Consider the following 57671-nt stretch of genomic DNA (forward strand, 5'->3'; position numbering starts at 1 on the left):
AGGTAGCACCGTCTTTGTAAGCGTCTAAAAATAACCCGCGATACGAAATATTGGCCTCATTATCGTAATGCGTAAACTTAGCACTCACCCATTGATCGTTGCCAATCGCCATACCGCCTTTTACCATGAGGTCGTTCATGATAAAGCCTTTGTCTTGAAAACCATCGCTTTCGGCTTTGGTGTAAACAATGCCGGCCACCGCATCACCCGAAGGTGCGCTGCCACCGGCTTCGACCGTGGCTTCTTTGTAGCCGTGCGAACCTACTCGACCGGCCACCGACGCGCCGTCCTCGGGTTGTTTGGTTTTATAGTTAATAACCCCCCCAATCGTGCTTGGACCATAACGCAATGAAGACGCGCCTTTTAACACTTCGACGCTTTCCATGCGCTGAATTCTTGGATTGTAATAACGCGCATTGCCCAAAAATAGACTGGGGGCAACGGGTACACCGTCTTCTAAAATAAGGGTTTTGTAATCGGCCGCGCTTAAACCACGCACACCAATATTGGCCACCACCGCGCTCTCTTCTTCCGGCTTTATGACCACGCCCGGAACATTTCTAAGCGCGTCTTGCGTAGACATAGGTTGACGAAGCTCCAGCTCTTCTTTGGTCACAATCGCCACCGAGCCCGGTTGTTTGGCCACGGCATTGTCGGCGGTGCCTACCACGTCGATGCGCGGCAGTTCGGTTTTCTTAAGTTCTTGCGCGCTGGCCTGTACGCTCATGGCGGCCGCCATACTAATGAGTAATGTTTTAAGCGCAAATTTTTGGTGTGACATAAAGAGTCCTTTTAAAGGTTGTTGTCAAAATCAATTATTTTTGGCTGGCTTAAAAACATCTGGCTGGCTGTAAAAGTACGTTAGGAGAGTACAAGGGCTTTAATGCTTTTAATGTTTTAAGAGCATTTGTGGGGTCGTTCGTTACTTGGTTAAAATCACTTGGTTAAAATTAATTTGTTGTCGCGGGTAATTCGCAAGGTATACATAAATTCATTGTGCTGTATGGTGAGTCTTTTGTGCCCAGCAAACAAATCGGCACTGTGCAAAACTCTAACGGCCTCAGCATTGAGATTAGCCTCTTTACTTTGTTGGTTAATCTCTTTAGGTGTTGTGGAGTAATTCATGTGCCTCTACCCAATATTAATAAACAGACATTAAATAAACAGACATTAAATAAACAGACATTAAGTAAACAGACCGAAAAACCACTTTAAAAGCGTTGGTAACGCAAATAAAAATGATTCGTAAAACGATTTAAGAAGGCATGATAAAGGTTTTTTATGCAAATGCAAATAGTAATAAATGCTATTTGCATTAAAAATAACTTTTTAGCAAAACAGTATTGAAAACAATTCGTATTTGGATTAATATGTTTTTAAGTGCTTTTAACAGGGGGTTTTAAATGCTGTCATTACAACAAGTAAGTGTGTTACATGAGCGTTTTCCAGTACTCAACACCTGCAACCTGCAATTGGCGCAAGGCGAAATTGTGGGCTTGATGGGCGAAAGCGGCAGTGGCAAAACTACCCTGTTACGCGCCATTGCCGGTTTTCAGCGTTTGTCGCAAGGTGAAGTGATTGTGGCCGGGCGTTGTTTAAGCTGTTCAAAACACTGCACCGCGCCCGAACAACGCGGCATTAGCATGGTGTTTCAAGACTACGCCTTGTTTCCACATTTAACCGTGGCCGACAACATTGGCTTTGGTTTGCACCGCGTGTCTAAAGCCGAAAAACGTCTGCGTGTAAACCACTTAGCCGGCATGATGGACATTACCGAACTGCTTGCGCGTTTTCCGCACGAGTTGTCGGGCGGCCAGCAACAGCGCGTGGCCATTGCACGCGCCATGGCACCCAAACCCGATCTACTCTTATTAGACGAACCGTTTTCAAATTTAGACCGCCCGCTGGCAATGCGCTTGGCTAAAACTCTGCGTGAATGGATTAAAGCCGAAAACCTCTCGGCGCTGGTGGTAACGCATTCACGTGAAGAAGCCAACAGCATGTGCGATCGTTTGGCCATATTGCATCACGGTGCTTTGCAGTCGCTTGAAAGCCAAACTTCTGCGGCGTAAACAGCGCAAACTCTACTTCTCTCATTCCTTGTTGATTCAATCCAACGCCTCACGTGCTCCTAACACGCGAGCTAGGCTTGAGCGCCCATACATTTTAAAAAGGCTAAATGACTATGAAACACCTTGTTAACCTATTTAACACCACCCGTAAATGGTCTTTAGCACTGGGTTTAAGTGCGGTGTCGGGCTTATCGCTTTCACCAGGCCTGGTAGGTTTTATGGCATTGGGATCAATCGGTCTATCAAGCCAAGTCATGGCGCAAGACGAGGCGTTGGTGATTTACAGCTCACGCAAAGAGCCGCTAATTAAGCCGTTTTTAGACGCGTTCTCGAAAGAAACCGGTATTAAAATCACCCTGTACACGGGTAAAGACGGCGCGTTAATTGAGCGCATTAAATCCGAAGGTGCCAGCACGCCGGCTGACATTTTAATGATGGCCGATGCCGGTAACTTAGGCTACGCCGCCAGCCAAGGGCTGTTTAGCCCAATGCAATCCCCCATTCTTGAAAAGAACATTCCGGCACACTTACGCGACCCGCAAAACTTATGGACAGGCTTATCCATTCGTGCGCGCACCTTGGTGTACAGCACCGAGCGCGTTAAGCCCAGTGAGCTGTCCACCTACGAAGAGTTAGCCGACCCTAAATGGCAAGGCCGTTTGTGCTTACGCTCGGCCAACACGGTGTACAACAAATCGTTGATTGCCTCACAAATCGCTCACAATGGTGAGGCCAAAACCGAACAAATGGTAAACGGTTGGGTTAAAAACTTAGCCGCCAAACCCTTTGCTAAAGACGCCGAAGTGATGAGCGCCATTTTAGCCAACCGTTGCGATGTAGGCATTGTAAACACCTACTATTTTGGCCAAGAAATGGCCAAACAACCCGAGGCTAAAATCGCGTTATTTTGGGCGAATCAAGACAGCACCGGCACGCACATTAACGTCAGTGGTGCTGGCGTTATCAAACACAGCGACCAAAAAGCCAACGCACAAAAACTCATTGAATGGTTAAGCCGCGACCCGGCACAAACCTTGTATTCGGAAGCCAATTTTGAATACCCCGCCAACCCTAACTTTGCCGTATCGCCACAGATTGCAGCGTGGGGTGAGTTTAAAGCCGACACCCTTAACCTTGGAAAAGTGGCGCAATTGCAAGAAAACGCGGTGCGCTTAATGCAAAAAGCTGGGCTTCAATAACGTTGCTTTCCAACACCCTTAAACATCGCTTAACCCAATGGCCAGTTAATCTGGTCATGGGTTTTTTGCTGATTATTTTATTGCTCCCCACCTTGCAATTGTTAAGCGGCTGGTTTGACTCCGACCCACAGCTTTGGCAACATTTTGCCGACACTTTGCTCTTAGACTTAATAAGCAATACCTTACTGCTGTTATTGGGTGTAACCTTTGGCACTTTGGTGCTGGGCGTGGGTTTAGCGTGGTTAGTGGTGATGTTTGAGTTTCCGGGACGACGCTGGCTTAGCTGGCTTTTGTTACTGCCTTTTGCCATGCCAGCCTACGTGCTGGCGTTTGTGTTTTTGGGTGTCTTTGATTACAGCGGCACAGTGCAAAACACATTAAGCCAACTGGGCTGGACGCCCATCGACATTCGCGAAGGTGTTTGGGGGCCGGCCTTGGTGCTGTCGCTGGTGTTTTATCCTTACGTCTACATTTTAAGCAAAACCGCCTTTGCCAACCAATCGATTACACTCATCGAAACCGCGCAAAGCCTGGGCTGTGGTGCTAACTGCATTTTTTGGCGAGTAAGTTTGCCGCTGGCGCGCCCCGCCATCGCCGCCGGTTTAAGCTTAGCGCTCATGGAAACCTTGGCCGATTTTGGCACCGTTGAACTGTTTAATTACGCCACTTTTACCACCGCCATTTACAGCGCCTGGGAAGACTTTCGCTCCTTGGCCGTGGCCGCGCAACTGTCGTCACTGTTGTTGCTGTTTGCCCTGCTGCTCTTGGGCACCGAACGCTTAACGCGTGGCAAGCGACGCTACAATCAACAAGCGCGGTTAAGCTCGCCACCGTTTACCCTAAGCCGCAAAGCCCAATGGGGCATGAGCCTCTTATTATGGGGGTTTTTAGCCCTTACCTTAGGCATTCCATTGCTGCAACTTAGTCTGTGGGCGGCTCAAACCCTAAGCCAAGAATGGGACGCACGCTACATTGACTGGTTTAATAGCACCTTAATATTGTCGGTGTTGGCGGCGTTAATCACCGTGGCATTGGCACTGTTTATGAACGCCTTGCAAAGCCAACGCCACGCCTCACGTTGGCTACGCTTTAGCATTGAAGTGGGCAAAATAGGTTACGCCCTGCCTGGCATTGTGTTGGCGATTGGCATAATGGGACTGTTGGCCACACTGAATAACTGGCTCAATACCCAGTGGTTTTTGGGTGGATTATTTGCGCTCATGCTGGCGTATTTGGTGCGGTTTATTGCCGTCGCGTACGGTCCGGTGCAAAGCCGATTTTTAAGCATAAAACCCAATATTATCGAAGCCGCACGCAATATGGGCGCCAGCAAATGGCGCATGGCGTGGCAAATTTATCTGCCGCTGCTTAAACCCGGTATTTTAAGTGCGTTACTGCTGGTATTTATGGACGTGTCTAAAGAACTGCCCGCCACCTATTTACTGCGCCCCTTTGGTTGGGACACCTTGGCCATTCGTATTTTTGAACTCAGCGCCGAAGGCCTATACGAACGTGCCGCCATTCCATCGCTGTTACTGCTCTTAATAGGCATTTTGGGGTTGTGGCTCATGAAACGCTTAGGCGTTATTAAATAAAAACCTTTGCACACATTGGAGTCCAATCATGGCCATTGCCAGTACCCGCCACATTTTAGTCAAAACCCAAGAACAAGCCTTAGCGCTCAAACAACAACTCGCCAAAGGCGGCGATTTTGCCCAATTGGCCAAAAAACACTCCCTGTGCAACTCAGCCAAAAAAGGCGGCCATTTGGGCGAGTTTGCGCCCGGAAAAATGCTCAAAGCGTTTGACGACGTAGTGTTTAAATTACCGGTTCTTACCGTACATGGCCCGATTAAAACCAAATTTGGCTTTCATTTAATTGAAACTATTTATCGCAGTTAATCTTTTTTAGAGACCTTTGCTAATCGACGTTATAAGCCCTTTCTCGCTAAAATGCATTTGACCAGGCCTGGTGGGTTGATATTTTAATGTGACCTACTCATGCCTTAACGCATCAATGGGGTTTAGGCGGGCGGCGTTGCGGGCTGGAAAGTAGCCAAAAATAACGCCTATCACCGCTGAAAACACAAACGCTAAGACCATAATGCTTACATCAAACATCAGCGGCAGTCCCATTAAGGCGGTTAATCCGGCCGAGGCTCCGATGGCCAATGCAATGCCAATTAATCCACCCAGCGACGACAGCACCACGGCCTCGACCAAAAACTGCAACAACACTTCGCGCTCTAACGCGCCAATGGCCATGCGGATGCCAATTTCGCGGGTGCGTTCGGTCACCGCCACCAACATAATGTTCATAATGCCAATGCCGCCCACCAATAAACTCACCGCCGCCACCGCCCCCAAAAGCATGGTCATTACCTTGGTGGTGCCGGTTAAGGCGTTGGTTATTTCGCGGGTGTCCATCACCGAAAAATCGTTTTTTTGCATTTGACTTAAATGCCGACGGTCGCGCATCAACTGGGTAATGGCGCGGTTGACAATGTCGGTATTAATATTGGGTTTTACCGCAATGCGAATCATCGTAATGTCTTGATTACCGGTAAGGCGTCGTTGCACGGTTTTAAGCGGCATAATGAGCGTATCGTCTTGATCCGAGCCCATCATCGACTGACCTTTGGGCGCCAACACGCCAATAATTTCGCACGAAAAATTTTGTAATCGGACGCGCTGTCCCAACGGTTCGGCTCCAGAAAACAGCTCTTTTACCAAGGTAGCGCCAATCAGACAACTCGTTTTGCCCGCCCCCAGCTCGGCCTTGTTAAAGGTGCGACCTTGGGCGAGCGTCCAGTTGCCGGTGATAAAATAATCGTTGGTGGTGCCCACCACATTGGTGCTCCAATTAAGATTACCAAACACCGCCGTTACCGAACGACTGACCGTGGGTGCGACCGCCACCAACGAGCTGATTTCGGCTTGAATGGCCTGCGCGTCTTCGACTTTAAACAGACGTGAGCTGCTGCTGTCACTGCCCGGCCCCATGCGTTGACCGGGCATCACCATTAACAAATTACTGCCCAAACTGGACACTTGCTGGGTGACTTTTTGGGTGGCGCCGTTGCCAACGGTAACCATGGTAATGACCGCCGACACACCGATAATAATCCCCAGCATGGTTAAGGCCGAGCGCATTAAATTGCGGCTAATCTCTCTAAACGCCAATAACAGTACATTCCAAATCATTCGGGTGACCTACTTTTGTTTGTCGCTGAATCGTGCTCAACCTGGCCGTCCACAAAGTGAATTAACCGCTGTGCAAACTGCGCCATCTCAGACTCATGGGTGACCATTAAAATGGTAATGCCCAACTCGCTGTTAAGCTGACTTAACAGTTGCATAATCTCTTTACTGCGCGCGGTGTCTAGATTGCCCGTGGGCTCGTCGGCCAATAACACCCGTGGATTGGTTACCAAAGCACGCGCAATGGCCACGCGTTGTTGTTGGCCGCCCGACAGTTCGCTCGAGCGATGGTTTTCCCAGCCGTCTAAGCCCACCAACGCCAAGGCTTTACGCGCGGCGGCGTGGCGTTGTGCGCGTGCCATGCCGCGATACAACAACGGCAGCTCGACGTTTTCGAGCGCGGTGGTGCGCGCCAATAAGTTAAACCCCTGAAACACAAACCCCAAATAATGCCGACGCAACAAGGCCAATTGGTCGCGCGTCAGTTGTTCAACGTGCACACCGTCAAACAGGTATTCGCCTGCGCTGGCGCTGTCCAAACAGCCCAATAAGTTCATCACCGTCGATTTGCCCGAACCACTGGGACCCATAATGGCCACAAACTCACCTTCGTTAATATCAAAACTCACGTCGTTTAACGCGGTAAATTCTGAAGCACCTTGGCCGTAGCGTTTTACAATGCGGTTAAATTGAATTAACGGCGACATTACAGCGGCACCTCAACACCCACAATCAGCGCGTCACCGGCTTGCAAGGCGTTGTCTTGACTTTCGAGCACCTCAATTTGATTGCCCGTGGTGTCACCGGTTTTAATTTTTACCCCTTGCGGCTGCCCATTGACCAAACGCCACACGGTGCGATAGCCCTGTGGGTCATCTGGCGTTGCCGCCCCTTGCGGAAGGCTGGGCATGCGCCGTGGCATGGGAATAAACGAATCGACTAAACTTTTTGGGCGCGCGGTGCCACATTAAGCACATCGGGGGTAAAACGTAAGGCGGCTTGCGGAATGAGCAACACATCGGCCTTTTCTTTTACCAAAACATCGGCACTGGCGGTCATGCCCGGACGCAAGGTTAAATCGGGGTTATTGACCTCTAACAAGGTGGTGTAGGTCACCACGCCGTTGGTGGTTTGCGAACCAAAACGCACCTGTTTAATCTGCGCCGGAAACACCACATTGGGGTATGCGTCTACGGTAAAACTCGCCGTTTGCCCTGCCTTAACCAAGCCCACATCGGCCTCGTCCACGTCCACTTGCAGTTCCATGCGGCTTAAATCTTCAGCCAAAGTAAACAGGATGGGCGCCGACATGGTCGCCGCCACCGTTTGCCCACGTTCAATCGAGCGAATGAGCACCACTCCGTTAATAGGGGAAACTATGTCAGTTTTAGCCATATCGGTTTGATACAGCTCTAAAGTGGCTTTGGCTTTTTCAACCTCGGCCAACGCCATGGCTTTGCTGGATTGTGCGCGCTTAAGCTGGGCTTGCGCTGCCAAAAAATCGGCTTGCGAAGGTAATTTGCCGTCCGACAGTTTTTTGATGGTGTGCATGCGCACCATATGGGCTTGCGCCTCTTCGAGCGTGGCGTTGGCTTGCAGCACCGTCGCATTGGCCACTTGCAACGCCGCTTGGGCTTGTAAGGTTTGCGCATGCAACTTGTCGGTATTAAGCCTGGCTAATAATTGGCCTTTGGTGACGGTGTCGTTAAAGTCTACAAACACCTCGTCAATTTTGCCCGACAACTCACTGCCCACTTCCACTTTATTGGTGGGTTGCAAGGTGCCGGTGGCCGCTACGGTGGCGCGAATGTCGCCACGCTGAATGGTTTGGGTTTGGTAGCTTGGGGCTTTATCGGCGTTAGGCAAACTTAACCACCACGCTACGGCGGCTAACAGAACCACACCCAACGCGCTTAACAACAACCACTTACGCACAGTGTGCGGCTTGGCATTGAGCTTGAGCGTTTGCTCAATAGTCGGCTTGCTGGTCTTAATGGGCTTAATTGCACTGCTTGAATCGCTGTCTGATGTTTGGTCTAATTTTGTCTCTAAACGCATAACTTACTCCAAAACGGGGGATGAATAAGGCGCAAAGGGCACCAAGGTATCGGGGGTAGAAACGGGCGCTTGCGACAGCGCCCAGTGTCCAGCAATGGCTTTAGACAAACTCACCAATTGCGTTAACTCATCCACGTGCACATCAATAAATTGTTGGCGCAAACTTAAGCGCGTGCGCTGTGCCACCAACACGTCGCTAAAGCCTTGCTCGCCCACTTGGTATTGAATCAACGCCAATTGCTCTTCTTGCTCGGCGGCTTGCAATGCCAGGGTTAACGACCGATACGTTTGCCGACTGGCGTGCAAACCGCTTAAGGCATCTTGGGTCTCTTTTAACGCATTTAAGAGAATTTTTTGATAATTTAACCAGGCCTGGTGCTCTTGTTCAGCTTGGCTTTGGCGTTGTGCGTCACGCGCACCGCCGTCAAACAAAACCTGGGTTGCCCCCAACGTGAGCGTGCGGACTAACCCATCCACACTCAACAACTCGCTTAAATTAGCGCCACTGCTGGTCAAACTGCCACGCAAACTCAACTTAGGCCATAAATTGGCACGCGCCTCGTCGGTTAAGGCCATCGCCGCCACCAAACGGTGCTCGGCCGCTTGCACATCAGGACGTTGGCGCAGCAACTCAGCTGGCAAAGGCAACAACACGCTGGCGGGTACATTCGGTAAAAGAGCTTTATCAGGTAAAAGGACTTCATCGCGCTCATCGCGCACACCGTTTAAACCAGCCGGCAACGCTTGCGGCGCTTGTCCCAATAACACCGCTAACTGGGTTTGAGTTTGCTTAATGCGCTGTTGCAAGCCCGGTACACTGCTGGCGGTTTGTTGATAACTGCGGGTGGCTTGTTGAACCGGCAACTGGGTGACCAGGCCTGCTTGATATTGCATTTTGGTTAAATTAAGGGTTTCTAACCAACTTTGCAAAGACGATTGTGTGAGCGTTAACTGCTGTTGCAACGCCCGTAATTGCAGATAATTTAACACCACCTCGCCACTCAAACTGACCAGCACATTGGCGTAATCGGCTTGGCTTGCCAACACCTGAGCATCGCGCGCGCTCAACGCCATGCGCCCACCGCCAAATACATCCAACTCCCAACTGGCGTCCAGTCCGGCGTTATAAACGCTTGAACTGGCCTGCTCGGTAGACTGAGCCGTTGCACCGGCTGACGTACCCAGTTGTGGCCCTAAACCCCCTTGCGTTTGGCTTCGCAACGCCCGCGCCTGACGAATCACCGACGCCGCCGACAACACATCGGGGTTAGCGCGCATGGCCTGCGCCATCAATTGATTTAACACTGCATCGTTTAACGTTAACCACCAGGCCTGGTCAGGTGCGTAAACAGCACGGTCACTGACCATTAATGGCTCGTTCCACGCATTGGGTGCGTCCAGCGCGGGTGGGGTTCTTGGGCTGATGGAACTGCAACCCGATAATGACCAAGAGAACCCCAACGGTAACGACAAGGCGAACGACAATGCCAACACACTGGGCGGTATAAATATAAAACGTAATCGCTGCACGGTAAATCTCCGTAAGTCTCTGTCAATATTTGTGAATCGCTGTAAATGGCTGTAAAACGAAACAAAACACGGAACTTGTAATACACACTTTACCACTTAAAACCCTTTAAAACCGTTTCTAAACTTACCTTAAATTATGACAACAGCATGAACCTATTAGCACTCTATTGCAATGAGTGCTAAAAATCAGTATAGTTTTTTTACATTAATTTAAAGAGGTCTATGAGCATGCAAAAATCACTTACAAGCCCACACGCCATCTTATCTGCGCCGGCGTTAAAGGCGAATCCTCCTGTAAAAAACCCCAATTTAGCGTTGTCGGTTCAGCTGGTGCCTGGGCAAAATTTAGAAACTTATTTGCAAACTGTTAAAAAAATTCAGGCGTTAAGTCCCCAAGAAGAGCGTGCGCTGGCCGAACAACTTTACTATCACCAAGACGTTAACGCCGCACGCCAGCTTATCTTGTCGTCGTTGCGCTTTGTGGTGCCCGTGGCGCGCAGCTACAACGGCTACGGTTTGCCATTGGGCGACATTATTCAAGAAGGTAACATTGGGTTAATGAAAGCCGTTAAACGCTTTAACCCCGAAGAAAATGTGCGCTTAATGACCTTTGCAGTACACTGGATTCGCGCTGAAATTAACGAATACGTGATTAAAAACTGGCGTATTGTTAAAACCGCCACCACCAAAGCGCAACGCAAACTGTTTTTTAAACTGCGCAGTACCAAAAAAACGTTGGAATGGTTTGGCGATAAAGACGCCGACCTGGTGGCCAAAGAGCTGGGTGTAACGCGTGCCGATGTATTAGAGATGGAAACCCGCTTGTACGGCAAAGATTTATCGGTGGACATGCCCACCGACGACGACAACGAAAACACCACGTTTCCTATTTTAGTCAGCCAAGAACTCAACCCAGAAATGGCGTTAATTCAACAAAGCACGGCCGACTACGAAATGAAACGCATGCGTAACGCACTAGCCACCCTTGACCCTCGCAGTCGTGACATTTTGCAACGCCGCTGGTTAAACGACCAAAAGGCGGGTTTAAAAGAGTTGTCGCAAGAGTACGGCGTCTCAATGGAGCGCATTCGTCAAGTTGAAAAGCAAGCCATGGATAAGTTAAAAAACCAATTATTGGCGTAATATCTTGCGTAATATCTGGCGTAACACTTGCAACCTTTAACACTGTTTTAACCAGGCCTGCTTAACGCAGGCTTTTTTGTATATTATTTTTGTGTGTTATTTTTGTATATTAAACATGTATGAACACACCCTTATTTTTACCCGCCAAGCCTGCTAAAGGCTCTATAATAAATTCTCAATTCTATTAAAAAGAATCCCACTATGCCGCAATCCGTGCTACCGAGCCCTTTAATAACCAATCTAAACAAAACCCCTGTGTTTATTTTAGCGGGCTTAATGTCGTTTGTGGCCGGTTACATTAACAGTGCCATGCTCATGGAATTTGCCTTACCCGTCAGTCAAATGACCGGCATTGCCTCACTCATAAGCGATACCATCGTAACCTCGCAATGGGGAGTATTGTGGGATGCGTGCCGTATTTTATTGGGGTTTTTGTTGGGTGCTATATTGTCAGGCTGGATGATTGGTCATCGCCAATATCGGCAAGACAAAAGCTACGGTTATGCGCTGCTTAGCATCAGTGGTTTACTGGGATTGGCGGCGGTGTTTGCCTTTATTCACTCCGAAGTGTCGGTGTTTTTGGCCGCCGTAGCCTGCGGATTGCAAAACGCCATGGTGGCCAGTTTTAAAGGCCTGCAAATTCGCACCACCCACATGACCGGCATTGTGACCGACATTGGCGTGCATTTGTCGCTGTGGCTTAAACACAAAACCCCGTGGGGCTGGCAATCGAGCTTGCTGATGGTATTATTAATCAGTTTTGTGGCGGGTGGCGCCACTGGTATTTTGGCGTACAGCTCTATGCCTAAAATCGCTATGGTGTTTCCCAGCATCATTATGGCGCTGCTGGGCGCACTGTATTTAATACAAATGTGGCGTGCACGCGCCCATTAAACCCATTATTAATGCTACAACACCTATACAAATACTATACAATAGTGGTCAATTTAAAATCACTTCCGGAGTTTTCATGTTAAGTCGAGCAGAACTGGTGGCCCAACCCCTTTTACTTAACCAAGGAAATGTTCAGGCCAAGCGCGCCGAAATTAAAGCCTACTTTAACCAAACGCAAGACACCTACGAGGCGCTGTTTACCACACTCGCCTGCGACCAAGCGTTTTACGAGCGCCCCTGCAGCTTGCGCCATCCGTTAATTTTTTACTTTGGTCACACCGCGACGTTTTTTACCAATAAATTGGTGCTGGCCAAGTTACTGCCGCAACGCATCAATCCGCACATCGAATCACTGTGCGCCATTGGTGTAGATGAAATGTCGTGGGACGACCTAAACGACGCCCATTACGACTGGCCAACGGTTGCGCAAGTTCGGACCTACCGCGCGCAAGTGCGAGAGGCCATCAACACCCTAATCGACCAGGTTGAGTTTAGCCTACCCATTGACTGGCAAAGCCCCATGTGGCCGATTATGATGGGCATTGAGCACGAGCGCATTCACCTAGAAACCTCGTCGGTACTCATTCGCCAACTGCCTATTCACTTAGTTGTGCCCAGCGCGCTGTTTCCGGTGTGTCCGCACCACGGTCACGCGCCCGAAAACATTTTATTTGACGTTCCACCAGGCCTGGTCAACATTGATCATACCGATCCGGTCGAAACTTATGGCTGGGACAACGAATACGGCCAACATCAAGCCCACATAGACGCCTTTAAAGCGGCGGCGTTTTTGGTGTCTAACCAAGAATATTTAGACTTTGTGGACGCAGACGGTTACCACAACCCACAATATTGGGACGATGAAGGCAACCGTTGGCGCGAATTTAGCCCAGTAAAACACCCCACTTTTTGGCTTAAAAAAGCCGACCAATGGCATTTGCGCTGCATGACCGACGAAATTGCCATGCCCTGGAACTGGCCAGTGGAAGTCAACGCGCTGGAAGCCGCCGCGTTTTGCCGTTGGAAAAGCCAACAAACCGGCCGGCCGTTGCGCCTGCCCAGCGAAGACGAATATTTACGTCTGCGCGACCACACCCAAGCTCAAACACACGTGCATCTTGCCAATGTTAATTTGCAGCACTTCGCCTCGTCGGTTGCGGTTAACACTGTTAAAACCGGCGACTTTTTTGACGTGATTGGCAACGTCTGGCAATGGACACAAACGCCTATTTATCCGTTTACCGGCTTTAAAGTTCACCCACTGTACGACGACTTTACCACCCCCACGTTTGACAACAAACACAACCTGTTTAAAGGCGGCAGCTGGATATCGACCGGCAATGAAATCAACGGCCATTCGCGTTACGCGTTTAGACGGCACTTTTTTCAGCACGCCGGGTTTAGGTACATTGAATCCAACCACGCGGTGCAAACTCAATTTATTACCTACGAAACCGACCCCATCATTACCCAGCCCTGCGAATTTAACTATGGCGACGCCGTGCCCAACTTATCCAGCTTGCCCAACCTGGCACAAGCCTGCGCGCAACACGCCATTAACGCCCTACAAACCGACGCGGCCATGGCACAACGCCAAGCGCAAGGTCAGTTAAACGTGTTAGATGTGGGGTGTTCGGTCGGACGCAGCAGCTTTGAACTGGCGCGTTACGCCAACCAAGTTACAGGTTTGGATTTTTCGGCACGCTTTATAAAAGTCGCCAATCAGCTAAAAGAGCGTGGCTCAATTTTATATACCCTGCCGCTGGAAGGCGACATTATGGACTTTAAAGAGCGCACGCTTGACGCGCTTGGATTAAGCGATGTGGCGCAAAAATGCACCTTTTTGCAACAAGACGCCGCCAACTTAAAACCCATTTTTAGCGGTTACGATCTAATTATGGCCGTCAATCTACTCGAAAAACTCTACCAACCGCGCGCCTTTTTAGCCACACAGGACTCACGCCTAAACCCAGGTGGATTATTAGTACTCAGCTCGACCTATCAATGGGATACCAACATTACCGCCAAAACCGAGTGGCTAGGCGGCTACAAAGACACCCAAAGCGGCGAAAACGTCACCAGCTTAGAAGGCTTACAAGCGGCATTAAAAGATCAATTTGAATTAATTCACACCCACGAACAAGCCTTTGCCGAATACCAAAACTTGCGCCACGCACATTGCAAAACAGCTCAAATAACCGTGTGGAAAAAGCGAAGTGTGTCGTAATTAATTCAAAATTAATAACATTAATAACATTAATAACATTAACAACACGCTCAATGCCCTCTAAAAATTAAAAGTTAGAGGCGAAAAAATCTGCCTGATTGAGACTCGAACCTTGTGAATAGCTGGCTTTTCACAAGGTTGCCAAAGAAAAGCAGGCAAAATTTAACCACTTTTAGGCGTACATCCACACGTGCGAGGGTCTCACTAATACCTGGTGAATAATCCTCAGACAAGTCACCCTCTGAAACTTCAAAGTAAAGTGTGACTTGAAGTTAACAAAATATAACACTAACACAATAGTAAAAAACACTAACTTAATACTATCAAATAATTGCTTTAAACAATATAATTGTATTTTTTTACTATTAAGGCACTTTCATGAAGCACCACATCCCCGCTATTCTTTTAGTTTCTTCTTTTTCTCTAGTAGGTTGTGCAACAGATTCGTCCCGAGTACTTGAAACCACCAAGGTCGAAAGTTACCAAACCCAGTACCAGGGTAAAAAAAGTCCCATTGCTGTCGGCAAATTTGATAACCGTTCAAGCTTTATGAATGGTGTTTTTTCAGATGGTTCAAATCAATTAGGCAGTCAAGCCAAAACTATTTTATTGACACATCTACAACAAACAGGTCGATTTAATGTTTTAGAGCGCGACAATATGCAAGAAACCGAAATGGAAGCCAAATTAAACAAGAAAGCTCAGACACTAAAAGGTGCTGATTTTGTAGTGACGGGAGATGTCACGGAGTTTGGCCGTAAAAATGTTGGCGACACTCAATTATTTGGGGTCTTAGGTCGTGGTAAATCTCAAATCGCTTATGCAAAAGTCAATTTAAACATTGTAAACGTCAACACCTCAGAATTAATTTATTCGGCCACTGGTGCAGGTGAGTTTGAACTATCTACGCGTGAAGTTATCGGCTTTGGCGGCACGGCGGGATACGACTCAACATTAAATGGGAAAGTCCTTGATTTAGCCATTAGAGAAGCCGTAAACAACCTTGTAAAGGGTATTGAAAATGGACAATGGCAGCCTAATAACTAACTATAAAAACAGGAAAAAAACATGTTAACGCATACAAGATTTATCCGAATTATCACTTTAGCCGCCATCGCAACCTTGGTAGGATGTTCAAGCGCTCCTAAGCAAGCTTATAACTGGAACGAGTACCAACCCAGTGTTTACAGCTACCTTTCAAACAATGGCACAAGCATTGATGAGCAAATAGAAAAACTTGAAAAAAATCGACAAACCGCACAAGAGGACGGTCAAGCGCTTCCACCCGGATTTCAAGCGCACTTAGGCATGCTTTATGGCCAAAAAGGTGACACTGAAAAAATGAAAACCTTATTCTTAAATGAAAAAACCCAATTCCCTGCTTCGGCTAAATACATTGATTTTTTACTTTCTGATAAGTCGAAAAAAATCTCCAATTAAAGACATAGAAAGCCTTGTATGATCCGTTTATGCAGGGCGTTTAAATTAACAGGAAGATAATTTATGCATTTAAAAACATTAAGCTCAACAATTCTTTTAACCGCATTCTTAACGGGTTGCGCCACCCAAGAAGTTCAGCCTTATGATTACACCGAGTACAAAAAAAGCAACCCAACCTCAATCCTAATAATGCCGCCTATTAACGATTCCGTTGACGTTAATGCTTCTAATAGCGTGTTAGCACAATCCACTTTTCCACTAGCCGAATCGGGTTATTACGTTTTACCCGTAGCGTTAACCCAAGAAACTTTTCAAAATAATGGCCTGACTGAACCACAAGAAATTCAGTCATTACCCATACAAAAACTATATGAAATTTTTGGTGCCGATGCAGGGCTTTATATAAAAATTACTGACTATGGCACAAAATATATAGTTATTTCTAGTCAAACTATTGTGACGGCAGAAGCTCGTTTAGTTGATTTAAAAACAGGTGCCTTACTATGGCAAGGCAAGGCGACTGCCAGCTCGCAAGAACAAAAAGGAACTAACACCAGCCTAGTAGGTATGTTGGTGAGTGCTGTCGTTGATCAAATTGTAGATACCGCTTCTGAGCGTGGACATCAAATCGCTGGTATTACCACTTTTAGACTGCTTACAGCAAAGCCAAATGGCATTCTTCATGGTCCATTGTCACAACTAAAATAAAATATTTTGTCTAAAACTCGCTTAAAAAATCTTATTTAAATAAGACTTGTTAAGCCGCTACCGCTAACAGCGTAGTGGCTTTTTTTATAAAATTTTAACCATTTTTGGACGTACACCCACTCGTGCAAGAGCCTCGTTTAGTCTGGTCAGCCACAACAATCAATTCGACCAGATGCGTAAACGATAAACTCGATAAAACCTTAGCTTGCCATTGTTGTGATGCGGGGTGAATTTGGGTGTCAGTGAATCCTGAATTTGTGCATACTTAATTTGCCAATAACCCCGTTCAATCTTAACCCTTACACAAGCCATGCCTACACGACTTTTTAATTTAAATGTTCTAAAACCCCTTGGGCGGCCACTTGGGCGCTGGCTAGGACGGCGGTGAGCAGGTAGCCGCCAGTGGGGACTTCCCAGTCGAGCATTTCGCCGGTGCAAAATACTCCTGGGCAGTGCTTGAGCATTAGGTGCTCAGTCAGCTCGCTTAACAGTACGCCGCCGGCGGTGCTAATGGCTTCATCCATGGGGCGGGGGCTTAAAATGGGCAATGGCAAGGCTTTTAGGGTGCGTGCCACGGTGGGCATGTCGTTGAGTTGGTGCGAAGTTAACACTTCGCGTAATAGACCGATTTGCACTGGATTTAAACCAGCGCGTTTTAAAAACGAACTTAGACTCTGTTTGCCGCGCGGTTTTAACAGTTGCGCCTGCAACTGCGCGGGCGATTTGTCGGGCATAAGATCTAACCACAACGGCAACGAGGCATTGACTAGGCCTGGTTGACTTGAGCTTGAACTTGAGTTTGAATTTAAATTTGAGTCTTGATGTTTATTCAACGCCAAAAGACTTTCGCGCAACGGAGCCGACAGCGCGTAAATGGCGCTGCCTTCTAAACCGTGTTGCGTAATCATCGCCTCGCCGAGTTTGTGCCACGCTTTTCCCGCATGATCGGTAAAGCTTAGGGCGACATTTTTAATGGGTTGACCGGCAAATTTTTGGGCAAACACGCTGCTCCAACCCACATTAAAACCGCCATTGCTGGGCTTAAACGGTGCCAAGGCTACGCCGCGCTGGCTTAACAACTCGGCCCACAACCCGTTAGAACCCAAACGCGCCCAACTGGCGCCGCCCAACGCCAAAACGGTGGCGTTGGGGGTAAGCGATACGTCGCGCGCCGGGGTGTGGTGTTGGTCTAAAAAGCGCAATTCGCCTTGCGCGCTCCAGCCCTGCCAACGATGGCGCATGGCAAATTGCACCCCCAATCCGCGCAACCGCGTGAGCCATGCGCGCAATAAGGGCGCGGCTTGCATGCTGGTGGGATAGACGCGCCCCGAACTGCCAATAAAGGTTTCAATGCCCAACTCACTCGCCCATTGGCGTAAACCGTTGGCGTCTAAGGTGTGCAACCACGTATTGACCACATCGCTTTGGTCGCCGTAACGGCTGACAAACTGGTCGTACGCCTCACTGTGAGTTAAATTTAACCCCCCGCGCCCCGCTTGCAATAATTTGCGCCCCGCCGAGGGCATGGCGTCAAACACCGTAACCAATACACCTTGTTTGGCCAGGCATTCGGCGGCCATTAAACCGGCCGGGCCTGCGCCTATAATGGCCACGGTTGGGGTAAGAGCTTCACCATCATGTTGCTGTTCACGCGCGTTAATCAACTTTAACACCTTTAGACACATCTATTAATCGGCTTGTTTAAGGCGCAAATTTTAAGCTAAAAACACGCAATATAGATTTTAAATCGGTTTATTCAAACAATTTAACCAGGCCTGGTCAAATCGCTAAACTGCGTTTTATTTGAGACCTGTGAATAATTGAAAGGAATAAGTGGGAAATAATGACCATCTTCTTATTTTTTATAGAAAAAATTGTTAAACCCTATTATTATCGTTTATGCGTAAAATTTAAACATCACGGGTAAACCAGCCATAGATGAAACCTCAACTAGACAATATCATTAATAGAAAGCCGCTTTACTGGCTTGCCGCGCTATTGCTGGTCGGGTATACCATTACTGTTACCGTGGTACATCAACAACTAAAAAATACCGTTATTGAAAGTAAGCTAGATGAATTAAACCAGCATATCCTCTATCAAAAATCACTACGTAAATACATCAACACTGAACTTAAGCCCGTTATTTACAAACTACAAGAACAACAAATACTCTCTTATGATTATTTTGACCCTCATGTTCTGTCGGGTACTTTTATTGCTAGAAGCATTTATAAGATTTTTGATGAAAACTTAGATTCCAAAAAGATCAACAGCTGGAAATATCGACTGGCTGCTAACACCCCTCGAAATCCAATCAACCAAGCAACGCCTGCTGAAATTGAACTGCTCGATAAATTCAATAACAATCCAGATTTAATACATATCCACCAGATTGATATCGTTAATGGTGAGGAGATTCTCTACTATGCTGCACCATTTAATCCAAATGATGCGAGTTGTTTAACGTGTCATGGTGATCCTAAGGATGCACCCAAAGGGCTTGTTGAAAAATATGGCTCGGTAAATGGCTTTTATGAAAAAATTGGCAACATACGCGCCTTTATTTCATATCGCCTAAACCTGTCTGAAAGCATGGCTTACGCTCACAAAACCTTTATGGCTATCAGCATAATTATACTTTTCTTAGTGTTGATTTTCTTTGCCATTGCAAGCTGGGCATATTTAATAGAGCAAAAAAGAAAGCTCCTAGTTGCTCGCCAACAAGAAGAGTTGGAGTTTGTAGCTCATCATGACTTTTTGACCAAGTTAAAAAATCGTCATGGCTTAAATCGTGATTTCAAAGAGCAATTAACGGCCCTCAACAACGAAGCTCTTCATTATTCTAATCTCTGGGTGGTGATGCTCGACATCGATTTTTTCAAAGCAATCAATGATGATTTTGGTCATGACATCGGTGATATAACACTGCAAAAGTTTGGTGCCATTCTTCAAGAAGAAGTAAACACCCTTGAGCATGCCCAAGCCTACCGGCTGGGGGGAGAAGAATTTTTAATGATTATTCGAAACACCGACGCTAAAATCATAAACGCGATTTACACAGACATTTGTGAATCATTAGCCAACATCGAGATTCAGGGCTTAGATAGAACGATTCAGCTCTCCGCTGGAGCAACCGAAGTCCAGCGTGACGAACATCAGTTTGACATTCTTAAACGAGTAGACAACGCTTTATATCAAGCCAAACAGCAAGGCAGAAATCGCCTAGTAATTATTTACAAAGGTCTCAAATAGATTTTTTTATAAGCAATTTACTTTAACAACTTTAACAACTTTAATATTTTAATATTTTAATATTTTAATATTTTAATATTTTAATAAGTTTCAAAGTCACCATTACCCTTGATTGTTTAAGAACAAGCTTAACTCGTCAATTAAAAACGCCTGTTTAACATGAGGGAAACATCACAATGTCAGTTTATTTTGATCAAAAAACGATACAACACAGAAATAATGTAAATTTCATTGGAAAAGGCTCGCAAATACTTATGCTGGCTCATGGTTTTGGATGTGACCAACAAATGTGGCGATACTTAAGCCCTTTACTTGCAAACGAGTACCAATTGGTACTTTTTGATTATGTTGGCTGTGGCAAATCAGATTACACAGCATTCGACCAAACCCGCTACAACGCACTGGCGGGTTACGCACAAGATGTCCTAGATATTTGCCAAGCCTTTGAATTAAAAGATATTATTTTTGTGGGCCACTCAGTTAGCGGTACAATAGGCATGCTAGCCGCTATACAAAATCCTGAATTTTTTTCAAAAATGGTGATGGTCTGCCCTTCGCCGTGTTTTTTAAATTTTCCACCCGAATACATGGGCGGGTTTGAGCAACAAGACTTAGAAGAGTTAATTAACTTAATGGATAAAAACTATATTGGCTGGGCCAATTTTTTAGCTCCGTTAGTTATGGGGCAAAAAAACGACTCTCGTTTGATTAAGGAACTTGAAAACAGTTTTTGCTCAACTGACCCCAATTTTGCCAAATTCTTTGCTAAAGCAACTTTTTTTCTGATTTTCGAAAAAAACTGCCCGAAGTCAATCACCCTAGTCTTATTCTGCAAAGCACAGACGATACTTTAGCCGCCGTAGAAATTGGAAAATACATGCAAAAGTCTTTACCAAACGCTACTTTAAAACTGATTGAAGCCCATGGCCACTGCTTGCATATGACCAAACCTGAGGCAGTATCATCTGCTTTAAAAACATTTATGGGCCCCCCTTAAATGTCTATAAATACGCCTAGCACAACATTGTACAACCGATTTCCGACTTTACTCATCATTTCGGATCAGATGAATCGCAACCTGAGTTTTAGCAACGAATTTTCTAATACGCTTTTAGGCTACACGCCTGCCGAGGTCATTACCAAGAGTATTACTGACATCTTATCGAATGGCAGCATCATTTTTTTAGAAACTTATATAGAACCTCTTTTAAAAGAACATGGGGAATGTCTTGAAGTTCAGCTAACATTCAAGCATAAACAAGGCTTACGCGTGCCATGTGTTGCTAATATCTCTCTATTGGAAAACCATCTTTTCTGGGCGATACAGGCCACTCAAAAAAGGGACAAGCTTTACCAAGAGCTCATCAATACGCGTGACACACTCGAATTACTCACTGAAAAACTCCGACTTGCAGCCAGAACAGACCCCCTGACTCAGCTTTTAAATCGCCGAGCTGCAATTTACGATTTAAATAAATTAATGGAACAAAATAAAAGGCGATTTGTACCGCTTACTTTTTTATTAATTGATGTAGATTTTTTCAAAAAAATCAACGATGAACTTGGCCATACCGGCGGAGATGAGATTTTAAAGAAACTCTCAACCATTCTGCAGAAAGTATGTCGATCAATTGATATTGTGGCTAGATGGGGAGGTGAAGAGTTTTTAATTGTCCTTTACAACTCTGAACGCTCACAAACTGCAATTTTCTGCGAAAGATTACACGAGCAAGTACAACAAATTCATATACAAAACCAAAGCGTTACTATCAGCATAGGAATTGCGCAAACAAACAGTTCAGAAAATCTTATAGACGAAATGATTAGACTAGCAGACATCGCGCTCTATCTGGCTAAAAATAACGGCCGTAACCGTAGCGAGTTTTTTTCGCCAAAACCGACTTAACATTTACCTGATCTGGCTGTTTTAAAGGCTCAAAACCACTTAATTAAAAGTGGCCTACCTTTTTCGATTGGCCGCATGATACACAGCAATAATAATTGGGGTAATAATTGGGGTCAGAGTCAATGCCGTTAAGAAAATTAAAAATTAGAAAACCCCATTTGAACGTAACCAGATTAACCTTTCCATGAGATATCAATAATGCTTTCCCGATGTTTTTCCGCTGGTTTTAAAACAATTATTTTGCTGCTGTTGGCCGCAAATGCTTGGGCGAGTTCGGTGGATAACACCGTGCAAAAACCGGTGATTGGCTGGATAGAAACGGTGGATTTGCCGCACCTTACCCTGCGTCTTAGCGCCAAAATTGACAGCGGCGCCGATCATTCGTCTTTGCACGCCACCGACATTACTTTGTTTACACAAAATGACCAGGCCTGGGTGCGCTTTACCACACTAAACAACACCGTGCACCAACAGCCGCTGTTGCGTATGACGCACATTAAAGCTAAACCAAATATTGCAGCCCAACCCGACACCGAACGCCCTGTGATTGCGCTCAGCGTCTGCCTAGGCTCGCAGTTGCAAACCGTGCCGGTTAATTTGGTGAATCGTCAGGCGTTTAGCACGCCGATGTTATTGGGTCGGTCGGCGTTGCAAGCGGTGCTGATTGATTCGGCGCGGCAACACTTAGCCCCGGCACACTGCCCAGGAGCGCGGTAATGAACCCTAATACACCGCCCTTGCAATGGGATATTTTTTGTCGGGTTATTGATAACTTTGGCGACATTGGCGTGTGCTGGCGTTTGGCGCACATTTTGCAAAACCATTATGGACAAACCGTGCGGTTGTGGGTGGATCAACCCGCTGCGCTGACGGCGTTGCACCCCAGTGTTAATGCCGCTTTAAACCAGCAATGGGTGCAAAACATTCAAGTCTGCATTTGGTCTGACCAGCCGCACTCGTTTTCGCAACAGCATTTTGCCCAACCGCAACTGCCCCATGTGGTGATTGAGGCGTTTGGCTGTGATTTGCCCGCACCCTACGTGCTGGCCATGCAACACACTCAACCCCAACCCATTTGGATTAACCTAGAATACTTTAGCGCCGAACCCTGGGTGGCGGGCGTGCACGGTTTGCCATCCAAACAAGCCAATGGAATGGATAAATATTTCTTTTTTCCCAGCGTTTTGCCCCACGCCGGCGGCTTAATGCGCGAAACCAATCTGCTGAGCCTGCGCGATGCGTTTATAAATCAACAAGACACTTACCAGGCCTGGTGTAAGGCTTTTAACGTGCCTTTACCGTTAAAAAACCACTTTAAAATATCGCTGTTTGCCTACCAAAACAGTGCGTTAACCGCGCTGTTTACCTTATGGGCAACCGGCTCAGAACCGGTGCAAGTCTATTTGCCGCAAGGCCAGTTCCTGCCGCTGGCGCAGGCGTATTTTGATCAACCATTGCACGCCGGGCAAACCGTGGTAACAGGCCAACTTACCCTGCATGTTTTGGCGTTTTTACCGCAAAGCGAATACGACAAACTGTTGTGGTTGTGCGACCTTAATTTTGTGCGCGGCGAAGAGTCGATGGTGCGCGCGCAATGGGCGGCCAAACCGTTTATTTGGCATATTTACCCCACCGACGACTTGGCGCATTTTGACAAATTAGCCGCCTTTTTAGAGCTCTACACCCAAACGCTTAACCCAACGGCACGCACGGCGTTAGTCGAGTTTATGCAGCAGTGGAATCACCAAACGATTGAATCGGCTTCGTGGTCTGCCTTTAGGCAGGCCTGGCCAACGCTTACGCAACATTCGGCGGCCTGGGTGAGTTATTTAGACAATTTGGGCGAACTCACGGCAAATCTTGTCAAAATGGTGCAAAGCAAGCGCTAAAGCAATGTATAATCAGCAAAATTTTTTTAGCAACTCAAGAAATAGGATATTCTCGCTATGATGAAGACAGCACAAGAGTTTCGCGTTGGTAACGTGATTATGATTGGCAATGACCCAATGGTTATTTTAAAAGCCGAATTTAACAAATCAGGCCGTAACTCTGCCGTGGTTAAAATGAAAATGAAAAACTTGTTAAACGACAGCGCCAGCGAGCAAGTTTACAAAGCCGATGACAAGTTTGAACAAATTGTATTAGACAAAAAATCGTGTACCTACAGCTATTTTGCCGATCCATTGTTTGTGTTTATGGACGAAGAATACAACCAATACGAAATTGAAAAAGACAACCTAGGCGATGCGGTTAACTATCTAGAAGACGGTATGAGCGACGTGTGCGAAGTAACTTTTTACGAAGGCAAGCCTATTTCTATTGAAATGCCCAGCATCATCGTTCGTGAAGTAACTTACACCGAACCTGCCGCGCGTGGCGACACGTCAGGCAAAGTGATGAAAAACGCCACCTTAAGCAGTGGGTTTGAACTGCAAGTGGCTGCGTTTATCGAAATCGGCGAAAAAATCGAAATCGACACGCGTACTGGCGAGTTCCGTAAGCGCGCATAAGGCTAAACACACGTTTATATTTAGTGCATCTCTAAGTGCTTAACGCTGTAAAACAACAAAACCCCAGTTTTAAACTGGGGTTTTGTGTTTTTAAGCCTTAACGAGACTTTGATTCATCACTTTGTCTCACTCACACCCCATACACCTCATACAACACCATAGGAAAAGCATCATGCGTTTATTCACCTCACTGTTACTCACCAGCGCCTTAACCGCTGGCGCCGTGTTAAGCGGTTGCTCTAACAACACTCCCACCGCCACAGACATTGAAAACGCCATTAAAAACGGCATGACACAAGCCATGGAGCAAGCCAAAAGCATGCCCGGCGGTGAAGCCATGAGCCAAGCGATGGCCAAGGTAGAAATTAAATCGGTCAAAATTTTAGCCTGCCAGCCCGACGACGCTAAGCTGGGCGTAAACTGCAATATCGAAACCGAAGTCAATACGCCGTTTGCTGGCCTAAAAACCACCGCCCGCACTGTGCATATGATTAAAGGTTCGGACGGCTGGGTGATTGCTGAATAAGACGTTTACACCAAAAAGCGTCGACACGCCATGAAACCCAAAGCCGCGCCCAACTATTTAGCCGGTTATGCGCCCGCACTTAGCCTGCAAATTGCCGAGCTTATCGCCGAGCAAAAACTGGCCAAAGTGCTGTTAACAAAATACCCCAAAGCGCACGCCGTGCGCACCGATCGCGCGCTGTACGATTACGTTATGGACATTAAAAACCAATTTTTACGTAAGGTAGGCACGCTTAATAAGGTGGCGTTTGACAGCAAGCTGCACATTACCCACAGCGCATTGGGCACGCACACCAGCGTATCGCGCGCCCACGGCCACACGCTGTTGGCCAAACGCGAAATTAGAGTGGCGACCGTGTTTAAAGACATGCCCGATGAATTTCTGCGCATGATTGTGGTGCACGAACTGGCTCACTCTAAAGAACACGACCACAACAAAGCGTTTTACCAACTGTGCCAACACATGCAACCCAACTACCACCAAATGGAATTTGAAGTGCGTGCGTACTTAACCTATTTGGATGCCAACGGTGCGCCGCTGTGGTGAGTAATCAACAGACCCTAATTAAACTTTTATCGAGAATCCCATGAAAAAAACCTTTACCCTAACATCTGAAAAAGTTCCCACTGCCCGTTTGGTCGAAGCCATTAAGCATGATGTGCGCAAATACTTAAAACGCGAACGCGCTAAAGCCCTACCCAAAACCTTTAACTATTGGGACTTTGACTGCCGCTTTGGTGCCGATCAAGCCAGCAGCGAAGTGATTGCCGTGTCGGACATTGACCAGCACATCAACCAAGCCGAACAAACCCAAATGGCGGCGTTTTATTTAGAAATCTTAGCCAAGCCCGCCTTTAAAGAAAAAAGCGTGCCCCCTAAAAAAGCCGCCTCCCAGCAAAATGACGACGAAGACGACTACCTTGACGAAGACTATTTTGACGACGAAAACTAAACTTTTTTGACCAGGCCTGGTGATGAATAATTGGATACAGTAATGTCTAAATCTGGGGATTTTTGGATATAATAGACACCGCTGTAGCCAAAAATATTAAAAAGGTGATGTATGGTGCGCTTTCTTTTACTGGATGATACCGATGTTATGCAGTCGTTTGCAGCGCATTTACGCCGCTTGCGCGAAGCCGCCAAATTATCGCGCGACGCACTGGCTAAACAAAGCACGGTTCCGGCCTCGACCATTAAAAAATTTGAGCTCACTGGCCAAATTTCATTGCGTCAATTACTGCTACTTTGGCAATCGCTTGACGATTTAAAGCGGCTCTACGAGCTTACCCAAAATCCAAGCTCCGCCACGCACGCCCCCCTACCCAAAACCATTGACGAGGTTTTAAAAGATGCGTTTTAAGCCTGTTCATCCAGCAAAGACAGACTCACAAACTACCAAAAATAAGTGAAAATTCGCAGATCCATCGCGCTTTTTGTGTTATTTTGCTTAAACAATTTTATTGCCACAGTAAACTGCGAACATAAACCATTCTGGGCAATAAAATCAAACAACTTCTGAAGAATTGGTTTCAAAACTAATCTTAATTTTTCATGGGTAAGGGTTGCAAGTCTCTTTTCTTCGCTTTTCAAGGATCACGTTTAAATGAAACACAACATACTTTACATCTTTTTATTATCGTTTTTTCTATCAGGTTGTTTTAGCTCCTACCCAACACATATAGAGTTTGCAGAGGCGCAAACCAACGAAGGAAAATGTGCAAGCGCAGGTAGCGAGATAAATCAGGCTTTACAAGACCCACTTGGTAAAGAGAGCGTATCAAACCTGTTTGAAAGAATCCCGGAAGCACAGAAATGTTATGAATTTTATTTAAACAATCTCATATCGGACATTACTGGCATATACACCGCTGATGCCGCTAAAACACCAATAGAACGTGCAAGAAAAAACAACCTTATTAGTGATTTTTTTTATAACAACCTATTATCTAAAATGCAAATAACTATTATTGAGCGATTAAAGGATGGAAGAATAAAATTTACACTTAATGACAATCCATTTGAGCCTTTTCCTTATTTACTTGACCCTAAATACAGAACGATCATTGTAAATAACACGATCAAAGCTATCCAAGAGAATAACTCGGCTAATCTTAGACCCGTAAAAGCTTTAATGGAATATGCAAAAGGACTTGAAAATCAATCTGATGAAAAAATCAAGATTCAAAATAGCATTCCATCTTTAAATCTTAATGCTTTAGAAACCAAGCTTGTTACTTTAGTATTCCCAGAATATAAACCAAATAAAGAAGCTATTGAAATCATTAACAATACACTGATTGATACCACTGATAAATTTGGTCAGTGGACTGTGCAATATAAAGCAGATTTTTTGGATGGTGAAAAACGATCTCATGCATCCGTTAGAAATGACGTCGCAATTTTTGGCCTGATGTGTACAAAAGAAAAAATTAGTGCCTCTTTAGCTGTAAGGGGTAAACCTTTTACAGCGCCAGGTTCAAAATCTGTGGTCAACATTAAAATTGATGATGGAAACTTAATAACAGTTGATGCAGAAGCCTCTTCTTACAATATTGTTCAATTTGACCTTAAAGATGAACAATTTCAGCAAGTAAAAATAGGTAAGGAATTAAAATTCAGGATACTACCACTTATACCTGGTCATAATATGAAAGAAGGACTTTTTCAATTAACTGGCTCTGAAGATGCCATTGAGGCCGCTGTAAACTTCTGTGATTATAAATTTTGAATAGATTCATACACTTAAAGGTGTTGCTGGCCTTCCACTTGGGGAGCCCGCAACAGAAAATCCCAATGTTTAAATAACATGGAAATAACACGTAAAAACCCTTTAAAAACCCTTTAAATGCCCAAAGAATTTGATAAAACCTCCCTTGGTGTATAATCTGTGTACAATTATTTATCTATCCCACCGTTCACAAACCCTAAGGAATTCATTATGAGTGCTCTGTTTACTTCGCTGGTTATTGGTCAACAAACCCTAAGCAATCGCGTTATTATGGCGCCGCTAACTCGGTCACGCGCCGCGCAACCTGGTGATGTACCGCATGATTTAAATGTTACTTATTACACGCAGCGTGCTTCAGCTGGGTTGATTGTGACCGAGGCGACTCATGTATCCCAGCAAGGCAAGGGGTATGCGTTAACCCCTGGCATGTACACCGACGCGCAAGAAGCTGGCTGGAAAAACATTGTGCAAGCCGTGCACGCGCATGGCGGCAAATTGTCGTTGCAGTTGTGGCATGTGGGACGTATTTCGCATACTCTATTGCAAGAAAACGGCCAAGCGCCCGTGGCACCGTCGGCCATTCAGGCGGTTAATTCTACCTGCTTTGTGATTCACCCCGATGGCACGCCCGAAAGCGCTCCGTGTTCTATGCCGCGCGCACTGGCCGTGGATGAAATACCGGGTATTGTTGAACAATTTCGTCAAGCGGCACAACGTGGCTTACGCGCTGGGTTTGACTTTTTTGAAGTGCATGCGGCCAATGGTTATTTATTGCATCAATTTTTGGCCACGCACACCAATCAACGCACCGATGCGTATGGCGGGAGCTTAGAAAATCGCGCTCGCTTAACCTTAGAGATTTTAGAGGCGGTGATTGACGTAGTAGGTGCCGATAAAGTGGGAATGCGTCTGTCACCCAACTTTGTGGCGCACGATATGGCCGACACCGAATCAGAAGCCTGCACGCTATATTTAGCCCAGGCTTTGCAAGCGCGCGGCGTGGCCTATTTGCACATTGCCGAACCCGATTGGGCCGGCGGTGCTGAGCTAACCGATGCGTTTAGAATGCAAATTCGTCAAGCCTTTAAAGGTGGGCTTATTTTTTGCGGCAACTACAGCGCCCAAGACGCTCAACAAGCCATTACCGCTGGTGTGGCCGATGCCATTGGCTTTGGTCGGTTGTACATCGCCAACCCTGATTTGGTAGAACGCTTTAAGGTTCACGCGCCATTAAACACTCCCAATCCGGCTACGTTTTATGGCGGCGGCGCTGAGGGTTACACCGACTATCCAACCTTAAACCAAGCTTGAGCCAACTTTGAACCAAGGTGCGTAAACCCCAATATGACAGACATTGACTCATCCAACCACATGGTAAAGCCGGCTTTAAGCAAGTCGGCTGACGTGATTAATCGCCACGGCACAGACGCTGAAAAATACACCTTAGCGCACAGCCTATTTGGTACAGAAGATGTATTGCCCATGTGGGTGGCCGATCAAGATTTGTGCACCCCGGCGTTTGTCATCGACGCGCTTAAAAGCCGTTTAGAGCACCCCATTTTAGGCTACACCTCCGCGTCAGCACAGGTTTACCAAGCCATTATTGATTGGCAAGCGCGTCACCATTACCACATCACCCAAGCGCACATTGTGTTTACCCATAATGTCGCCAATGGGTTTTACATGGCGGTGCAAGCCTTTACCAGGCCTGGTGATGCGGTGTTGGTGCAAACACCGGTTTATCCGCCTTTTTTACAAGCACCCATTGTGCATCAACGCCGCTTGGTCAGCGTGCCACTGGTGTTAAGCCATTCGCCACAACCACGCTATCACATTGATTTTGAAGAGTTTGAACAAACCATTGTTCAACAAAACGTCAAATTATTTTTATTTTGCCATCCGCAAAATCCATCGGGGCGAGTGTGGCTTAAAGACGAGCTTGAACGCATTGCCGCCATCTGCTTACGTCACAAAGTGTTAGTGGTGTCAGACGAAATTCATTCCGACCTGCTCTACCCTGGCCACACCCACATTCCCATGGCCAGCTTGTCACCCGCCATAGCCGCCAATACCGTCACCCTAAACTCGCCGGGCAAAACCTTTAACCTGGGCGGTTTGCACATAGGTTATGCGCTATTAGCTAACCCGCAACACAAAGCCGCTTACAGCCAAGTGACGCAAGGCAATGCCATTAACAATTTAAATGTCTTTGCGTACGTGGCGCTGCAAGCGGCCTACAGCGCGCAAGGTTTCACGTGGAAACAACAACGACTGAGCGAGTTTGCCAACAACATTAACCAAGTCATCGCGTTTTTTGCCGAACATTTTCCCACTGTTAACGTCATGCGTCCCGAAGCGTCTTTTTTAATTTGGCTGGATTTTAGCGCGCTGTTTAACGAGCAAAGCGCCTTAAAAAATTGGCTGGTACAACACGCCAAACTAGGCTTAAACGACGGCCAAACCTTTGGGCACGAATCGGGCCAAGGCTTTATGCGCTTAAACATCGCCGTACCCACCGCCACCTTAAACGAGGCACTGCAACGCTTACAAAAGGCCAAGCTGGGGCTTACTCTTAGATTTACCGCATCAGAAAATTAACACTCAAACCAAGCTTGCATTCTGCATACTTAACGCCTATATTATCCAGATGGATAAATAATGATTATTAAAAATTTTAAACTTAACGACCATTATCCTTTTGATGAAAGCCTAACGGCTATTAAAGACCCTATTGCCAAGGCCAGAACTTAACCCGGCTAAGACGATTAGAACAAGGCAATCGTGGGGGTTTTAAACACATTGAAGGCCAACTATATGAACTGCGAATTGACGTGGGAAAAGGTTGGCGCGTTTACTATAAACAAGCAAATAATGAGTGGATATTATTGATGATTGCTGGCTCAAAGCCTAATCAATCAAGCGATATTGATAAAATAAAAGGATGGTTAAAACATGACACAATTAACCCATGATACGTTTACTGTAAGTGATTACCTTAATACTCCTGAAGACATAAAGGCGTATTTGCAAGCCGCCCTGGATGAAAATGATCCAGCTTTTTTATTGACGCCCTAGCGGTTGTGACACGTTCAAGTGGCATGAAAGCTTTATCAGAAAAAACTGGCTTAGGGTATCAAAGCTTGTATAAATCATTTGGCACAGGCAAACATCCTAGATTTGAAACGGTGTTTAAGGTAGTTGAGGCGATGGGATTACACTTTAAACTCGCCTCTTAAGGCGCTTAAAATCTTTTGTTAAAAGTAGTTTAAAACTTCACACTTAAACCATTTTTAAGCGTTTTTTTAACATTCTAGGCATTAAGGCTTTTGTTTTTTTAGGATTTTGTATAAAGTTCGCATTCAACAAAAAGTTTACGCAAACGGACGGCAACGTGGCCTGCCCATCAACTATTTTTTCTTTTGGAGTGAACATCCCATGAAAACCTGGCTATCCCCTTTAAAAACCATTGTGGCCGTTTTAGGCTTAAGCGTTACATTAAGCGCGCACGCGCAAGAAACTTTGCATGTGTATAACTGGTCAGACTACATTGCCGAAGACACCTTGGCAAAATTTGAAGCGCAAACCGGCATTAAAGTGGTCTACGATGTATACGACTCAAACGAAGTGTTAGAGGCCAAACTGTTGGCGGGTAAAAGCGGTTACGACTTGGTGTTTCCTACCGCGCGTCCGTTTGTTGAACGTCATTTAAAAGCCGGTATTTATCAAAAAATTGACAAAAGCCTTTTGCCAAACCTAGGCAATCTTGACCCAGTCATTATGCAATCGTTAAGCGACATTGACCCCAACAACGCCTACGCCGTACCGTACATGTGGGGCACCACGGGTGTGGGCGTTAACGTTGCCAAAGTCAAAGCTATTTTGGGCAATGACGCACCGTTAGACACCTGGAAACTGTTTTTTGATCCAGAAACTTCGGCCAAATTAGCCAGTTGTGGCGTGTCATTAATGGACGATGCCACCGAAGTATTGGCCGCCGCGCACGCTTACAAAGGCGAGGCCACCGACGACTTTAGCAAAAAATCGGTCGAAAGCGCCGCCAACACCATTAACGCTGTACGTAAAAACATTCGTTATTTTCACTCATCGCAATACATTAACGACCTAGCCAACGGTGATTTGTGTGTGGCACACGGTTATTCGGGCGACATTTTGCAAGCCCGTGACCGCGCGGCCGAAGCCAAAAATGGCGTCGAAGTCGCCTATTTTGTGCCGTCTGAAGGCGCCGTGGTGTGGACCGACGTTATGGTGATTCCGGCTGATGCGCCCAACCCAAAAGCCGCGCATCAGTTTATTAACTTTTTACTGCAGCCTGAAGTGATTGCCAACATTTCAAACTACGTGGCCTACGCCAACGCCAACGCTAAAGCGACGCCCTTGGTGGACGAAGCCGTGCGCAATGACCCAGGTATTTACCCACCTGAAGCGACGCGTAAACATTTTATGGTGTTAAAAAATCCGTCTGAAAAACAAGCCCGCGACATGAACCGCGCTTGGACTCGCGTTAAAACCGGTCAGTAATTTCAACATAACGCCTGTTACAACGCATCAAAAACACACCAGGCCTGGTCAGTTTAAAATTTAAATTGACCAGGCCAGGTGATCTTGTTTTAGCGTTGCTTGTTTTAGCGCTGCTTTTTTAAACTCTGCGATTTTTATTTAAGACCCCACATCAAGGTTTTGCCATGCACGATTCTCAACAACCCTTTGCCAACATCAACACACTCGAAAGTGAACCGATTGTGCACATTGACAAGGTCACCAAAACCTTTGGCGACGTGTACGCGGTGGACGACGTGAGTTTAAAAATTTACCAAGGGGAGTTTTTTTCACTGCTGGGCGCATCGGGTTGCGGTAAAACCACTTTATTGCGTATGTTGGCGGGGTTTGACTTACCTACTTCTGGGCGAATCTATTTAGACGGTCAAGACGTAACCGACTTGCCGCCGTATCAACGGCCGTTAAACATTATGTTGCAATCCTACGCGCTGTTTCCGCACATGAGCGTGGCCGACAACATTGCGTTTGGCTTAAAACAAGAGCACATGCCCAAAGCCGAGCGCACCGAGCGAGTGGCCGAAATGATGCATTTAGTGCAAATTGAAAAACTCGCCAATCGCAAACCCCATCAACTGTCGGGTGGGCAAAAGCAACGCGTTGCCTTAGCGCGCTCGCTGGCCAAACACCCAAAAATTTTATTGCTAGACGAACCCCTTGGCGCACTGGACAAAAAACTGCGCGAACAGACGCAGTTTGAACTGGTCAACATTCAAGAACGTCTGGGCATTACCTTTATTGTGGTCACCCACGACCAAGAAGAAGCCATGACCATGTCGTCGCGCATTGCCCTAATGCGCGACGGCCGGGTGGCGCAAGTCGATACACCACGGCGCATGTACGAATACCCGTCCAATCGCTATTCGGCCAGTTTTATTGGCTCGATTAACCTGTTTGAAGGCACGGTCATTTCACAACTCGGCGACCAGGTGTTAATCGAATCGGACGACATTGGCGGCCAATTATTGGTACGCCATTCGCAGCCTTTGGTGGCTGGCATGGACGTGACGGTGGCGGTTCGCCCCGAAAAAATTCGGGTCATTGCGCACACCAGTCAACAACCCAATCAACTGGCGGGCGTAATTAAAGAGATTGCCTATTTGGGCGATGTGTCTATTTACCACGTCGATTTGCCCACCGGCAAGCGGGTGCAGTTTACCCAATCCAACGTGCAAGCCCTGGCCGAACTGCCGCTAAACTGGGAAGAGCACGTTTGCCTAACCTGGCAAGCCGATTCGTGCGGTTTATTAATTGAATAATGGGGTAAAGATTGTGAACTTTTCACCCATAATTGCGCGTTTAAAAACAGTCAACTGGGGCAAAACCACCGTGATTGGTGTGCCGTGGTTGTGGCTGACGTTGCTGTTTTTAGTGCCGTTTATTTTTGTGATTAAACTCAGCTTGTCCGAAGCGGCCTTAATGCAACCGCCGTATTTGCCGTTTGTGCGGCAAGTCGAAGATGGCCTAGTCACCATTGTGCTTAACTTTAGCAACTACCTGCTGTTGTTTGAAGACCCATTGTATGGCCATGCCATTCTAAACTCGTTGACCATCGCCAGTATTTCGACCCTGATTGCGTTAATCATTGGCTACCCCATGGCGTACGCCATTGCCAAAGCCCCACAACAATGGCGTTTGCCACTGTTAATGCTGATTATTTTGCCTTTTTGGACGTCGTTTTTAATTAGGGTGTACGCCTGGATTGGCATTCTTAAAAACAACGGTCTTATTAACAACGCCCTAATGTGGCTAGGGGTAACCGACCAACCCATCGAAATGCTCTACACCCCCATTGCGGTGTACGTGGGCATTATTTATTCGTACCTGCCGTTTGTGATTTTACCGCTGTACGCCACCTTGGTGCGCATGGACGATTCGCTCTTAGAAGCCGCCGCCGACTTGGGCTGTAAACCCTGGAAACAGTTTTTAACCATTACCCTGCCGCTGTCCATGCCGGGCGTGATTGCGGGGGCGATGCTGGTATTTATACCGGTGATGGGTGAGTTTGTGATTCCCGATTTACTGGGCGGCCCCAACACCCTAATGATAGGCAAACTGATGTGGACCGAATTTTTTAGCAACAAAGACTGGCCCGTCGCCTCGGCGCTTGCGGTGGTGTTATTGAGCCTGCTGATTATTCCCTTTATTTTGTGGCAACATTACGAACGCCGCCAAGAGGAGAATCGTTAATGAAAAGTCGCTTTCCTTTGCTCATGACCATATTGGTGTTTGGCTATGCATTTTTGTACGGCCCTATTTTGAGTTTAATTGTCTATTCGTTTAACGAAAGTCGTTTGGTGACGGTTTGGGGCGGCTGGAGCACCAAATGGTATGGTGAGCTGCTGCAAAATCAGCAAATTTTAGACGCCGCTTGGCTAAGCATAAAAATCGCCGCCATCAGCGCCAGTTTTGCCGTGGTGCTGGGCACACTAGCCGCACTGGCCTTGGTGCGCTTTAGACGCTTTAAAGGCCGCAGCATGCTCGAAATTATGGTGGCCGCCCCCTTGGTCATGCCCGAAGTGATTTTAGGCTTATCACTGTTGCTGCTGTTTGTGGCCATGGACGACCTATTAGGCTGGCCAGATGGCCGAGGGCAAACCACCATTATTTTGGCGCACATGACCTTTGCCATGGCGTACGTGACCATTGTGGTGCGCTCGCGCATTGCCCATTTAGACCAAAGTTTAGAAGAAGCCGCCATGGACTTAGGCGCCAAACCCTTAAAAGTGTTTTTTGCCATCACCTTGCCCATCATCGCCCCCGCACTAATGGCCGGCTGGCTCTTGGCCTTTACCCTATCCCTCGACGATTTAGTGGTGGCCAGCTTTGTTTCGGGCCCCGGAGCCACCACACTGCCCATGGTGGTTTACTCCAGCGTGCGCATGGGGGTTAGCCCACAAATCAACGCCCTCGCCACGCTTATTGTGGTGTTTGTAAGCCTCGCCGTCGCCCTCGCCGGCTACGTAATGTACCGCCAAGAAAAAATCAGACGCACCGAACTGCACGCCCACACACAAACCGATAAGTCTTAAACATTCAAACGTTAAAGTCCTTTTGACCAGGCCTGGTTATGTTACGTTTTATGCCGTGCTACGACACGGCATCCATCACATGCGTCGTAACAGATTGCGGATCAAGTCCGCAATGACCAAATTGGGTTTAAGCTAGCCCGAATGTTTTGGGCTAGGTGCAATGCTTAATAAACGCGCAGTATCAATTTAATACGCTTTAAAATCATTGTCATTTTGGGTTAACAACGCCATCAGCTTAATGTGAATAAACAGCTTTTCTCTGCCGACTTCCTGCTCTTGCAATACGCCAATTTCGCAAAGCTGTTTTAGATAAACTGAAGCGGTTTGGCGCTTGGCAATGTCTTTATCCATTAGATTACTGATTCGACAATAGGGTTGTTCAAATATCACATCAACCAATTCATAGCTGTATATTTTAGGCCTCATTTGCTTAATGTAGGTACGCGTATGCTCGGCCAATTGCGTAATGGCTAAAATTTTCTTGGTCGTCCATTGTGATGTTTGCTCAACCCCTTTGAGCATATAAATAATCCAATCTTCCCAGGCCTGGTTTCGCGTTACATTTAACAGCAAACTGTAATACTCTGACTTGTTTTGAATAATATACCGACTCAAATAAAGTATCGGCAAGCCTAGTAATTGTTCTTGAATTAAATACAAGCTATTGATTACTCGGCCTGTGCGGCCGTTACCATCGGCAAAGGGGTGAATCGCTTCAAATTGATAGTGGGCAACCGCCATTTTAATCAGGGGATCCCAATCTTGCTGATTATGAATAAATTGTTCCCAATTACTTAACAACGATCGTATAACCGCTTCCCCCTCTGGCGGGGTATAAATGACTTGACCCGTTTTGTCACTCGCTAACGCCGTGCCCGGCACTTTACGAATCGACATCTCGTGCCCTTTTATTTGACTGCAAATCGCAATACAAGTATTGGTATTGAGTGGTTTTTCTACCAGCTTTTGAACGCCGGTAAATAACGCAGTTTTATAGCGTAGAGCTTCTTTTGTGGCCGGATCTGCATCCTGTCCTTGTTGCACATATTGAAAAAGCTTATCCATTGTTGTAACAATATTTTCAATCTCAGACGAAGACTGCGCCTCAAGCAAAGGCAACGTGTTAATCAAAATCGTCTGATTAGGAATCAGTTTAGCCGATTGGTTCAATTCTGCTAGAGCGGCTCTTGCCAAAATACAAGCCTTTAAAATCGCTTTTGTTTCCAGTTCTTTATTGGGGGGCAGTAACGGTATCGCATTGTATGCTTTAATTGGATTCCAATTCATAGCCTAGCCTTGCATTAAATATTTAAATTTTATCGATTTATCGACATGTTTTGTCTATATGTCGACAGTATAAAGACATCGACAAAAAATATTTATAAAAACGTAAAAACCTACAAGTCTTAAACATTCAAACGTTAAAACCCTTTTGACCAGGCCTGGTTATGTTACGTTTTATGTCATGCCGTGCTACGACACGGCATTCATCACATGCGCCGTAACAGATTGCGGGTCAAGCCCGCAATGACCTAATTTGGTGTGTGCTAAATTGGTGTGCTAGAGGTACCTAGAGCTGAACCGACCAGGCCTGGTTAAAACTAAAAACCCATTAATTACAATAACGTGCTTGTTGATAACGGGGTTTGGTTTTAATATAACCTTTTTTTAAAGCCCTTAACCCACTTATGAATATTCTCATTGTTGACCCATCCGTTAGTTATCGTCACGTTGTCAAACAGACGTTAAGCAGTGAAGAGACTCAAATTGCCGAGGCCAGCAGTGGCAGTGAAGGCTTGGCTTTTTTAAAAAAGAATAAACCCAGTGCCATTTGCGTTGCCCATGAGCTGGGCGATATGGACAGCTTTAAGTTTCTTAAAGTCCTTAAACTCAACACCATTTTAAGCAATATCCCTAAATTTTTACTCACCTCAAACAACGCACCCGACTTTAAACGCCAAGCCTACGATGCAGGCTTTACCGAGGTGTTTATAAAATCGGATTTTCCTACTCTAAAACGCGCGCTGCACAGCTTAATGCTGTACGCCACCCTTAATATTTCAGCGCGCATTCTTTATGTTGAAGACACCCAAAGCACCGCCGATTACACCAGCCACATGATGAAATCGGCCGGCTGGGACGTGGTACACGTTAAAAGCGGTGAAGAAGCCGCCGCGCTGTTAGACAACAGTAAAATACCGTTTGATTTGGTGGTGACCGATTTGGTGCTCGAAGGCCAGGTAAGCGGCATTGGTCTGATTAACCTTATTCGCCAAGGCAATGAAAAAATCCGCGACATTCCCATTTTAGCGGTATCAGGTTGGAACGATTTGTTGCGCCAGGTGTATGTGCTTAAACACGGTGCGGGCGACTTTATTGCCAAACCGTTTCACGAAACCGACTTTTTGGCGCGCGCCATTAATCTCATCATGAGCAAACGTGCCCGCGATGAGTTATTGCGTGCCCAAACCGCATTAGACCAAAAAGTGAATATAGACTCGCTGACCGGAGTCAATAATCGTCGGTTTTTAGACGATTTTGGCGCAAAGTTAGTCGAGTCGGCGCTGCTTAAAAACCAAAGCATCTCATTGATGTTGTTAGACATTGATTACTTTAAACAGATTAATGACATGATGGGACACCTGGCCGGCGATACCGTGCTTAAAACCGTGGCCTCAATCTTAAAAAATAACGCCCAATCGCATGACGTGATTGCCCGATACGGTGGCGATGAATTTATTGTGCTCATTAAAGGCTTAAATCATCAGGACGCACTGCAGCGCGCACAAAGCATTCGCGAACAAGTCGCGGCCGCCGAGCCACTGGGCATTGGCGTGACCTGCACCATTGGCTTGGCCAGCCACGATAAGAAAATGGCGGTGCAACTGGTTGAGCTGCTTAAAAACCTAAATCAAACCGCAGACGAGGTTGTGCTCAACTATCACACGCTGTTTAAAGCCGCCGACCATTCGTTATACGCCGCCAAACAAGACGGACGTAATCGCGTTTGCATCAACAATTTACTCGATCAAACCAAACACATACTCTAAACTGCGCCGACCAAAGCAGAGCCACAATTCATTCAAGACTTATTTAAATCTTGCGCAGTCCGCGCGGTTTCTGCCGCTGTTACGGTACTTTGTTCGGCGTTAAAGGCGGTGTCCTCAGGTTGAGGAAAATCCGGTTTATGGTCTTTAACCCACGCTTCATCTTGTCGTGGATCCATCTGTGCTATCGCCGCGCCCGAGGCGGCCGGCACGGCCACAAACACACTTAAATCTTCATTGGCAATCCGCTCTGCGGTTAAGGCATACCCGCCCAATATCAGTGCGGCTAAGGCCAAAACACCAAAAAACAGATCTGAAGACACGCCCAATACCGCACCCAATATCAACGGCGCCAAAAATGAGCCTATTCCATAAGCAAACAGCAAACTGCGACTGATTTCAAGCAGGTCTTTGGTTTCGTCCAGCTCATCGTTAGCACGAGCCACACTCAGTGGATAAATGCTAAACAAGCTCATACCCAATAAAAACCCCAAAAGATAAAACACCCAAGTTTGCGACGCTAACAGCACCATAAGCAAACATAAAACAAAACTAAACAAACCCGACCAAGCCAACAATTTGCGCCGCCCAAACCGATCCGATAAGGTTCCAACCGGCCATTGAGCCACTAAGCCGCCTAAAATGGTAATGGCCATAAACCACGCCACCACCGACGGCGTTTCAAACACATTCAGCACGTACACGGGCATCATGGTGTAAAAGCCACCCACAAAAAAACCGCCAATGATGCTGCCCACCAACGCCAAGGGCGCAATCTGCAAAACCTTGGGCAAACTGTAGCGTTCAAAGGGTTTTAACACCGGTTGGGTAATTCGGGTAATGGCCACTAAAACTAAAGAAGCCAACACCAAAACAGAGCCTAAAATAAACACCACGTAAGATTCAACGTCCAGGTTCAAAATAAGCTGACCTAACGCCGTCGCCATAAAGAAAACCACCGTGTACACGGCCAAAATTCGGCCACGGTCTTTAGAGCTGCTTTTTTCATTGAGCCAACTCTCTAACACAATTAACAACGCGTAAAAAGCAAACCCCGACAGTAGGCGTAAAACCGCCCAAAACCATGGATCAAAGTACACAGCATGCCCTAAAAAGGCCATTACCATCACCGCAGAAAAAGCCGAAAAACTCCGTGCATGCCCTACCGAAACAATCCATTTTTGACTAAAAATGGCCGCCAACATCGCACCCAAAAAAAACGCCGAGTTAATCGCCCCAATCGACATCTCCGAAAGGCCGGCTTGCTTTAAATACACACCAATAAACGTCATCAACATGCCGTATCCGGTCGCCAAAAAGGCAATCGAAACAAACAGCGACAAAATTGGCCGTAACGCTTGCCTAAAAAAAACTGGCATACCTACCCCTAAAAAAACCCTAAATAAACCCTAAATAAAAAAACCTGTTGATGATGACACCAACAGGTTTTTAATGACGTAACAGTTAACCGCGCACTCAGAACCCTATCGTACTTTACCAGGCCTGTCAAACCAGGTATTGAGACCTTTGCGCGAGTGAATAGGCGGCCAAATGAGTTATTACTTTGCTCTAAAAAATCTTTAAAGGCTAATACGGGCATTAAACTGGACGCGGCTCTCTCTAAAACCCTATACTCCTTAGACTTATTTGAAAGCATTAGCCGCATATAAGCAATTTGGGTTGCGCATTTAGCGTTACCTCAACTAAAAGGAAGTAAAAAGGTATGAGACAAATAACCGTGCTAATGATTGGTCTTGGACGTATTGGTGGAAAGTTTTATCAGCAGTTTACTCAGCTAGACGAAGGCAGAGTAAGGATTATTGCTGTGAGCGAACCCAATATGAACAATCCGCTATTGGCCGACGCAAAGTCACGCGGCATCACAAACTACACTAACTTTGAAGAGGCCATTCATGAATTTGGCTCCAAAATTGACATTATTATGGACACGTCAAATCGTCCAGAATTAAAAGTCGCAGTGCGTAAACTCTTGCAAGAAACAAACAACCAACATACGGTTTTAGTGCCCATGGTGGTCGATTACCTTATGTGGTACATGTTGCCAAGCTCAGAAGACATTCCGCAATCTCACCATTCCAATATCGGTTACTAAGCAAGCACTTTAAGCCAGGCTGACTGACTTAACACACGACTTGACGGTGCCTTTTGCTTATTAAAGACACATCTAAAAAAAGCGTTAAACCGCCAAATCAATTTGCTGAATACTGCGCGCTTGACCGTCTTCCATCAATACCAAGCCACTGCGTTGAATTTTGGCTTGGGATTGTAGGGTTTGATCGCGGTATTCGTAAGGACTTAACACCGAATCCAAATAAATCGCCCCAATGCCCAAGGTCGCTAAACCGTCCAACCGCGCATAGCCTTCTGGCGTGGTGTGCCAAACGCTAAGCTGTGAAAACACCGCGTCGTTTTCATCAATCCAACCGTTATCATCTTGGTCGTGCAACGCCAGGTCGGCAAAACCGTTGCCCGATTGCGTACCAAACAGCTCCGATCCGTCGTCGGCGCGATGGTTTTGGTTGCGATCCAACACCAAATACCCCGAACCGGCTTGCCATAACGGAATCTCTTTAAGCTGTTGGTTGCTTTCTAAATCAAATTGCACTCGCTCCACACTCAGTTGCGCGGGTTGACCCGCAAAACTAATCACCAACGGGTCACGCATCACCAACCCCTGGGCGCGTTCCACACTTTGGCTAAGATGGTGCGACTGGTTGATGTGACTGGCAAAATCAAATTCAATGCGCTGACCGTCTGCGGTCGTTACCCGACCTTGCGCTTTAAACGTCATGGATTCTTGCAATTGATAGTCTAAAGACACCGCCTCATATTGGCCTGCTTGCCCCAACGAATCTATTCCTTGAGCGCCTTGAACACCGACTGTTGGCGGCTGGGCTATAAACTGCAATGGCGCGGCAGGATCATCGCCGTTTTCCGATGCGGAGCGTTCGTACCCATACACCTCCATGCGAAACTCTTTTTGCGTTAAGCGCGTCATAATCTCTTCGACCACGCGCACCATTTCGGCCAACTTAGGCGGTAACGATTTGTTTTCTTGCGCGGCTTGCGTACTGTGCGTGCCTTGGGCTAAATTGCCCGGCGTGGCAAAACCGGCCAAATTAGGTCGATTTAATCGAGCGTCCAATAAGGGTGCGCCAGGCAAAAAAGCGCGTGCATCGCTCAGGTTAGGTGGGTTTTTAGCGGTGTTTTCGGTGCCTTTTTCGCTACTATCGTACGTGCTAAAAGAGTGCTGACGCTGCACTTCCATCTCAACCGTTTTAGTCTGCCCCGACACCCGTTGGCCGTTTTGATACTGCTCTTGCACATGCGAAATCGACAACCGCTCAAAAAACCGCTGCTGCGCCCCCATTTCAACACTGTGAGTCTGAATTTTCATGTCGCCTCCCCAATACCAAACCACCGCACAACACCGCAAAAAACCGGTTTTAAATGTACGCGTATGGGATATTTATCGGCGGGCTACACAAAAACTTTAAACTGATGCCTATTGATGTAACTCAAAGGGCGTTAAACGCTGATAAACACTAATAAAGGGGGGTTCGGTTGCGCCCGGTTTGATGGATGGACAGTAATAAACATTATGTGCAAGCCGGATCCTAAGATACTGACCACAAAGATAGATTGCCAAAAAATGTTTTTAATCCACATGACGAATTACTTTATCTTTGATTGAAACGGCAATACGTTTTCCCAATTCAAACTCAGGAAAAACCGGGTTTTTCTCTGCCTCTCGTTCAATCATGTGCCACTCACATACCACCTCATTCTCTGTAAACTCAGCAACTAAATACCCTCTTTGACTACTATTGCAATACTCAACATCTTTAACAAAAGAGACAATGCTGTTTTGAATAAACGCTTCATAGCCACCCGGAATTTGCATATCCTTTTCTAAACCCGGGGACGAAACAGACCCCGTTCCAAACTCAACGCCAATTTGAGTACCATTATTATTGGTTATGTAGTTACACCAACCATTGTGTGAATCACCCGATAAAACCACCAGATTTGCATCGACATTACTGACCAGCTGCAATAAACACTCTCGCTCAGCATCATACCCATCCCAAGCATCCAAGTTATAGGGCACCTTTGGATTAAGTTCCGAGTTAAGCAAATTGCCATTATCTATAATTACGTTTTTTTCTTCTGCCGATAACGATGAAAAAAGCCGGTCATAAAGATCAGAGTCTTCGACTTTAACCAATTCAATTAATGCGAAAGCTTGCTCTATTTGACTTAACAAATCATAGCCGTCAATTTGAGTTGTATAAGCCTCTAACAAACCATCGCGCGCTAGCTCAGCAATTAAAAGACTTGCCAAGGCTGTAAATGCATTAAAAACCTCATAGTAAGTTAAAAAATTTAAAGGATTAGGCCGACCCGTTAGCGGATCAAACTGAATCACCGATGATGGTACATAAATCCGTGCCATTAAAACTTGCTGCCCTAATACTTGCCAGGCAACCCCTTTACTTTTAGCACTAATCAGAGCATTTTCTAGCCAAGATAGCTGGGCACTTCCTAATAGATTTCTATCTGGATTCTTTAAATCACTCATTAATAAGTCGGGCTTAATTAAATTGCCTTCGGCATCAAAATAATCTCCGTACATAAGCTGCTGATCGCGTCCAATTACCCTTGTATCCAGCATAATTAATGAGAGAATTTTGCCAAACTCAAAGACTCTATAAGTGATTACTTTATCTTCTTCTAGTTGAGGTACGCGAACAGGCAACCATTCGTACCAAGCTTGTATGGCCGCCTCCTTGCGTTCATAAAAACTCCCTTCGTCTTCAATGGTGTGATTTTCAGCTCCGTCAATGTAGCTATCATTAGCAATTTCATGGTCATCCCATACACAAATAAACGGCGCTTTTGCATGCAATTCAATTAAGTTTAAATCTGCGTGATACTGAGCATAACGCTGTCGGTAGTCAGACAAGGTAATGCACTCATACTCAGGTTGATGAACACGGCCAATTTCCTCACCAGTTCCTGCTTCTGGATAGTCGTCTTTAGCATATTCATAAATGTAATCGCCTAAATGCAATACCGCGTCAAAGGTCTCTGCTTGTTTAGCCGCTTCTTTATAAACATGAAAAAAACCAGCCGGAAAATTAGCGCAGGAGAAAACCGCTAGTTTCACGGAGTCTGCATTAATCGGAAGGGTTTTAGTTTGTCCAACAGGCGAGATTAATCCCTTTACTTTAAATCGATAATAATACCTTGTACTCGGCTCAAGCCCTTTAACATCAACCTTTAAAGTGTAGTCGGTCTTTTCATCAACCATCGCCGAATCTGAATTCACCAACTGGGTAAACTCAGGGTCTGTTGACACCTCCCAACTGACCATAGCGGGTACTTGTTTTAACGAGGTAACGCGAGTCCATATAATGACACTATCCGTCAATGGATCACCACTGGCTATACCATAGTCAAAGGCAAAGGCACTTTTCGAACTTGAATCCGAAAAGCACCCATTTACTCCAGAAGAAACAACGATAGATGCTGCACTGGTCGCCAATAATTTTAATAACACTCTTCTAGAAAGCTTCATCTAAGTCTCGCGGCCTAATCAAATAACGTTACACGCATGGGGTAAATTAAAACCCTCTAAATCTTTTGGCTTGTTGGCATCAATAATGACAACCTTATTAATAATTGAGACAATCTTGCCATCTTCCATTTCAATAATTACATCGGCAATTTCAGCCACATTTGGATCATGTGTGGCAATTAATATCGCCCCCGATGAAGTGTTCAAATGGCCTCTTAATTTATCTAAGATAAGCTTGGCCGTTTTAGAGTCGACATTACCAGTCGGCTCATCCGCCAGTAATAATTTTGGGTGATTTATTAAAGCTCGCGCAATGGCTCCTCTCTGGCGCTCTCCGCCAGAAACTTGCCTAGCATAAGCATCTGCTCTATGACCAACACCCATGCCATTCAGCAAATTTTTAGCCCTATTCTGACGCTCGCTGCTCGAAACTTGTCTATTAGACAATAAGGCTGACTCAACATTCTCTTGCAACGTTAAAACGGGAATGAGGTGATGAAACTGGAAAACAAACCCCATAAAATCTCGACGAAATTTAGAAACTGATTCAACTTCATTTAACCGCTTTCCTTCATATAAAATTTCACCACTTGAAGGGGTGTCCAATGTGCCAATAAGGTTGAGCAAGGTACTTTTTCCGCAACCAGAGGCTCCCATTAGTGCGTATATTTTTCCCGATTCTAAAATTAAATTAATCCCAGATAATCCCTGAACTAACCCTTCGTCATAGACTTTCGTTAACTCAGTAATTTCAACTAACTTACTCATGACGAATCGCCTTTGAAACTTGAATATTGGTACCGTATAACGTAGGAAACAGCGAACTAAGAAGTCCAATTACAACGGACATCAATAAAACGTTAAAAAAGACCGGTAGAGTGGGGGCATCGGGTAAAAACATCACCACACTTGAAAAATGACTTTGTAGTATTGGAAAAACCCCAAAAGACGCTAAATACCCAAGAACACCTCCCGTTAAAGCCAATATCAACGACTCCACTAAAAACACCATTACAATCATCTGTCTAGGCCAACCAATCGCACTTAAAATTCCCAGTTCTTTGGTTCGTTCGCTTATCGCCATAATAAAAGTATTAAGCAACACCGCTCCTGCAATAAACAGGGTCATAACTGACACAATATCCGTGAAATAAAAAACGCTTTTTATGGGTCCCAAATAATCGGGCAGTTGCTGGCTTTGAATGGCATTCATATCCGGAAATTGGCGATTTATTTTTTCTGTCATCATCAACGTATCGGTTGAATTTTCTAGCTTAATAAACAGTAAACTTGCTTTACCCGGTCTAGATATCAAGCTTTGAACACTCTCTAAATCTGAGATTAATCCAGAATTTAAAAAACTAAGCCAGCTTGAATAGATACCAACAATCGAATACTGCTCCCCATCACCAAACCCTATTTCATCACCTACGTCTAAACCATAGACTTTGGCTGCCTTCTCACCAATAATCAACTCTCTTTTTCCAGCGGAAATTACACGTCCTTTGCTAAGGTTAAAACCAAACCTCTGAGCAAAAGTGTTAAAGCTAGATACGCCTAAAATGAACACTAACTTGTCACCTTGCAACCGTTGATTGCCAATTAATAACGAGTGCACGGCCTTTACGCCATTCAAATTAGATATGCCCTCAAAGATATGTTCATCAATAATGGAAGTACCAGGATTGGTCGCATGCTTAGCTTGAACTGCAATATCTATATTCTGTTCCCCTAGAACGTTTGAGATTTGCTCAGAAAAAGAAGAGCCAACACTGGTCAACACCGAATAAAGAAAAATAATTAATGCCACTGAAAATAATGTAAAAAAGTGCGTAATCGTGTGCGCATAAGATTACGAAAAGCATAGCTTGCTATAATTTTATACATATCCCATCTCTGTTATTTAACCGACAAGCCATTCAAAAAAATGAATAAATGCAACCTCATAAACAAAACAAGTGTGCCTAAGCACACTTGTCTGTTTAAAATGCATATACCCTTTACGTTTAAGCAACTTGCTTTAGTTCAATTGAACCGCTTCTACGGCAAGATATCGCCTGTCGCTAAACCAGAGCAGTCCATTAAGCCTAATGGGCTACCATCAAACATAACATCAAAACTGTTTTGAACCGTTGATGATGGAGACATAGTCAACACAGCATCATTACTGCCGGTTACCTCAATCACACCGCTCAAAATGATATCTGCATCATTAACAACAATGGGCGTTGAGGTACGGACATTAACCGCACCCACTTCTGGATCACTGTAAGTAACATTAACCAAGTTAACCACAACATCTGCTGTCTCTGTGGTGTCTGCGTAGTAAGTCGAAATATCAACATTTGAAACACTAAACACCTCACCTGAACGCCCATCAGTCACACTCAATAAATCAGCGGTCATTGTGCTTGGTTTATCGGACGTTGCATTGTCATCTCCATTTCCGTAGGTATAAACAAAATCATCCAATTTCGCGACATGCGTGTAGGTTCCTTCAGCACTCTTCTCGATTGCTTGCAAACCCTCTGAACCGGTTGATAACTCGACATACTGAGGAATTGGACCTAAGTCACTTGGCTCACCAACGTTTTTAACATCAGCAACCCCATTTAAGGTCACGCTTTCAATATCATCACCTAGACAATAATTTACAAAGGTATAAACCACATCATCGACACCGTCATCATGAGTGCCTATTTTTGTGTAATACCCCGGATCTGTTGGGCACGTCCCTGGCGTTGATTCATTAATCGTCGTTAATCTAACCGTTGCCAACTTAGTGCTTACCGAAGCTTCACTATCATCCAAAACCTCTTTAATTGCCGATTGATAAATCAACGTAAAAGCTGGTGATGCCGAAGTTACAACGGTATCCGAAACATAAGAACACCCTGGTAAAGCCTCTGCTGCGTTAACCGCTAAAGTTTCAGCTTTAGATGAAGTTAATTCTGTTAACTCTGTAGTTTCTGTCGCTGCGCTGGTTGAAGAGCCTCCACCACTGCACCCTGAAAACATGGCTAATACTAGAGCTGTTGACGCTAATCCTGTACCCATTAATAAATGTTTATTCATGACCCTCTCCTTCAGTTAAAGTCGGCAAATTAAAATAAATTTTTAATGCCTAAATATGCTTACTTCCTGAAGTTAATTTTAAGTAGAAGAGAAAGGGATCAAAATCACCCTAAAGAATGATATTACCAATCCAGTATCGATTCTCGGCATAAAAACTGATATGAATTAACAATCAAGCACCGCTATAAACCCTGCAACGCTTGTCACTAAGGCTTAGGCGCTTAGATTTGGCACAGCCGCTAAAAACCATTGCAAACCACTGAGTGTTACACTTTCGCTTACAGTATCGGCTTGATACGGCGATAACGATTTGCTGTCTTGCGCGGCATGGCATGGCAAAACCTGCCAGATTAGGTCGATTTAATCGCGCGTCTAATTAAGAGTACTTGGCAAAAAAGCGTGTGCATCGCCAAGGTTAGGTGGGTTTTGGCGGTGTTTTCGGTGCTATCTTTGGTACGATTAAAAGTGCTAAATTACTGCTGGCGCAGCAGCACCATCTCAACACTGTGAGCCTGAGTTTGCATGTCACCCCCCCAATACCCAAACCAACGGACAACATAGAAAAAAACCGGTTTTAAGTACGTGCATATCTGTTTTTATCAAAGGGCTAAATTAATATTTTAGCCGTTAAAATAAAAAACCCTAATTACCAGGCCAGGTGGGTTGGACGTGGTTTATAAAATACCTTAGTGTCAAATTATTGGGTGCTACAAACTAAAAACCCCTCGTTAAGAGGGGCTTATTAATCAACCAATAAAGGTTAATCTTTTAACAATGTCGCTTTTACTTCAAAAACAGCGGTGGTTCCACTGACTTCGTTACCCACAATCAAATAGTTTTTGTTATCTGGACTGTCTGCCGCAGGCACAAACTTAAAGCCTTCTGGGCCTAAATCGCCAGCGTCAACTGTGTAAGTTGTGTCTGTTCCAGCAGGCGACTTGGTTAAATCACGATTATTAACATACTGCACATATTTAGGCGCGTAAGGGTTCGAAATATCGTACGTCATCACCCCGCCCATACGTTCTAAGCCAATAAAGGCATAGGTGTGCCCATCAATTTTGCCAACTGTAATGGCCTCGGGTTCTGGGCCTTTATTATCAGAACGGTCATCGCCGGTATTTTCGGCATTATCATTGTTAAAGTCTTCACCGTACAACTGCGCCGTTTTAGTTTCAAAGAAACTACCTGAGTCAAATACTTGCTGGCCTGTTTCGGTATCCCAGATAGAAAACGAACGCCCACCGTAGGCATATAGCTTGTTTATCGTAGTACCATTATTCATAACCTTAGTTTGAAAATAGGAGAATTTTAAACGCCCTAAAGTTGTGTCCGTATCAAGGCCAGTTAGCGCAGCTCCCATAATCAAATCAGAATCACCAATATCTTTCAAAGCCAACTCATCAAGGCATTTCCCATCAAAATAATAACCAGCCGCTGTACAACTTGTAGAATCAGTCACGGCATTTAACCAATCCTCTCTTGAATCGCCTTCATTTGCGGTTAATAAATATGTTTTGCCATTGTAGGTCATAGAGCTAATCGAATCAGGCATATACATACCCATAACTGGCCAGTTTTTGATATTAACACCGTCTTTCTGACTGGCATCCATTTCATTGCCAGGAATCGAATGATCTTTAAACCCTAGACCAAAGATTTTTTCAATCGAGTTGTCTGCTAGATTAATGACCGCAATGGCGTTGTTTTCTTGTAAGGCTACAAAGGCTTTAGAACCATCTTCAGAAACCGTAATGTATTCAGGTTCAAAACTTTGTGCCACGGTGGCTTTATTGCCAACATTGGTTGCGCTATAACCGTCTAATACCATTTTGGTTAAATCTAATTCTGCGTTACGAGTACCGTCAATGTTAAAGTCAGCGAACCCAATATCTACTTTAGAAAAATTGGCTAAGGTAATGACACTCACAGAACCTTCTGGATCAACCAAATAATTATCTTCAGGCTCACCTTCATTAGCCACTAATACTTTTTTACCATCTGGCGTAAACGTCACCATGTCAGGCAGTGCACCTGTTTCAATAACACTGGCCACCGAAAAATCGCCGGTATTTAAAATCACCACCCAACCATTATTGGTTTTGGTGGCGTTAGCCACCGCCACAGCAGCGTAATTGCCGCTAACCGCAATACTATTAGCCTCGCCTACCGTTGCTGTAGAAAATCCGGCAAAGCCATTAATCAAAGTCGCCATGTCTAAGCTTTGTGAGGGTGAGGTACTTACAGAAGCACCAAGATTGTTAAACACATCCACTTGGCCACTGCGTGCATTCACCGTGTAGATACGGTTATTAGCTTTGTCATAAGCCACAATTTCCGAAGCGCTTACAGCAAAACCCTGCGAAGCCGTACGCCCAACTTGCTCTAAGCTGACCACTTGAGTGCTGGCGTCGTCGCCTGCTAGACCTTGCGCACCAGTGTCACCGTCTTCTGCACCGCCGCAACCGGTTAACACCAACGTGGTGGATAACATTAAGCCCATTGCGATAGATAGTTTGTTTAGTTTCATGCTTGCCTCTTAATTTATGATTAAAGATGACTTGTCATTATGAAAACAAAACATGACAACACGGTGAACGGCATGTTAAGAAATAGTGTCATTTTTAAGACAGATTGGCGCGACAACTTTAGAGTAAACAAGGGTTTAAATTTTTCAACTACCAGGCCTGGTAAATTTAAAGAAATGTTTAAAACAAAGAGAGATTAAACTAAAAAGCCCCAGCGATGTGCATCGCTGGGGCTTAGGTTTGTGGTGCAGCCACCAGGAATCGAACCTGGAATTGCCCCTTAGGAGGGGGCGGTTATATCCATTTAACTACGGCCGCGAATGGGGTGGTATTTTAACCGTTTGATGCGCGGTTTGCAGGCTTAAATGGTTGGCATCGCACATTAATGCTGCGCTAAAAATGACTACCCTAGCTGATCACACTGGCTGATCACACTGGCTGATCACACTGGCTGATCAAGCGCGCCCAAACGCGCCAGCGCGTGCTGACCCGTGATGGTGTCGAGTTGGTAGATGTTAAAGTTGGTTTTAAGCGAAAAGTCTTGGGTTCGGGTGGCATAGTTGGTCGAAACACTGCCTTGGGGTGAATGCACACGGTGAAACACCTGCGGTGGCCAGCCTAAGATGGCGGCACCGGTAAATATTTTTTGGCCGTTATGGTAAATGGCGTCGGTGGTAACTTCAAAACGTTCAACCTGGCCGTGTTTTACCGAATACAACTCCACCAAACGCTGGCCTTGATGCACCACTAATTTGTCTTCTTGGTCGGTGTGCATGTACCAGTACCAGGTGTCGTCGCCGGCGATGAGTGGGCTTTTTCCGCCGGGTTCGTGCAGTACCAAATCGATGCTGGATAAATCGTCCACCACGCCGTCTACGCTAAAAAACTGTACCTTGGGCGTCGCTCTAAGCGGCTTTAAAGGCAAAATAAAACATAAGTTTTCAATGTAAACGTTTTTACACCCAACCACCAAATCTGTTAGTAACCCCGACATAACCACTCCAATGCATAAGCGTATGATAATATTCTAATCTTTGAGCTTTAAGTTATAACACTTAATGTGTGAATGCAATGCTTTTTAAGGATTATGCATCAAACGTGCGACTAATGTTTTTAGGGCTTTGACCAGGCCTGGTTAAACGCAAAACCGCCCTAAAAAGGGCGGTTTTGCGTGGGCGTACAAAGGTTTTAAACGTTAAAGTGTTAGCGCGCTTGACTCGACAGCATCATGGTAAAAGTGTGTTTTTCATTAGCACCAATCACCACGGCATTGTCGGCGATATTACCGGCTTCAACGCACACAAACGCTGGCCATAAATCGTCTGGAATGTCGCCAAAGCCTTTTACGGTTTCTGGACCCGGGTTCCAAACCACCGCCGATTGGGCGTTGTTTTTTTCAATGATAATGGCGCGATGGTTGCCCGCGTCTTCAATGACCGTGTCGGCGGTGTGGTTTAAGTACACCGAATCCATAGGCGGATTAAGCACTAAATCACCCGCTTGACGCTCGGCCGGTGCGTGGCTGAGTTTGTCTAAATGCGTGGCACCGTCTAAACCGGCAATCACCAAATTACGCGCGTCGGCGACGGCAAAATAGGTGTGAAACGCTTCGGTAATTTCAATGTCGTGGTCGTTTAGGTTGTAGGTGGTAAGCGACAACGCAAGTTTTTCACCGACTTCTATTTTAAGTTCGGCATGAAAGTAGTGTGGCCAAAGCGCCAAGGTTTCTTCGCTTGAATCAAAGCCCAACACCACTTCGGTGGCACCCGAGGGCATGTTGGCGACGTGCTCTAACTGCCATACCGCATTGCGCACAAAACCGTGTGCTGGGGCGGCCGGATTAGTGGCATTAGCCCCAAACCACGGCCAACAAATAGGCACACCACCGCGCACGGGCTTTTGGCCGTTGTAAATACTGGTGGGGCTCACCCACAACACTTCGGGCTGGTCGCTGGGCTTAAAATTTAACACCGAACCGCCATGGGTGGTAATTAAAGCGCTCGCCAGACCGTTTTTAACCTCAATCATCATAATATTGTCTTGCATGCGAAACGACACCCCTTCGGCGGTGAGCTGTTGCGCGTAGGGTTGAGTGTCTTGGGTATCTTGCTGAGCGTCTTGCTGTGCGGTGCTATTGGGCATCATGCCTCCTAAAATAATTTATAAGTTAAACACGTTAACCAGGCCTGGTGAAGTGCGATGCTTACGCAGGACGCCATTCGCTGAGGGTTTGTTCTAACAATGCGCGTGGATAGTCGCCAGTCACGTACGCTTGGCCAATGGTTTTTAACAACACCAAACGAATGGTGCCGGCTTGGACTTTTTTATCGCCCGCCATTAAATCTAAATACGTTTGGTTGCTCATTTGCGCCACACTGGGCGGATAAATAGGCAGATGCGCTTGTTCAAAAATGGCTTGAATGCGCGTGCACTCTTCGGGGCTTAAATTACCCAACAAACGCGATAAATAGACCGCTTGCATGGTGCCGGCACTCACGCCTTCGCCGTGCAACCAGTTACCATACCCCATGCCCGATTCAATGGCGTGGCCAAAGGTATGGCCTAAATTAAACAGCGCACGTAAACCCGACTCTTTTTCGTCCAACGCCACAATGTCGGCTTTGTTTTGACACGAACGTTCAATCGCTTCCATTAATGCGGCCGGTTCGCGTTTAAGCAAGGCGCTAATGTGGGTTTCAAGCCACTCAAAAAAGGGATAATCGCCAATTAAACCGTATTTAATCACCTCGGCCAGACCAGCAGACAACTCACGATCGGCCAGCGTATTAAGGGTTTGGGTATCAATCACCACGCATTCGGGTTGGTGAAACGCCCCAATCATATTTTTACCCAGCGGATGATTTACACCAGTTTTCCCCCCACCGAAGAGTCTACTTGTGACAGTAAGGTCGTGGGCATTTGAATAAAATTAACCCCGCGCTGAAACGCGGCGGCGGCAAAACCGGTCATGTCGCCAATCACCCCGCCGCCCAACGCCACCAACGTGCAACTGCGATCAAACCGCTGGCCAATCAGCGCATCAAACACCAAGTTAAGGGTGTCTAAATTTTTATACTGTTCGCCATCGGGCAAAATCACCGTTTCAACGGTAAAGTCGGCAAAGGCTTTTTTGCACGCGTCCAAATACAAGGGGGCGACCGTGGTGTTGGTTACAATCAACACCTGCTTGCCCTTAACATACGGCTTAACCCATTGGGCGTCGCCCATTAACCCTTGGCCAATAAAAATGGGGTAACTGCGGTCGCCTAAATTAACGTGTAATGTTTTAACGTGCGTTTTCACAATCGGTACTCTTTAATGCTTAATGAGACCTTTGCACGAGTCAATGCACGAATAAAAATGGTTAAAATTCACCTGATTTTTGTTGAAAATCTTGCGAATAGCTCGCTATTCACTGCGTTTTCCGCCGCAATCAGGCAAATTTTTTACCCTCAAGGGGTACTTACGCCTATTTTTTTTCGCACCTGATTCGTGCAAAGGTCTCTAATTTAAATAACGTGCTCGACTTCCAGCTCATCCAAAATTTGTTTTACAACGCGGTACACCGACACTTGCTGAGTTTCAATGACCAAATCGGCCATTTCTAAATACCATGGTTCGCGGCGTTCCATTAACTCGGCCAAGACTTTTTCGGGGTGATCGTTTTGCAATAATGGTCTATTTCGGTCGTGCTTGGTGCGCTGAATTAACGCCTCAACCGACGACTTTAAGTACACCACAAAGCCACGTGTGCGCAAATGTTGGCGATTTATTTCACGCTCAACCACGCCGCCGCCAGTCGCCAACACCATTTCGACCCGCTGGCTTAAATCGTCAATCACCGCTTCTTCGCGGTCGCGAAAACCTGACTCGCCTTCAATGTCAAAAATCATCGGAATGGTCGCGCCAGTACGCTGCTCGATCACATGGTCACTGTCCATAAACTGGTAGTGCAGTTTCTCGGCTAAAATGCGCCCAACGGTCGATTTTCCGGCGCCCATAGGGCCTATTAAAAATATACTTTCTTTATGCATACGCACATTGTAATGGATTTATTAACCGGCCTCCATTCAAGATTAAAAAAGCCAACAACTCTTTTGGTCTTATTTTATCAATCCAGATTTATTGAGCCGCGTAATTAAGTTTCATTATTGAGCGCCCACCCTAAGAACCACAATGCACCAACTCCGTTTTAACTTGCATATTAAGCAGACTTCTAAAACATCATAATATTATTATTTAATAATATAAAACAACAACCTAGACGCATATAAACATTTTATTGTTCATTTTGGTATAACTTATGTATAACTATGTTTGAGCAACAGAAAATCAAAAAAATAAATTGGCTGTTGTGGCTATTACATTGTTACTCACTTTAGTTAACACGTTTTACCCCTAATCTTTATACGTTGCTTTTATTTGCCTTAAAGTGCTTTGCACGAGTAACCCATTCGTGCAAAGTACTCTTTAATGGCTAGCCGTCACAAAATTATAGGAGGTTGTCATGGCTCAAGTACTCAAATCGTCGCACATCCACGATCATTACACCGAAAGTGGAGAGCACATTATTTCAAAAGATATTTCATATTCTCATATAGGTTCATGGCTCAAAAAAGGCTGGATGGACATGGCGCACGCCCCGGCGGCGTCGCTGTTTTATGGCCTGGTCATGATGTTTTCTGTCTTAGCGGTGTATACAGCGTTTAAGGATCAACCCATTACCATCTTTAAAATTGCCACCTTTTTTGTCATGATTTCACCGTTTTTAGCCACCGGCTTGTACGCTATTTCATGCCAGTTAAGCAAAGGTCAATCGCCCGACTTGTTTAGATCAATGTTTGCTTGGCGACGCAATAAAACTGAAATTGCTTTATTTGCTTTGGTGCTTGGGGTCATTGTGGCAATGTGGGCCACCATTACACCTTTAATTGCCGCCATTGCTACGGCCAATACATTGTTAATTATTAATCCAGAAGCGGGTTTAATGGGATTTTTAACCTCTGATGCCGGGATTAACTTTTTAATTTCGTTTGCTGTACTGGCCTCTTTAGTGACTGCGTTTGTGTTTACCATTAGCGTCATTACTATTCCTCTGCTGTTACGCGACACCCATGTGGGCGTGGTGTCCGCCATGATTTTAAGTTTTCAAGTCGTCATGGAAAACAAAAAAGTTATGGCTGCATGGGCACTTACTTTGGGTGGCTTAGTGATGATTGGCATTGTTACCCTTGGCGTGGCCATGGTAGTGGTTATGCCCTTGTTAGGCTACGCCAGTTGGCATGCCTTTAACGATTTAATAGAGGTGGACGATGGATTATCAAATAAAAATCTACCCCTTTAAAACCCGAATAGATTTATCTCAAACCGTTAATGTAAATTTTGGAGAACTAACATGAAAAACATTCTTATTGCAGGCGTTATCGCAAGTTTTATGGGGTTTTCGAGCCTAAGCATAGCCGATACACAATCCAAACAAGCGCAAGCCACTATTGAAAAACTTAATGCTCAAGGGGTAGGTTATCGTGATGCCTATGCGCAACTTTCATATGAAATCGCTTATGAAACCGCGTCAGTACAAGCCAAACAACCTTGTCGAAAAATGACTCGTGGCTTATGAGTTAAAACAGGCGCAACCTGTTAGCAACCAAGCCGTTACCCAGGCCGTTACCCTAGCCTTTACAACCCAGCCCTTAACCTTATAAGTTAAGGGCTTTTTTATGCCCATCGTTGTGCAAAGGTCTCTTTAATGACTGCTATCGTTAAGCTACCTTAATTAAAGCCCGTGGTTACTTTCCACCAGTATTAAATTCTCTGTTAAAATATTGAATCCTTTTATTTTTTTGGAGACACATCATGCTGGGCTCACTTTATATTGTCTCAGCGCCGTCAGGTGCTGGAAAAACCTCACTGGTTAGCAAACTCATTGAGTTAGACAGCAAAATTGTTGTGTCCATCTCCAGCACCACGCGCGCCAAGCGTCCCGGCGAAGAAAACGGGGTTAACTATCACTTTATTGACCTAACCACGTTTGAGCAAAAACAAGCGCACGGTGATTTTTTAGAGCACGCTCACGTGTTTGACCACTTTTACGGCACCTCTAAAAGCGCGGTACAAGAGCAACTTAATAGTGGCAAAGACGTTATTTTAGAAATCGACTGGCAGGGCGCGCAACAGGTGCGCTCTTTAATGCCCAACGCCACCAGCATTTTTATTTTACCGCCCTCTTTAGACGAACTATCGCGACGTCTAAACGCCCGTGGCACCGATTCGGCCGACATTATCAGCCGTCGCATGCGCGATGCCGTGGCCGAAATGTCGCACTATCACGAATTTGAATACGTCGTTATCAACAACCATTTTGACACCGCACTGCACGAGTTACACAGCATATTCTTGGCGGGACGACTCAAACAAGCCCAACAAAAAATGGCGCACAAAGCGCTTATAAAATCGTTAATTAACGCCCAATAAACACAGTACGCAACCCGCTAGGAGCAAGCCATGCCAGGTTTTGAGATTTTTGATGAATCCGAAAAACAACAAATCAACGAAGTAATGGATCAAGGATTCACCTTTCGCTACAACTTTGACGGCCTGCGCAATGGCGTGTGGAAAGCCCGCGAACTCGAAACTCTAATTTGTGAAACGCTCCACGTGAAACACGCCCATTTGGTGTCCAGTGGCACCACGGCGCTCACCACCGCATTAATGGCCGCCGGTGTGGGTGCGGGCGACGAGGTGATTGTGCCGCCGTTTACGTTTGTGGCCAGCGTTGAGGCCATTGTTTTGGCCGGCGCCATTCCGGTGTTTGCCGAAATTGACGAAACCCTTACGCTCTCTGCACAAGCCATCGAAGCGGTGATTACCTCCAAAACCCGTGCCGTTAACTTTGTACACATGTGCGGTTACGGCGGCGACATGGACGGCGTTAAAGCGGTGTGCGACAAACACAACTTAATTTTATTAGAAGACGCCTGCCAAGCCACCGGTGCGACATACAAAGGCAAAGCGCTGGGCACCATTGGTCAAGTCGGCACCTTTTCGTTTGACTCGGTTAAAACCATTTCGTGCGGTGAAGGCGGCGCAGTCCTTACCAACGACAGTCAAATTTACGCCAACGCCCACATGTTTTCAGACCACGGTCACGACCACATTGGCCAAGATCGCGGTGCCGAAAGCCACCCTATTATGGGCACTAACTTTCGCATATCCGAGATGAACGCCGCCGTAGGCGTGGCACAGTGGAAAAAACTCGACCGCATCTTAGCCATTCAACGTAAAAACAAAAAAGCCTTAAAAGACGCCTTAGCACAGTACCCCGAAGTCAGTTTTAGAGTGATTACCGACGAAAGCGGTGACAACGCAGGGTTTGTCAGCTTCTTTTTACCCACCGAAGAGCGCACCCGTGAGGTGGTAGCAGGTCTGGCCGAACAAAAAATTCCGGCGGTCTTTTATTGGTATGCCAATAACTGGCATTATTTTAAAAACTGGCCGCACATTCACCACATGAAAAGCCCGGCCAAATTGCCAATTGACCTGATTGCCGATCGCCCAGATTACACCCAAGTTAAAACCCCTAAGTCCGATGCCATTATGAGCCGCACCATTTCAATGCTCATTCAACTGTCGTGGACCGAGGCTGACATTAAAATGCGCATTGACGCATTTGCTAAAATATTCAAAAATCAACCCGCTTAAGACGCGCTTTGCACGAATCAAAACAGGATAAACAGATGAAATTTCGTAACTTTAAAACCGTACCTAAAATGATTTTTGGTCGTGGCTCATTTGATCAGCTCGACGACGTGTTAAGCACCGAACGCCAAAAAGTCGGTGATTTTGTGGTGTTTTTGGTGGATGCGATACACCAAAATAAACCGCTGGCCGAACGCATTCCGGCCAGCACGCGTGACATGGTTATTTGGCTGGACGTAACCGACGAGCCCAAAACCACCTACGTAGACGCACTTACCGTGCAAGTGCAAGCGTATTGCGCCGAACACAACAACGGCCGCAACCCAGTCAGCGTAGTCGGTTTGGGCGGTGGCTCTTCATTAGACTTGGCCAAAGCGGTGGCGTTAATGCTCACCAATCCGGGCGGATCGGCCTCTTACCAGGGCTGGGATTTAATCAAACACCCTGCCGTGCATCACGTCGGCATTCCCACCATTTCCGGCACGGGTGCCGAAGCGTCGCGCACCACGGTGTTAACCGGACCGGATAAAAAACTGGGCATGAACTCAGACCATACGGTGTTTGACCAAATTATTATGGACCCCGATTTATTGCAAGGCGTGCCCACCGACCAGTGGTTTTACACCGGCATGGACTGCTACATTCACAACATTGAAGCCTTAAACGGCACTTACATTAACGAGTTTGCACGTGCGTTTGGCGAAAAATCGCTGG

Annotated in this window: 57 protein-coding genes, 1 tRNA gene and 2 pseudogenes (2 of these 60 only partly in view); 38 read left to right on the plus strand and 22 right to left on the minus strand. The window is 45.9% G+C overall.

What is annotated here, in order from left to right; genetic code table 11:
* Positions 1–781, minus strand: the 5' end (the start) of a protein-coding gene (locus EP181_RS10585; RefSeq protein ID WP_127471601.1) for a TonB-dependent receptor family protein. 1292 nt of this gene lie to the left of the window's left edge; 781 of the gene's 2073 nt are visible here — the first part of the coding sequence; the start codon lies at positions 779–781; its stop codon lies beyond the left edge, outside the window.
* 155 nt (positions 782–936) lie between these two features.
* Positions 937–1125, minus strand: a complete 189-nt coding sequence (hemP, locus tag EP181_RS10590; protein ID WP_127471602.1) for a hemin uptake protein HemP — start codon at positions 1123–1125, stop codon at positions 937–939.
* Between the two features lie 278 nt (positions 1126–1403).
* Between hemP and EP181_RS10595 the strand changes: the two genes are divergently transcribed.
* From EP181_RS10595 to EP181_RS10610, 4 genes are all read left to right on the plus strand, one after another.
* Positions 1404–2072 (plus strand): ABC transporter ATP-binding protein, encoded by a 669-nt coding sequence (locus tag EP181_RS10595; protein WP_127471603.1) that lies wholly within the window; start codon positions 1404–1406, stop codon positions 2070–2072.
* A gap of 113 nt (positions 2073–2185) precedes the next feature.
* On the plus strand, positions 2186–3271 hold the full coding sequence (locus EP181_RS10600) for an extracellular solute-binding protein (protein ID WP_127471604.1): 1086 nt from the start codon (positions 2186–2188) through the stop codon (positions 3269–3271).
* A gap of 2 nt (positions 3272–3273) precedes the next feature.
* Positions 3274–4866 carry an ABC transporter permease gene (locus EP181_RS10605; protein WP_197723376.1) on the plus strand — a complete coding sequence of 531 codons (1593 nt, stop codon included), beginning with the start codon at positions 3274–3276 and terminating at the stop codon, positions 4864–4866.
* A 28-nt stretch (positions 4867–4894) separates the two neighbouring features.
* On the plus strand, positions 4895–5173 hold the full coding sequence (locus EP181_RS10610) for a peptidylprolyl isomerase (RefSeq protein ID WP_127471605.1): 279 nt from the start codon (positions 4895–4897) through the stop codon (positions 5171–5173).
* A gap of 93 nt (positions 5174–5266) precedes the next feature.
* On the opposite strand, the gene EP181_RS10615 is transcribed toward EP181_RS10610, so the two are convergent.
* From EP181_RS10615 to EP181_RS10635, 5 genes are read right to left on the minus strand one after another with little or no spacing between them, the layout of a single operon-like run.
* A complete protein-coding gene (locus EP181_RS10615; RefSeq protein WP_127471606.1) occupies positions 5267–6475 on the minus strand; it encodes an ABC transporter permease in 1209 nt (402 codons plus the stop codon).
* Positions 6472–7179: an ABC transporter ATP-binding protein gene (locus tag EP181_RS10620; RefSeq protein WP_127471607.1), complete on the minus strand. Its 708-nt coding sequence runs from the start codon at positions 7177–7179 to the stop codon at positions 6472–6474. The genes EP181_RS10615 and EP181_RS10620 overlap by 4 nt, the downstream gene beginning before the upstream one ends.
* Positions 7179–7382, minus strand: coding sequence for a hypothetical protein (locus tag EP181_RS10625; RefSeq protein WP_127471608.1), 204 nt, complete (start codon positions 7380–7382; stop codon positions 7179–7181). The genes EP181_RS10620 and EP181_RS10625 overlap by 1 nt, the downstream gene beginning before the upstream one ends.
* A gap of 29 nt (positions 7383–7411) precedes the next feature.
* Positions 7412–8530 (minus strand): efflux RND transporter periplasmic adaptor subunit, encoded by a 1119-nt coding sequence (locus tag EP181_RS10630; RefSeq protein WP_127471609.1) that lies wholly within the window; start codon positions 8528–8530, stop codon positions 7412–7414.
* Positions 8531–8533: 3 nt separating this feature from the next.
* The gene (locus tag EP181_RS10635; RefSeq protein ID WP_172959746.1) at positions 8534–10060 is read right to left on the minus strand and encodes an efflux transporter outer membrane subunit; all 1527 of its coding nucleotides are present in this window, start codon (positions 10058–10060) and stop codon (positions 8534–8536) included.
* A 228-nt stretch (positions 10061–10288) separates the two neighbouring features.
* On the opposite strand from EP181_RS10635, the gene rpoH reads away from it, so the two are divergent.
* The 6 genes from rpoH to EP181_RS10665 all read left to right on the plus strand — a co-directional run bounded on the left by rpoH (position 10289) and on the right by EP181_RS10665 (position 16472).
* Positions 10289–11203 (plus strand): RNA polymerase sigma factor RpoH, encoded by a 915-nt coding sequence (gene rpoH, locus EP181_RS10640; protein ID WP_127471611.1) that lies wholly within the window; start codon positions 10289–10291, stop codon positions 11201–11203.
* A gap of 201 nt (positions 11204–11404) precedes the next feature.
* A complete protein-coding gene (locus EP181_RS10645; protein ID WP_127471612.1) occupies positions 11405–12097 on the plus strand; it encodes a YoaK family protein in 693 nt (230 codons plus the stop codon).
* Positions 12098–12173: 76 nt separating this feature from the next.
* Positions 12174–14324 (plus strand): 5-histidylcysteine sulfoxide synthase, encoded by a 2151-nt coding sequence (gene ovoA, locus EP181_RS10650; protein ID WP_127471613.1) that lies wholly within the window; start codon positions 12174–12176, stop codon positions 14322–14324.
* A 378-nt stretch (positions 14325–14702) separates the two neighbouring features.
* Positions 14703–15371 carry a CsgG/HfaB family protein gene (locus EP181_RS10655; protein ID WP_127471614.1) on the plus strand — a complete coding sequence of 223 codons (669 nt, stop codon included), beginning with the start codon at positions 14703–14705 and terminating at the stop codon, positions 15369–15371.
* Between the two features lie 21 nt (positions 15372–15392).
* Complete coding sequence (locus tag EP181_RS10660) at positions 15393–15764, plus strand: DUF4810 domain-containing protein (RefSeq protein WP_127471615.1); 372 nt, start codon at positions 15393–15395, stop codon at positions 15762–15764.
* A gap of 63 nt (positions 15765–15827) precedes the next feature.
* Positions 15828–16472, plus strand: coding sequence for a DUF799 domain-containing protein (locus tag EP181_RS10665; protein WP_127471616.1), 645 nt, complete (start codon positions 15828–15830; stop codon positions 16470–16472).
* 326 nt (positions 16473–16798) lie between these two features.
* Here EP181_RS10665 and EP181_RS10670 read toward each other — a convergent pair whose 3' ends face one another.
* Positions 16799–18136 (minus strand): TIGR03862 family flavoprotein, encoded by a 1338-nt coding sequence (locus EP181_RS10670; RefSeq protein WP_232023435.1) that lies wholly within the window; start codon positions 18134–18136, stop codon positions 16799–16801.
* 274 nt (positions 18137–18410) lie between these two features.
* Between EP181_RS10670 and EP181_RS10675 the strand changes: the two genes are divergently transcribed.
* From EP181_RS10675 to EP181_RS10765, 21 genes and pseudogenes are all read left to right on the plus strand, one after another.
* Positions 18411–19727, plus strand: coding sequence for a diguanylate cyclase domain-containing protein (locus tag EP181_RS10675; protein WP_127471618.1), 1317 nt, complete (start codon positions 18411–18413; stop codon positions 19725–19727).
* A gap of 176 nt (positions 19728–19903) precedes the next feature.
* Entirely contained in the window at positions 19904–20581 is a 678-nt protein-coding gene (locus tag EP181_RS10680) for an alpha/beta fold hydrolase (protein WP_232023436.1), read from the plus strand.
* 11 nt (positions 20582–20592) lie between these two features.
* Positions 20593–20724 carry an alpha/beta fold hydrolase gene (locus EP181_RS12535; protein WP_232023589.1) on the plus strand — a complete coding sequence of 44 codons (132 nt, stop codon included), beginning with the start codon at positions 20593–20595 and terminating at the stop codon, positions 20722–20724.
* A complete protein-coding gene (locus tag EP181_RS10685) occupies positions 20725–21633 on the plus strand; it encodes a sensor domain-containing diguanylate cyclase (RefSeq protein WP_127471619.1) in 909 nt (302 codons plus the stop codon).
* Between the two features lie 198 nt (positions 21634–21831).
* A complete protein-coding gene (locus tag EP181_RS10690; RefSeq protein WP_127471620.1) occupies positions 21832–22350 on the plus strand; it encodes an ATP-dependent zinc protease family protein in 519 nt (172 codons plus the stop codon).
* The gene (gene earP / locus EP181_RS10695) at positions 22350–23522 is read left to right on the plus strand and encodes an elongation factor P maturation arginine rhamnosyltransferase EarP (protein WP_127471621.1); all 1173 of its coding nucleotides are present in this window, start codon (positions 22350–22352) and stop codon (positions 23520–23522) included. The genes EP181_RS10690 and earP overlap by 1 nt, the downstream gene beginning before the upstream one ends.
* Before the next feature lie 57 nt (positions 23523–23579).
* Complete coding sequence (efp, locus tag EP181_RS10700; RefSeq protein WP_476718456.1) at positions 23580–24143, plus strand: elongation factor P; 564 nt, start codon at positions 23580–23582, stop codon at positions 24141–24143.
* Positions 24144–24315: 172 nt separating this feature from the next.
* Positions 24316–24669 carry a hypothetical protein gene (locus EP181_RS10705; protein WP_127471622.1) on the plus strand — a complete coding sequence of 118 codons (354 nt, stop codon included), beginning with the start codon at positions 24316–24318 and terminating at the stop codon, positions 24667–24669.
* Positions 24670–24699: 30 nt separating this feature from the next.
* The gene (locus EP181_RS10710) at positions 24700–25215 is read left to right on the plus strand and encodes a M48 metallopeptidase family protein (protein ID WP_127471623.1); all 516 of its coding nucleotides are present in this window, start codon (positions 24700–24702) and stop codon (positions 25213–25215) included.
* A 40-nt stretch (positions 25216–25255) separates the two neighbouring features.
* Positions 25256–25621, plus strand: coding sequence for a DUF6172 family protein (locus tag EP181_RS10715; protein ID WP_197723377.1), 366 nt, complete (start codon positions 25256–25258; stop codon positions 25619–25621).
* A gap of 111 nt (positions 25622–25732) precedes the next feature.
* On the plus strand, positions 25733–26032 hold the full coding sequence (locus tag EP181_RS10720) for a helix-turn-helix domain-containing protein (RefSeq protein WP_127471624.1): 300 nt from the start codon (positions 25733–25735) through the stop codon (positions 26030–26032).
* 243 nt (positions 26033–26275) lie between these two features.
* Complete coding sequence (locus EP181_RS10725) at positions 26276–27400, plus strand: hypothetical protein (protein WP_127471625.1); 1125 nt, start codon at positions 26276–26278, stop codon at positions 27398–27400.
* 210 nt (positions 27401–27610) lie between these two features.
* Entirely contained in the window at positions 27611–28711 is a 1101-nt protein-coding gene (locus EP181_RS10730; protein ID WP_172959747.1) for an alkene reductase, read from the plus strand.
* A 33-nt stretch (positions 28712–28744) separates the two neighbouring features.
* Positions 28745–29998: a PatB family C-S lyase gene (locus EP181_RS10735; RefSeq protein ID WP_232023437.1), complete on the plus strand. Its 1254-nt coding sequence runs from the start codon at positions 28745–28747 to the stop codon at positions 29996–29998.
* Positions 29999–30159: 161 nt separating this feature from the next.
* A pseudogene (locus EP181_RS12925) lies at positions 30160–30372 on the plus strand (type II toxin-antitoxin system RelE/ParE family toxin); the annotation flags it as partial.
* Entirely contained in the window at positions 30353–30475 is a 123-nt protein-coding gene (locus EP181_RS12745) for a helix-turn-helix domain-containing transcriptional regulator (RefSeq protein ID WP_269471139.1), read from the plus strand. The pseudogene EP181_RS12925 and the gene EP181_RS12745, both read left to right, overlap by 20 nt.
* 23 nt (positions 30476–30498) lie before the next feature.
* The gene (locus EP181_RS12545) at positions 30499–30636 is read left to right on the plus strand and encodes a helix-turn-helix domain-containing protein (RefSeq protein ID WP_232023438.1); all 138 of its coding nucleotides are present in this window, start codon (positions 30499–30501) and stop codon (positions 30634–30636) included.
* 199 nt (positions 30637–30835) lie between these two features.
* On the plus strand, positions 30836–31939 hold the full coding sequence (locus EP181_RS10750) for a polyamine ABC transporter substrate-binding protein (RefSeq protein WP_127471626.1): 1104 nt from the start codon (positions 30836–30838) through the stop codon (positions 31937–31939).
* A gap of 164 nt (positions 31940–32103) precedes the next feature.
* Positions 32104–33234: an ABC transporter ATP-binding protein gene (locus EP181_RS10755; protein ID WP_127471627.1), complete on the plus strand. Its 1131-nt coding sequence runs from the start codon at positions 32104–32106 to the stop codon at positions 33232–33234.
* A 13-nt stretch (positions 33235–33247) separates the two neighbouring features.
* Positions 33248–34165 carry an ABC transporter permease subunit gene (locus EP181_RS10760; RefSeq protein ID WP_232023439.1) on the plus strand — a complete coding sequence of 306 codons (918 nt, stop codon included), beginning with the start codon at positions 33248–33250 and terminating at the stop codon, positions 34163–34165.
* Positions 34165–35007, plus strand: a complete 843-nt coding sequence (locus EP181_RS10765) for an ABC transporter permease subunit (protein WP_127471628.1) — start codon at positions 34165–34167, stop codon at positions 35005–35007. Before EP181_RS10760 ends, EP181_RS10765 begins: the two co-directional genes overlap by 1 nt.
* A 186-nt stretch (positions 35008–35193) precedes the next feature.
* On the opposite strand, the gene fic is transcribed toward EP181_RS10765, so the two are convergent.
* On the minus strand, positions 35194–36294 hold the full coding sequence (fic, locus tag EP181_RS10770; protein WP_127471629.1) for a protein adenylyltransferase Fic: 1101 nt from the start codon (positions 36292–36294) through the stop codon (positions 35194–35196).
* A gap of 401 nt (positions 36295–36695) precedes the next feature.
* Between fic and EP181_RS10775 the strand changes: the two genes are divergently transcribed.
* Positions 36696–38057, plus strand: a complete 1362-nt coding sequence (locus EP181_RS10775; protein WP_127471630.1) for a diguanylate cyclase — start codon at positions 36696–36698, stop codon at positions 38055–38057.
* 32 nt (positions 38058–38089) lie between these two features.
* On the opposite strand, the gene EP181_RS10780 is transcribed toward EP181_RS10775, so the two are convergent.
* Complete coding sequence (locus tag EP181_RS10780; RefSeq protein ID WP_127471631.1) at positions 38090–39433, minus strand: MFS transporter; 1344 nt, start codon at positions 39431–39433, stop codon at positions 38090–38092.
* A gap of 344 nt (positions 39434–39777) precedes the next feature.
* Here EP181_RS10780 and EP181_RS10785 point away from each other — a divergent pair, with 344 nt between their 5' ends.
* A complete protein-coding gene (locus tag EP181_RS10785) occupies positions 39778–40167 on the plus strand; it encodes a Gfo/Idh/MocA family oxidoreductase (RefSeq protein ID WP_127471632.1) in 390 nt (129 codons plus the stop codon).
* An 84-nt stretch (positions 40168–40251) separates the two neighbouring features.
* On the opposite strand, the gene EP181_RS10790 is transcribed toward EP181_RS10785, so the two are convergent.
* The 12 genes and pseudogenes from EP181_RS10790 to aroK form a co-directional block, all read right to left on the minus strand.
* Positions 40252–41472 carry a hypothetical protein gene (locus tag EP181_RS10790; protein WP_127471633.1) on the minus strand — a complete coding sequence of 407 codons (1221 nt, stop codon included), beginning with the start codon at positions 41470–41472 and terminating at the stop codon, positions 40252–40254.
* 261 nt (positions 41473–41733) lie between these two features.
* Complete coding sequence (locus EP181_RS10795) at positions 41734–43656, minus strand: alkaline phosphatase D family protein (protein ID WP_127471634.1); 1923 nt, start codon at positions 43654–43656, stop codon at positions 41734–41736.
* A gap of 18 nt (positions 43657–43674) precedes the next feature.
* Entirely contained in the window at positions 43675–44424 is a 750-nt protein-coding gene (locus EP181_RS10800) for an ABC transporter ATP-binding protein (protein ID WP_127471635.1), read from the minus strand.
* Positions 44417–45466: an ABC transporter permease gene (locus EP181_RS10805; RefSeq protein WP_127471636.1), complete on the minus strand. Its 1050-nt coding sequence runs from the start codon at positions 45464–45466 to the stop codon at positions 44417–44419. Before EP181_RS10805 ends, EP181_RS10800 begins: the two co-directional genes overlap by 8 nt.
* 230 nt (positions 45467–45696) lie before the next feature.
* Positions 45697–46731 (minus strand): hypothetical protein, encoded by a 1035-nt coding sequence (locus EP181_RS10810; protein ID WP_127471637.1) that lies wholly within the window; start codon positions 46729–46731, stop codon positions 45697–45699.
* Positions 46732–46944: 213 nt separating this feature from the next.
* Positions 46945–47070, minus strand: coding sequence for a hypothetical protein (locus EP181_RS12750; protein ID WP_269471140.1), 126 nt, complete (start codon positions 47068–47070; stop codon positions 46945–46947).
* A gap of 421 nt (positions 47071–47491) precedes the next feature.
* Positions 47492–49261: a choice-of-anchor I family protein gene (locus tag EP181_RS10815; RefSeq protein WP_127471638.1), complete on the minus strand. Its 1770-nt coding sequence runs from the start codon at positions 49259–49261 to the stop codon at positions 47492–47494.
* A gap of 241 nt (positions 49262–49502) precedes the next feature.
* A tRNA-Arg gene (locus tag EP181_RS10820) sits at positions 49503–49577 on the minus strand.
* A 124-nt stretch (positions 49578–49701) separates the two neighbouring features.
* A complete protein-coding gene (locus EP181_RS10825; protein ID WP_127471639.1) occupies positions 49702–50253 on the minus strand; it encodes a hypothetical protein in 552 nt (183 codons plus the stop codon).
* Between the two features lie 209 nt (positions 50254–50462).
* Positions 50463–51401, minus strand: coding sequence for a D-hexose-6-phosphate mutarotase (locus tag EP181_RS10830; protein WP_127471640.1), 939 nt, complete (start codon positions 51399–51401; stop codon positions 50463–50465).
* A gap of 61 nt (positions 51402–51462) precedes the next feature.
* Positions 51463–52562, minus strand: a pseudogene (aroB, locus tag EP181_RS10835) (3-dehydroquinate synthase).
* A 206-nt stretch (positions 52563–52768) separates the two neighbouring features.
* Positions 52769–53293 carry a shikimate kinase AroK gene (gene aroK / locus EP181_RS10840; RefSeq protein ID WP_127471641.1) on the minus strand — a complete coding sequence of 175 codons (525 nt, stop codon included), beginning with the start codon at positions 53291–53293 and terminating at the stop codon, positions 52769–52771.
* Between the two features lie 473 nt (positions 53294–53766).
* Between aroK and EP181_RS10845 the strand changes: the two genes are divergently transcribed.
* The 5 genes from EP181_RS10845 to EP181_RS10865 all read left to right on the plus strand — a co-directional run.
* Positions 53767–54603 carry a DUF2189 domain-containing protein gene (locus EP181_RS10845; protein WP_127471642.1) on the plus strand — a complete coding sequence of 279 codons (837 nt, stop codon included), beginning with the start codon at positions 53767–53769 and terminating at the stop codon, positions 54601–54603.
* A gap of 51 nt (positions 54604–54654) precedes the next feature.
* Positions 54655–54879 (plus strand): hypothetical protein, encoded by a 225-nt coding sequence (locus EP181_RS10850; protein WP_127471643.1) that lies wholly within the window; start codon positions 54655–54657, stop codon positions 54877–54879.
* Between the two features lie 236 nt (positions 54880–55115).
* A complete protein-coding gene (gene gmk / locus EP181_RS10855; protein ID WP_127471644.1) occupies positions 55116–55733 on the plus strand; it encodes a guanylate kinase in 618 nt (205 codons plus the stop codon).
* 30 nt (positions 55734–55763) lie between these two features.
* Positions 55764–56960, plus strand: a complete 1197-nt coding sequence (locus EP181_RS10860; protein WP_127471645.1) for a DegT/DnrJ/EryC1/StrS family aminotransferase — start codon at positions 55764–55766, stop codon at positions 56958–56960.
* Between the two features lie 35 nt (positions 56961–56995).
* Positions 56996–57671, plus strand: partial view of an iron-containing alcohol dehydrogenase family protein gene (locus EP181_RS10865; protein WP_127471646.1) — the 5' portion only. It continues 410 nt past the right edge of the window; 676 of the gene's 1086 nt are visible here — the first part of the coding sequence; the start codon lies at positions 56996–56998; its stop codon lies beyond the right edge, outside the window.

This window comes from Thiomicrorhabdus aquaedulcis (assembly GCF_004001325.1).
GTDB lineage: Bacteria > Pseudomonadota > Gammaproteobacteria > Thiomicrospirales > Thiomicrospiraceae > Thiomicrorhabdus > Thiomicrorhabdus aquaedulcis.

Excerpts from the sequence above, each read along its gene's own strand:
- EP181_RS10815 (WP_127471638.1), bottom strand. The coding sequence starts at position 49,261 with ATGAAACTAAACAAACTATCTATCGCAATGGGCTTAATGTTATCCACC.
- gmk (WP_127471644.1), top strand. The coding sequence starts at position 55,116 with ATGCTGGGCTCACTTTATATTGTCTCAGCGCCGTCAGGTGCTGGAAAA.
- EP181_RS10790 (WP_127471633.1), bottom strand. The coding sequence starts at position 41,472 with ATGAAAATTCAGACTCACAGTGTTGAAATGGGGGCGCAGCAGCGGTTT.
- EP181_RS10620 (WP_127471607.1), bottom strand. The coding sequence starts at position 7,179 with ATGTCGCCGTTAATTCAATTTAACCGCATTGTAAAACGCTACGGCCAA.
- EP181_RS10660 (WP_127471615.1), top strand. The coding sequence starts at position 15,393 with ATGTTAACGCATACAAGATTTATCCGAATTATCACTTTAGCCGCCATC.
- EP181_RS10860 (WP_127471645.1), top strand. The coding sequence starts at position 55,764 with ATGCCAGGTTTTGAGATTTTTGATGAATCCGAAAAACAACAAATCAAC.
- EP181_RS10780 (WP_127471631.1), bottom strand. The coding sequence starts at position 39,433 with ATGCCAGTTTTTTTTAGGCAAGCGTTACGGCCAATTTTGTCGCTGTTT.
- EP181_RS10845 (WP_127471642.1), top strand. The coding sequence starts at position 53,767 with ATGGCTCAAGTACTCAAATCGTCGCACATCCACGATCATTACACCGAA.
- EP181_RS10715 (WP_197723377.1), top strand. The coding sequence starts at position 25,256 with ATGAAAAAAACCTTTACCCTAACATCTGAAAAAGTTCCCACTGCCCGT.
- EP181_RS10730 (WP_172959747.1), top strand. The coding sequence starts at position 27,611 with ATGAGTGCTCTGTTTACTTCGCTGGTTATTGGTCAACAAACCCTAAGC.
- EP181_RS10675 (WP_127471618.1), top strand. The coding sequence starts at position 18,411 with ATGAAACCTCAACTAGACAATATCATTAATAGAAAGCCGCTTTACTGG.
- EP181_RS10655 (WP_127471614.1), top strand. The coding sequence starts at position 14,703 with ATGAAGCACCACATCCCCGCTATTCTTTTAGTTTCTTCTTTTTCTCTA.
- EP181_RS10825 (WP_127471639.1), bottom strand. The coding sequence starts at position 50,253 with ATGTCGGGGTTACTAACAGATTTGGTGGTTGGGTGTAAAAACGTTTAC.
- EP181_RS10830 (WP_127471640.1), bottom strand. The coding sequence starts at position 51,401 with ATGCCCAATAGCACCGCACAGCAAGACGCTCAGCAAGATACCCAAGAC.
- EP181_RS10685 (WP_127471619.1), top strand. The coding sequence starts at position 20,725 with ATGTCTATAAATACGCCTAGCACAACATTGTACAACCGATTTCCGACT.
- efp (WP_476718456.1), top strand. The coding sequence starts at position 23,580 with ATGATGAAGACAGCACAAGAGTTTCGCGTTGGTAACGTGATTATGATT.
- EP181_RS10810 (WP_127471637.1), bottom strand. The coding sequence starts at position 46,731 with ATGAATAAACATTTATTAATGGGTACAGGATTAGCGTCAACAGCTCTA.
- EP181_RS10615 (WP_127471606.1), bottom strand. The coding sequence starts at position 6,475 with ATGATTTGGAATGTACTGTTATTGGCGTTTAGAGAGATTAGCCGCAAT.
- EP181_RS10710 (WP_127471623.1), top strand. The coding sequence starts at position 24,700 with ATGAAACCCAAAGCCGCGCCCAACTATTTAGCCGGTTATGCGCCCGCA.
- EP181_RS10625 (WP_127471608.1), bottom strand. The coding sequence starts at position 7,382 with ATGCCCAGCCTTCCGCAAGGGGCGGCAACGCCAGATGACCCACAGGGC.
- EP181_RS10610 (WP_127471605.1), top strand. The coding sequence starts at position 4,895 with ATGGCCATTGCCAGTACCCGCCACATTTTAGTCAAAACCCAAGAACAA.
- hemP (WP_127471602.1), bottom strand. The coding sequence starts at position 1,125 with ATGAATTACTCCACAACACCTAAAGAGATTAACCAACAAAGTAAAGAG.
- EP181_RS10645 (WP_127471612.1), top strand. The coding sequence starts at position 11,405 with ATGCCGCAATCCGTGCTACCGAGCCCTTTAATAACCAATCTAAACAAA.
- EP181_RS10595 (WP_127471603.1), top strand. The coding sequence starts at position 1,404 with ATGCTGTCATTACAACAAGTAAGTGTGTTACATGAGCGTTTTCCAGTA.
- EP181_RS10665 (WP_127471616.1), top strand. The coding sequence starts at position 15,828 with ATGCATTTAAAAACATTAAGCTCAACAATTCTTTTAACCGCATTCTTA.
- EP181_RS10600 (WP_127471604.1), top strand. The coding sequence starts at position 2,186 with ATGAAACACCTTGTTAACCTATTTAACACCACCCGTAAATGGTCTTTA.
- ovoA (WP_127471613.1), top strand. The coding sequence starts at position 12,174 with ATGTTAAGTCGAGCAGAACTGGTGGCCCAACCCCTTTTACTTAACCAA.
- EP181_RS12745 (WP_269471139.1), top strand. The coding sequence starts at position 30,353 with ATGACACAATTAACCCATGATACGTTTACTGTAAGTGATTACCTTAAT.
- EP181_RS10850 (WP_127471643.1), top strand. The coding sequence starts at position 54,655 with ATGAAAAACATTCTTATTGCAGGCGTTATCGCAAGTTTTATGGGGTTT.
- EP181_RS10775 (WP_127471630.1), top strand. The coding sequence starts at position 36,696 with ATGAATATTCTCATTGTTGACCCATCCGTTAGTTATCGTCACGTTGTC.
- EP181_RS10800 (WP_127471635.1), bottom strand. The coding sequence starts at position 44,424 with ATGAGTAAGTTAGTTGAAATTACTGAGTTAACGAAAGTCTATGACGAA.
- EP181_RS10765 (WP_127471628.1), top strand. The coding sequence starts at position 34,165 with ATGAAAAGTCGCTTTCCTTTGCTCATGACCATATTGGTGTTTGGCTAT.
- EP181_RS12545 (WP_232023438.1), top strand. The coding sequence starts at position 30,499 with ATGAAAGCTTTATCAGAAAAAACTGGCTTAGGGTATCAAAGCTTGTAT.
- rpoH (WP_127471611.1), top strand. The coding sequence starts at position 10,289 with ATGCAAAAATCACTTACAAGCCCACACGCCATCTTATCTGCGCCGGCG.
- aroK (WP_127471641.1), bottom strand. The coding sequence starts at position 53,293 with ATGCATAAAGAAAGTATATTTTTAATAGGCCCTATGGGCGCCGGAAAA.
- EP181_RS10725 (WP_127471625.1), top strand. The coding sequence starts at position 26,276 with ATGAAACACAACATACTTTACATCTTTTTATTATCGTTTTTTCTATCA.
- EP181_RS10705 (WP_127471622.1), top strand. The coding sequence starts at position 24,316 with ATGCGTTTATTCACCTCACTGTTACTCACCAGCGCCTTAACCGCTGGC.
- EP181_RS10690 (WP_127471620.1), top strand. The coding sequence starts at position 21,832 with ATGCTTTCCCGATGTTTTTCCGCTGGTTTTAAAACAATTATTTTGCTG.
- EP181_RS10755 (WP_127471627.1), top strand. The coding sequence starts at position 32,104 with ATGCACGATTCTCAACAACCCTTTGCCAACATCAACACACTCGAAAGT.
- EP181_RS10680 (WP_232023436.1), top strand. The coding sequence starts at position 19,904 with ATGTCAGTTTATTTTGATCAAAAAACGATACAACACAGAAATAATGTA.
- EP181_RS10630 (WP_127471609.1), bottom strand. The coding sequence starts at position 8,530 with ATGCGTTTAGAGACAAAATTAGACCAAACATCAGACAGCGATTCAAGC.
- EP181_RS10795 (WP_127471634.1), bottom strand. The coding sequence starts at position 43,656 with ATGAAGCTTTCTAGAAGAGTGTTATTAAAATTATTGGCGACCAGTGCA.
- fic (WP_127471629.1), bottom strand. The coding sequence starts at position 36,294 with ATGAATTGGAATCCAATTAAAGCATACAATGCGATACCGTTACTGCCC.
- EP181_RS10735 (WP_232023437.1), top strand. The coding sequence starts at position 28,745 with ATGACAGACATTGACTCATCCAACCACATGGTAAAGCCGGCTTTAAGC.
- earP (WP_127471621.1), top strand. The coding sequence starts at position 22,350 with ATGAACCCTAATACACCGCCCTTGCAATGGGATATTTTTTGTCGGGTT.
- EP181_RS10750 (WP_127471626.1), top strand. The coding sequence starts at position 30,836 with ATGAAAACCTGGCTATCCCCTTTAAAAACCATTGTGGCCGTTTTAGGC.
- EP181_RS10785 (WP_127471632.1), top strand. The coding sequence starts at position 39,778 with ATGAGACAAATAACCGTGCTAATGATTGGTCTTGGACGTATTGGTGGA.
- EP181_RS10720 (WP_127471624.1), top strand. The coding sequence starts at position 25,733 with ATGGTGCGCTTTCTTTTACTGGATGATACCGATGTTATGCAGTCGTTT.